Genomic DNA, 51,723 nt, shown 5'->3' on the forward strand with positions numbered 1-51,723 from the left:
TTTAGCGAAGCTACAACGCCGAGTGTGGTAATGGTCGAAACAAAAAGCTGCCAGTAGCCCAAATCGACCTTTCCGTACAGCCGCGTAAGCACCGGCGTGAGAAGAAAGGCAATCATGTGAGCGGCTGCGGTACCGGAGATCAGCTTGAGGACGTTTTTGCCGAACTCGGATTTGATCATAGACGATTCAGCTGCTTGAGGGCGCGATATTTTACCGCATACATTCGCAGAATGTTGCGTGGACGGTCGTAGCTCTTGAAATGTTCAGCCCAGCGCTGAAACTCGGCGTCGCCGGTGAGTTTGTGAAAGAGACGAAGCTGGGTGACGACCAGTCGAAGATAACCGATCGTCGCCGGATCAGGGTCGGGATAAAACGGCTCGCGACAATAATTGTAACGCATCCACCAGCCGAGATCGTATCGAGGCAACCAGGCCTTGGCGGAGCGAACGCCTGCATCGAAGAGCTCTTTGGCCTTGGGGTGACGCAGAACGCGTACAAGGTCATACAGTCCGCAGAGCGAAAAGAAAAAACCGTCCAGTACCATGGTGGGAAACGGCGCGGGATATTCCTCATAAAAGGGTCCGACATCGGTAAAGGTCGTCACTCCGCCTTCGGCCGCGGGAATTTCAAAGATTTTGATCGCCTCCTTTGCTGCATCCAGATATTTGTGCAGGCGCGTGATCTGCCATCCGCGCAGGAGGATAGAAATGCCGCGGCTTTGGGCGAACGCCGACGGCCAGGGTTGATTGATTCGATATTCCGGTTTGGGGACGTCGGTCAGCCAGTAAACCCCCTTTTCATCCTCGATGCTGTTGTCGTAAAACCAATCGACGATGGCCATAAATCGGTGCTTATCCTCTACCGAACGCGTCTTGAGCCAGGTATGATAAACCGCCAGTCCCCATTGTCCTATGGAAATCGGGTAGTAGATCATGCGCGGCTCGGCCACATCGATATAGGAGGGAATGATGGGGATGCCGTCTTCGTCAAAGTGAAAGTCCTGACTATGCCCTGCCAACAGCTCTTTTTCGTCCATCAGGAAATAATACTCGCCCAGCTGCAGGCTGTGCAGATCCTCAGACAGGCGGTAGATCTCGGCATCGCGCGTAAGATCTCTGAACAGCTTGCGCGACATAAAGGCGATTTTTTTCAGACGCGAAGCCATGGGGCAGCCTCAAGCTTTAGTCAGCAGTTGATCGAACAGCTTGGCCAATTCTACGGTTTGCCGGCGCCGCGAAAAAAGAAAGCGGTTTTCGCCTGGTTGCCGGCTCAAAAGATCGATGATCTTTTCGGTCATCTCCGGATCGTCAGGCGCAAGTACGATCCCGGCTTGAGCCGCACGCAGATATTCAGCAGCATCACCGTCGGGCGGTCCGATGCCTAAAATCGGCCGTCCGGCGCCGAGGTAATCGAAAAGCTTGCTCGTCGGGATGCCTTTGGCATAGGACGTCTCTGGAATCACAAAAAAGAGCAGCGCTGCGCTCACCATGGCCGCTGCGGCCTGCCGATGCGGCAGATAGCCGTGAAAACGGCAGTGGGGAAGCAACCCTTCTTCAGCCAAGGATCGCCTAACCTCGGAATGGACCGAGCCGTAGAATTCAACGACCGTCGGCTCTCGGCTTTCCTCGATGATGCGTCTGAAAGCCCGCCATAGGGCAACGGGATTCTGGTTGACCGCCAAATGTCCGGCATGAACGAAGCGGCGCACGACATCCCTTGGCGCCGGAATAAAGTCTTCCTCATCAAAGCCGTTCGGTATGACAAAATAGTCATTCTCGGCCTTTTTCTGAAAGAGATTTTTGAGCGTCGGACTGACGGTGACGACGGCCGAAGCGGAGCTCAGGACGGATCGTTCCAATCGGCGATCCAGCTGCAGCGCCGCACAGGTCCGGTGAAGTGTGTGATAATAAAAAACGTCGGTCCAAGGATCGCGGAAATCGGCAACCCAGGGGCGCCCTGTCTGCTTGGATAAAACTCGCGCAATGAGATGCGCGGTCATCGGCGGGCCGCTGCTGAACAGCAGATCGACCCCTTGGGCGCGGATTATCTGAGCCCCCGCCTTGACCGCAAACGGCAGCCAGCCGATACGGGCATCCGGTATAAAGATGTTGCCGCGGATGAACGCTGCCAGTCGCTGCAATAAAGTCCCCTGAGTGTCTTCGGTCAGCACAAAAGTCGCAATCTTTTCATCGGGTTTTTTACCGGTCAGCCGCCGATAAAGGGCATAAGGCTCGAACGAAGAGGTGCGAATGATCCGGAGTCCTGGGGGAACGTCCTGCAGGAGGCTCTCATCCACGGCAGGGTACTCGCCGTCCGCCACGGTCAATACGATCGGCTCCCAACCGCAAAGCGGCAGGTATTTACAGAACTTGAGCACTCTCTGCACGCCCGGCCCGCCCGCAGGCGGCCAGTAATAGCTGATCACCAGGACTTTTTTGCGCTTCGCCATGAACTGTTTTTAACCGCAGTATCGTTTCAGATCAAACTCTTTTTTCACAAAAGCGTCGCTTTCCAAAAACATCTGCTTCCAAATGTAAAAACCGGTCAATACCCAAAGCAGATTGTAATGCCAGCGAAGACGCGGATGCGGTTTCGCATCCAAAACGGTGCGGATAAAGTCGTAATTGAAAATCCCGTCCCTCTCGATTTTTGCGCGGGTCAACACGGCCTCGGCAGTCGATTTCAAGTCCTTTTGGAACTGCAGATAGGGGTTGAAGGTAAAGCCCCATTTTTTCTTGCGGATGATTTTTTCCGGCAGATAGGGAGCCATGGCTTTGCGCAGCAGGCCTTTGGTTTTTCCGCCCAGCATTTTCAAGCGACTGGGGATTGAAAAGCCAAAGCGCACCAGATCGAGATCGAGAAAAGGAACGCGCTCTTCGAGCGAATGCGCCATGCTCATGCGGTCTTCCACCAACAGATAGTCGTTGACCATTTTCGACGAGAATTCGACGGCAAAGATTTGATCGAGCGGCGACAGCCCGCCATAGCGCTCGAACAACGGTGCAAACTCGCGCTCGATCGGCTGCAGGGTCTGCTGCAAAAATGTCGGAGCGTAGATGCGGCGCCAGAGAGGGAGGTCGTAATCCCAAACGTTACGCAGAATCAGGTAAAATTTGCGCAGATTGCCGACCGAAACCGCAGCCTGCAGACCTCGGCGCACTTCGTCCCATTTGGCCGGAAGAAGCCTGGTTTGCGCACGATAGAGCAGGAGGGCGAGCTTGGCGCCGATTGCGGCATCGAACTCTTGCGGAACGACCGCCAGCAGGCGATTGAACGGCAGGGTGAGGCGATGGATGTCGTAGCCGGCAAACAGCTCATCGCCGCCGAGACCGCCGAGCACCACTTTGACGTGCTGCGAAACAAACTCGGACATGGCAAAGCCCTGCAGGAGATTAATCTTGGGCTCTTCTGCATGCCAAATCACCTCCGGCATGCGGCGCATGGGATTCATATCCAGTTTGAGCGAATGATGGATCGTTCCGTACCGTTCGGCAGTGAGCAGCGCATCTTCATTTTCATCGGTCGGCTCGTTAAAGCCGAGGGTAAAGGTGCGGATTTCCCGCACACCCGCTTCGTGCATCATGGCTACAATGGAGCCGGAATCTAGGCCGCCGGATAGATAGACGCCGATCGGCACGTCGCTGACCAATTGACGTTCCACCGCCTGACGCAGTCGGAGCGGGATCTCCTGCAGCCAATCCGCGATGTCCCGCCGCTCTTCGATGCGCGGTTCAAGAACAAAGTATCGTTGCAAAGCAATAACTTGGCCGTCTTCGACGATCAGGTAATGGGCCGGCGGAAGCTTTCGGATGCCTGCGGCAAGCGTCTCGTCGGTTTGATTGTAACGGAGATTGATTTGATGATGCAGCGCCTGAGGGTTGAGCTTTCGCTCTACCGCGGGGTGCAGCAGGATCGCCTTGTACTCGGAGGCAAAGACAAAGAGGCCGGGACGAGAGAAATAGTGCAGGGGCTTGACGCCGAAATGGTCGCGCGCCAGAATCAACCGCGGCCGCGCGCCGCGCCTGTCCAGGATGGCAAAGGCAAAAATCCCGTTAAGGCGGATAAAGGCATCCGGTCCGTCCAATTCATACAAACGCAGGATGACTTCGGTATCCGATTTCGTGTAAAACGTTGCCCCCCGATCGAGCAATTCGCGGCGCAGCTCGCGATAATTGTAGATTTCGCCGTTATAGACAATCGCCAGCGTGCGGTCGTCGTTAAAAATCGGCTGGTTGCCGGTTGCCAAGTCAATGATGCTGAGTCGACGATGGCCGAGACAAACGTCGCCGGCCTGATAGACTGCCTCGTGATCCGGTCCGCGATGCGCCAGCAGGCGGCACATGGCGGTAACGAGCGCCTGATTCTGACGCCCTTTCTCCATTACGCCGCAGATGCCGCACATAGGTTCCTCAAAGGATGCAATCCAAGTGAGCGGACAGTCGATACCTTGGTCGGCACGCTGATTCCGTATTCCCAAGCCGACTCTGTTTCGCAAAAGCTGATCCGAATACGCGGCCGCACCGAAAGAGGGATCCTATTTTCATCAAACGCACCAGTTCGTTAAAAAGAACGTTCATTTTGCGGAACCTTTGGCCGCTGCGAGTCTCTTTCTCAACTCGGGAAAAAGCGTCGCGATCAGCAGCAAATAAACGATACCGTTGGCAATTCCGGTCATGGCGACGCTGATCTTGTACGAACGCGGCTCGAGTTTGAAGGAAATCGTGCTTTCTCCCTCCGGAAGGACCACGCCGCGCAGAATATGGTTGACTTTGTAAATCTCTGTTGGGCGTCCGTTTACGACGGCCTTCCAGCCGGCGGGGTAATAGATTTCGCTCAACACCAACAGCGTCGGCTGGTCGCTAAAGACTTTGAGATCGATGTAATTGGGCTCATAGCGGGTTACTTGGGCGCTCCATCGGCTCGGCGTGCGGATTTCCGCCGAGACGGGCTTTTCGACGATGGCGATAGAATCGGGCCGGAAGGAGGCCTGATTCAGTCGCGCCAACCGGCGATCCCGCTCGGGAATGACCTCGATTTTGCCGACGCAGAAGGCGCGCGGCAGGGCGCCGCGGTTGCGGTAAACCCTCAGCTTTTGCGCCGGATCATAGTAGATGCTGTCGAGTCGCGGATGCGTCAAAGGTTGCGGAGAGATCAAATAGCGCGCGTTCAGCATATCGACCAGATTCCAGTTGATCGGCAGCTGCGTGTTGCCGAATTCCGGATCGGTTCCCTGCAGCAGGCAGCTTTCGCGCACATCCTGATAAATGCGCAGCTTGGCCGGGTGATAGCCTTCGATCGACTGATGAAAATAGGCCCAGTGCGCGTCGCCGCCGAGATCGCCGAGCGGGTAAACGCGATGCGGTTCCGGATCGCGGCGAATGACGCGGTCGATCTCGGTTTCGCGGAAATAGGCGTCGAATTCGCTTTGCGGCACCAGGTCGCGCATGTATCGGTTGCAGATAGGCAGAAGGTCTATCAAACTAACAATCAGGATGAGAATCGCCAACGCCGTGCCTGACAGTGCTTTTTTCAGATAGGCGACGACGATCGCAAATGCGGCCGTTACCAGCGCCAGCATACGCAGTGCGTCGCCCTTGAGCAGATCAAAGCGGGCGGCTTTGAGCAGCCGGATGATCTCAGGATTGTAGCTTCTTGCTTCCTCAGGCCGCAGCAGGGCCAACTGTTGACGAAGCAGGAGAGGCGCAATACCCAACAGCGCCAAAATGCCGAAAATGATCGCCGCCGTTTTGAGGAGCTTTTGGGTCTCGCTTTCTTTTAGACGGCTCATAAAAGCGTTCAACCCAAAACCGGCCAGGACGGAAACGCTGAACATGACTAGAACGACGATCATGGTCGGCACACGAAATTTATTAAAGAACGGCACCCAATCGAAAAAGAGACGGTAGACGAGGGGGAAATGACGGCCGAAAGCCAGCAAAAGGGAGAGCAGCATCATCGCCGTAAGCGCTTTGACCTCGCCGCGGCGCAGGCAGAGCCCAATTCCCGCCAGCGCAAAAAAGATGGTGACAACGCCCATATAGTCGGTCGTCGAAGTGAAAGGCATGTGACCCCAATATCCGGGGATGACGCGATTTTGAAGCTGCGGCACGGCGTCGCCGGTGTAGAGCTGGGAAGAATGGCCGCCCCAAAAGCGCGGGATGATAAAATTGTACATTTCTCCCGGATGCAGCGACCATTGGGTGGCGTAATCAAGATCCAAACCGGTAGAACCTTCCTCCCCGGTACCGCCGCGGATCGAGTATTTGCTGTATTCCTGCACCTGCAGCACATGAAAAGCGGACATGGCGGCGCCGACGCCCAACGCAACCGCCGTCAATACGATGCGCAGGGCGGCTGCAGAGGACCGTTTCTCTTTGAAAAGCCGGTAAAGCTCGACCACGCCGAAAAAGCACAGCGCGAGAACGAGATAAAAGACGATCTGATAATGTCCCGCCCGCACGGCCAGGCTGAATCCGATGGTAAAAAGTAAAAAGTTGAGCAGATCGGCTTTGCGCATCCAGCGCAAAAAGAGAAAGATGACCAGCGGCATGAGGAGAATCGTCTGCACTTTGCCGTTATGGCCGGCTTCCAGTAAGCCGACAAGGTTGGGCCACCAAACGAAAGCAACTGCCGAGAACGAGGCAGGCAAAGTCGAGACGCCGAGAGTTCGCATCAACAAGATCATGCCGACGGCTCCGATCAGATAATATAGCGCCTGCCATTTGATCACCCACGCCAAAGCGTCGAGAAGATAACGGGCAGGCTGTTCGAAGGGCGGCCAAAGGGAGATGAGATGTGCCGGCATACCGGAAAAGACGTTGTTAGCCCACAACGGCGTATAGGAATACTGTTTGCGCGCCTCGAGGATCGAATGGGCGTTGCCTTTCCAGGCGATGATGTCGCTGCTCGGCGGGATCTTGTTCTCGAAAACGATGGGGAAAAAGTAAATCAGAATCAGGATGAAAAACAGCCCGGCCGCTATAAGGACCTCTCGAGTGGGCGTCCAGGTAATGAGCGGCTTGGAATCGACTTTTTTGACCGGCGTCGGCTTTTTAGATGTTTTTTTGGCCATAGACCACCTGCCTTTTGGTTATCTCAATGATAGTATCGTTTGACGAACCCTGTGTATTCACCTTGTTTTAAAATGACCCGTCTGAACCAGGCGATGCTGAATCCGAGGCCGTAGCCGAAAATTTGAATGGGGATGACGATAGGCACCAGCAGCCCGACGATCGGATTTTTATAGCGCCGCGCTGCGTCGATGCCGGAAAACAGAAGGAGAAGAACTGCCGTACCGAGAGCGACGCACCAAAGCTTTGCCGCGAGGGGTAGGAAGAGCGCCGATACGGTCAATAAGACAAATCCCCACAACGCCAAGGCTGGGACGGCATGTAAAGGCTCCAGCATACTGCGGTCGACCATAGCCAGATTGATACGCGCGGCTCCCCAATTAAAGACTTGCCGGAAAAACTTGCGCAGCGAGGTGCGGCGCTTGTGATAAACCACTGCTTCCTCCAAAAGGGCGACTTTGGCGCCGCTCTTGAGAATGCGCCGACTGAACTCGATATCCTGACCGTGACGCAGCGAGCCGAAACCGCCGATCTTTTCCACTACCCTCCTGTGGACGCCCATGTTGAAGCTGCGGGGGTAAAATTTTGCCAGACTTTTTTTTCGTCCGCGCATGCCGCCGGTGGTCAAAAAGGAGGTCATCGAATAATTGATGGCCAGAAGAAGCGGTGCAAAGTCGGCCCGCGCGTCGTCGCGGCCGCCAAAGGCATCGAGCTGCTCGTCGGTGCGAAAAGCGTCGTAAATGATCCCCAGCCATTCGGGCGGAGCAATACAGTCCGAATCGATAAAGACAAACACTTGGCCGCGGGCAGCCGCCATACCGGCGTTGCGGGCCGCGCCGGGGCCTTGGCGCTCACGGATCAACACTTTGAGATCGAGATCGCTTTCGGCGTGGAACCTGGCGAGCATATCTGCAGTGCCGTCGGTCGATCCGTCGTCGACGATGATGACCTCGAAGCAGTGTCTGTCGAGCGTCTGCGCCTCCAGCGAAGCCAACAGATCGACGAGTTCCTCTTTGCGATTGAAAACCGGTACAATGACCGACAAGAACGGCTCGGGACTCACGATTCGTTCTCCCAACCGATCCGCTCTTTGATCAGGCTGTTGTCCGGCGCATCGGCGCGAGATTCGGTAATCATCTCGCCCAACAGCCCGATGGAAAAGAATTGGATCCCCACGATCATCAACAAAAGGCCGAGAAAGAGCAGCGGCCTTTTGCTCAAATGCGCGCCGAAAAAGATCTTTTGCATGGCCAGAACGGTGAGGATGATAAAGCCGGCCAGACTGGAAAGCATACCCCATGTGCCGAACAGGTGAAGCGGCCGCGATTTGTAGCGGGTAAGAAAGGTTACGGTAAGCAGATCGAAAGCGCCCCGCAACAGCCGGGCGGCTCCGTACTTGGATCGGCCGTATTTGCGCGCATGATGCTGAACCGGCACTTCGGTGACGCGGAATCCGTTGCGATAGGCAATAACCGGAAGATAGCGGTGCAGCTCCCCGTACAGCTTGAACGATTTGACGACGTCGCGGCGATAGGCCTTAAGGCCGCAGTTGAAATCGTGCAGACGAATGCCGGAAAACCAGGAGGTGAAACGGTTGTAGATTTTCGATAACAGCCGCTTTGTAAAAGGGTCCTGCCGCATTACCTTCCAGCCGGAGACCAAATCCCATCCTTCATCCAGTTTTTTTAGGAGTTTGGGGATTTCAGCGGGATCGTCCTGCAGATCAGCATCCATTGTCACCACAAAGTTGCCCTGCGCCGCCTGAAAGCCCGCTGCCAGAGCCGCCGCTTTGCCGCAATTGCGACGGAAACGGATCATTTTGAAGCGAGGATCAAGGCGGCAGAGCCGGCGGACACGTTCCGCCGAGCCGTCCGTCGAGCCGTCGTCGACAAAGATAATTTCTGCAGGAACATTCAGCTGCGACACGGTTGCGAGCACGAGACGGCCCAGCTCTTCAATCGACTCTTCCTCGTTCAGCATCGGAATTACGATGGATAATTCGAGCGGCTCGTGGGAATTCATGATTATAACCTGATTTTGATCACTTCCGACGGCAGTTTGAGGTGAAAATGCTTTGCCGACAACGGCCGATTGACTTGGACATCCTCATAAAACAAGGTCAGTGCTTCTTTTGCCTGCGGCCGGACGATCCTAATCGTCTGCGGCAAAGTCACGCCGGCTATGCGCAGAAAGCGGCGGTACTCCTGAATCTGCATGATGCGGTCATGTCCATCGCGGATCACCACACGGGTCACGGCGCCGATTCGGTTGTCGATCGCATACTCGTACCATTTTACGTCCAGTCGGCCGGTCAGGAGCAAACTGTTTTCGCTGCGAAGGATGGAAGCCTCCTTCAATCCCGCGATTGTTACGCGCCCGGTCACCAGCTGCAGCGCCTCATCGCGCGTCACGTCAAAACCGAGCAACGGCTTGAGTCGCAAAGTGTCTTCAGCCCCGCCGATGTAGACCACCCGATCCATCGGTAGGAAAACGGCGACGCTGCGATGATCGAAAAAGAACATGCCCGCGTTCACGCCCAACAGCGCTTCCAATTTGACGAACAGCGAGTCGGGCATTTTCAGATAGACATTAACTTGGCCGGAAAAGGCTTGTCCGGGTGATTCGATTGTTATCTTGCCGCGTCCTGCAAGGGTCCGAAGCGCATTTTGAGTTTTTTCAAGTTGGGTACGAATGTAGGGAAGCCGCATTTCATCGGGGCTCGGCGCCCTGCGGCGTCCGCTCGGCATACAGCCGACCGCAAAGACAATCAGCAGCAATAGCGCGGCATAAAGGCCCGAGAAACGAAACATCAGTCGGATTCCGTTTCGAGCTCGAGCAATTTAATCAAAATATGCGTACGCCGGCTGTCCAGCTCGAGGGCACGACGCCATAAATCCTGGGCAGCCCGATTGTCGCCAAGTTTGAACATGACATCACCCAAATGCTCCGTCACTTCGGCATTGTCCGGCGCAATCTCCAAAGACGCCTCGATATAACTGCGCGCCTTTTCATAATCGCCCATTTGGTAATAAATCCAGCCGAGCGTATCCAAGTACGGAGCGCTTTTCGGTACGGCGGCGACGGCGCGTTCGGCCATGGCCAGAGCCTTTTCCAAATCGCGCGCCTGCACCGAAAGATGATAGGCGTAATTGTTCAGCACAATGGGGCTGTCCGGATTGTTGTGCAGCAGTTTTTTATAGAGCTCTTCAGCCCGGTCATATTGTCCGAGTTCATCGTAAGCGGCGGCCAGCGAGAGCGCGGTCTGGTCGTTGCGCGGATCAAGCTCTAAAGATTTGAGGTAATAGCGGACCGCGCGGGACGGATTTCCGCGACGATTGGCTACATAACCGAGATAGTAGGGAACGGCTGGATCTTTGGGAAATTTTGCTGCGGCAGTGTCGAGAACGGCCTCGGCTCGTTCGAGACTGTCGAGGTCGGCATAATTGAGAGCGCGCAAGATATAGATTTCCGGAACTTTCTGCTGCAGTTTTGCCGTGCGGTTGAACCATTCCAATGCTTTGTCCGGCTTGTTCATCCCTTGATAGAAGCGCCCTAACGCGGCGGGTGCCCGCCAATCGTCGGGATAATCGGAAGCGATTGATTCCGCCAATTTCAGAGCCTGCAACGTATCCCCTTTAAGAATCATCAATTTGGCTATTTCAATACCGGCACTCACGGCTGTCGAATCATTTTCCTGCAATGGAGAAAAGAGCGATATGGCTTCGTCCCATCGCTGCTGCTGGGCGTAAAGGTCTCGCAAAACCAGGCGCAGTCGATGAAAGCCGGAGTTTTGTGTTAAAGCAGAACGGCAAAGGCTTTCGGCAGCTGCCGTGTCCCGGCGCGCCAAATGAAGCAGAGAAAGGGCCAAATAGGCACTTTCGTTTTCGGGATGACGGCTGACTGCGCTTTCATAGAGCTGTAGGGCGGCGGTCGTATCCTTTGCCATCAGGTAGTATTGACCCAACTGAAGCTTGTTGCGCACATCGCCGCTGTCGGCAAAGCTCAATCGTTCAAACAGCTTGACCGCAGAAGCCAAATCCTTGCGGCTCTCATAGATCGAGATCAATTCCGCTTTGACGTCTTCGAAGCCTGGATTGACATCGAGCGCTTTCTGGTACCACGACAGCGCCCGAGTTGTGTCTCCCTGCATCTTGGCAATGCCGGCCAGTCCTAAATAGATGCTTTCGAGCTGAGGATAGAGGCGCTGCGCATCGATAAAAACCTGTTCGGCCTCGCGAAAATTACGGTTCTCCACAAAGCGCCCAGCCAGCTCCATCAGGTACTGCGGATCTTCAAAACCTGTTCGCCGCAGACGCTGATAGGTGGCGAACGCCTTTTTCGGCTTGCCGGTCATCACCTCCAGGGATGCAAGGTAATAGAGAGCTTCCTGGTCATCGGGACGCAATTTGACGATCTGTTGATAGACTTTGAGCGCTTCGTCGTATTTTTGCAGCGACTCGTAACAAAGCCCGAGTAGATACAGCGCCTCGAGATTGTTCGGGTCGAGTTTGAGCGCCTTGCGCGCCGACGATGCGGCTGCTTCGGGATTCTTCAAGTTGTAATAGTTGTCGGCAATGGCCAAATAGATACTCGGCGATGACGAATCGATCTCGGCCGCCTGATGGTAGTAGAACAGCGCCTCCTTAGGCATGTCCAACAGATCCATCACCGTCCCATTGACAACATGATTCAAAGCGCCCGGCCGATAAAGAGGCCCTTCGGGCTTGACGGCAGAACGCATCTTGACGGCGCAACTCAGGACAAGGGGAAAGAGTAGAAAAGGAAAGTATTTTTTCATGTCTTTACTTTAATTTTGACGCAAAATATATCATATCCCAGCCTTTTTCACAAGGAATAAATCCTTGTTAAAGCAATGCTAAAACCGTCGATGGCCCTGCTTTGTTCCTGCTTGGCCGCAAAGCTTTCCATTTTTGGCGATTTTTCCTATATTGCCGCCCGAAAACTGCACAACCATGAAAAAGGATCGATGAGCCCGAGCCCCGCCTGCAATATTCCTCTTTTTACCGCCTGCCGTGCCGTTGTGTGTGATTTGGACGGAACCCTTTACTTGGAAGACGGGCCTATTTTCGGGGCGCAACAGTTCCTTAAACAGGTTCTCGCCCGCGGTAAGCAGCTTTACTATTTTACCAATAACGATTCGATCTCGCGCGAAGGGTGGCTCAATAAACTGAGGGAACTCGATTTTCCCATTGAAAGCCGGCAGCTGATTATGGCGTCGGATTGCGCCGAAGCGTATTTGAAGCGGAACGGCTGGTACCCGGAGATCTATTTGATCGGCAACACAGATCTGCGGCGCGACTTTAGCGACCGTGGTTTCCGCTGCCTGGACGAATCGGAGGCTCTGCAGGGACAGGCAAAGGCCGTCGTTCTGGCATTCGATACCGAGCTGAATTATGAAAAGATAACCGTCGGTTACGAGCTGCTTATGCGGGGCCTGCCTTATGTCGCCACCCACGGCGATCTTTTGTGTCCGGTTACCAAAAACCGCTTTAAACCCGATATCGGTACATTTATCTCGCTCTTTGAAACTGCCTGCGGTCGAAAACCGATCCTGGTCGGCAAGCCGACGGCGGAAGCGGCAAGAGTGATTGCCGAAAAGGCGCAGTTGCCGTACAAGCGTATCGCTTTCATCGGCGATCGTTTGTATACGGACATGCAGATGGCTACCGATACCGGCATGGTCAGCGTGTTGGTACTGAGCGGCGAGACCACTGAGGCGATGCTGGCGGCATCGCATCTGCGGCCCCACTTGATCGCGGCTTCGGTAAATGATTTGACGGATTTTTTGTGATCTGTCTTTAAATGAATCTCAACTGTTGTTTAAATGGGGGGAACCGGGACATACTCCCAAACACCTCGTCAAGCGGCATGGGGCTTTAACGGATGTACCTAAAATAACGCCACAATCGCCAAGAGGATTCTCCTCCGAAAAATCGGCGATTACAGCGCAACCCATATAATTAACGTTCTTGCGGCGTATTCCATGCAAACCGGTAATGACCGTCAAGCCATCCCTAACTTGCCCATTATTAATGGCTCGATGAATCTTGTTAAATGCCGAGCCCTAAAAGAAGCTCTTGATTCTTCTCTTCTCGAAACTTCCTGCTATTCCAACTGGTATACGCGAACGTAATCGATGTAAAATTTCTGCGGCAGGACGCGCGGGTCCACGCCTTTGCTTCCTCCCCAGCTGCCGCCGAAAGCCGAATTTATGATGAGATAATGCGGCTGATCGAACGGCCAAGCGTCGGCACCTGTGCCCTCGTTTTCATAGGTAAAATACTTGACGTTGTCGACAAAGAAATCCAGCCGATCGCGGCGCCACTCCAAAGCGTAGGTATGAAAGTCTTCCCAGGGCGCTTTAATGGTGATGCGGTCGCCCTTATTGTTGCCGCGCATATGGTTGTAGGCTTTGGTGTGCACATTGGCGTGGATGACTTCGGGATCATAACCGACGTTCTCCATGATGTCGATCTCGCCGCAGGCCGGCCAGCCCACGCTGCGGTAATTGACTCCCAACATCCAAATGGCGGGCCACATGCCGAGGCCGGTCGGAATCTTGGCGCGCACCTCGACCCGCACGTATTTCCATGCCCCTTTGCCTTCCGTTGTCAAGCTTGCGGATGTAATGGGGCTGTTCTGATAATTGTCATGACGCGTTTCGATGATCAACATCCCGTTTTCGACGCGCGCGTTTTCCGCCCGCCTGGCCGTGTAAAACTGCAGCTCCCGATTGCGGATAAAACCCGTTTCGTACGTCCACTTGGTCGAGTCCGGCAGACCGGTGTAATCAAACTCTTCCGACCAAATCAGTTTAGTCTCGCCTGCAAAGCTGAGGCTCGTCAGCATGAGCAACAGAAAAGTCGTTTTCCGCATGGTTCAGGCCTCCTGGAAAAGATTCAGTTATAACTGCTTTTATAATAAAATCTCTGCATTTTACCCTTAATTTGCAAAAACAAAAGAATAGATTGTTTAAATGATGACAAAGAAGTACATTCTGACCAAGATCGTTTAGGAGTCCTCTATGCGAAAAATTTTACTTTTTGGGCTATGGCTTTTACTGAGCGACCTTTATGCGCAAAATCTGCAAGTCCACTACGATTTCAGCTCCGAACGCAACTATGTGACTTCTACTTTGGAAATGTATAAACCGGATACTTTAGGGGCTACTTTTTGGTTTGTCGATTTTGATTATAATTCATGGCAACCGAACAAATCCGCATCGTTGGCCTATTGGGAAATTGCCCGGTATTTTACGCTTCCCGTCTTTGAACGCCGTCTCTCGGCGACGCTGCAGTACAACGACGGTTTGATGATCGGTGCCGATGCCTCCGGTCAATGGGGGTTGCCGCTTGACAGCGCCTGGCTGTTGGGTCTTAATTACGCGTTTCCGCTTAAAAGCGCCTCGCTGACGGTTGAACTCCTCTATCGGTATATGGATGTTTCCCGTCGACCTGATGCGCAATTGACCATTGTCTGGTTTTTACCGTTGTTTCATGAGCGCATTCATTTCATGGGTTATTTGGACTATTATACGCAGGATTTACCGACAAAAGCCGGGATTGTCAAAAAGCCGATTCTGCAGTCCGAACCGCAGCTCTGGTACGTCCTGAACAGGACCTTCTGCATCGGCGGCGAGGTGGAATTGGATTATAATTTCGGCGGCTATTTGGGCAAATTCAAAGCTTTTCCCACTCTCGGAATCAAGTGGAATTTCTAAAAAGGAGGCTTTGTGCGGGATTATTTTAGGCTGCAAGAAAATGGAACAAGCGTCAAAATCGAAGTAACCGCCGGAATTACCACCTTTTTGGCGACGATGTACATCATTGTCGTCAATCCTGCGATCCTCAGCGTGACCGGCATGCCGTTCAGCGCCGTGCTCACGGCGACGGTGATGGTCAGCGCGTTCAGCAGCATCGCCATGGGACTCTATGCGGGCAACCCCATTGTGTTGGCGCCGGGTATGGGATTGAATGCCTTTTTCGCCTATTCAATCGTTTTAGGCATGGGGGTGAAATGGGAGACGGCCCTGGGTGCGGTGTTCTGGTCAGGCGTGCTCTTTATTCTGTTGTCGGTTACCAACGTGCGCACGGCGATCGTCCGCGCCATTCCGCAGCAGCTGCGTTACGCCGTCGCTGCGGGCATCGGTCTGTTCATCGCCGAAATCGGGCTGATCAACACCAAATTCATCATCGCCAATCCGTCGACGCTCATCAGCTTCGGCGGATTGAATCCTCTCACCATCACTTTTCTTGCCGGTTTTGCCGTGACCAGCTTCTTGGCCGTCAAGCGGGTGCGCGGTGCCCTCATGCTCGGCATTCTTTTCGCCACCCTGCTTGCGGTTCCGATCGGCCGATGGTGGGGAACGGAGCCGGTCGTTACGTATAGCGGCCTCATGGCGCGGCCCGATTTCAGCCTGCTGCTCCGTCTCGACTTTGTCGGCGCTTTGAAATGGACGCTTTGGCCGGTCATCTTTGCCATGTTGTTTACCGACATGTTCGACAGCCTCTCCACTTTTGTCGGCGTAGCCGAGGCCGCTGATCTGACCGACGCCGACGGCCAGCCGCGCGCCGTCAAACGGTCGTTGATCGTCGACGGCTTTTCCACGCTCATTTCAGGACTCTTTGGCACCAGCGCCGGTACCAGTTACATCGAATCCGCTGCCGGCATCGAGGAAGGCGGGCGTACCGGTCTCACGGCGGTGGTCGCGGGACTGCTTTTTCTGCCCTTTATGTTTTTCTCGCCGCTGTTGTCGATGGTGCCCTCTCTGGCCACGGCTCCCGCGCTGGTGATGGTCGGCGTCTTTATGATGCGGCCGGTGCAAAAGATCAACTGGGCGTCTCTTGACGATGCGCTGCCGGCTTTTCTCGCCATGATCCTCATCCCGTTGACCTATTCGATCACTCAGGGATTGGTTTGGGGATTTTTGAGTTGGACGTTCATCAAGCTGATAAGCGGAAAAGGCAAAGAGGTGAGCATCATGCTGTGGATCATCGATATATTAGCCGTTCTCGCTCTCTTTAGAAAGTGAATCCTCCCCGACAGCAGCGGAAATCAGGTCCTGTACGCGCTTGAGCATGACGGCATAATGATGGCCCTGCCAATAAATGCGCCGACAACCGCGGCAGCGACGGAATGTTTGGTAATAGGCCGCGACCTTTGGAGGCAGCTGTAAAAGAATCTCCGACTTTTCCACCGGTTCAAGCAGGTCATTACATACGGTGCAGCGGCTGAACGGCTTGGCCGCTTTGGCCAGATCAAAGCGGCGAATGACCTCTTCGGCCTGCGGAAGTGCGCTGCGGGACTGCAGGCAGCAGCCGTGTGTCACGCGGCTGTTTTTGAGGATGCCGCGGTCGCAGGTCAAGATGATGCGGTGCTCCGTCTCGGCGATGCGGATGATCTCCTCATCGGCAAAAGTATTGCTGTACAGGGTGTCGAAGCCAAGGAGCCTTAGTATGGTCGCCAATTTGCCGAGGTGAACGTCGCAGATGAATTTGAGCTCCCGCAGCGGCTGAGGCCGCAATCGAATAATCGGCGAAACATCGAAACGCTCAAAGGTGGGATAGACCGAAACGCGGTCTCCGTCCTGCAGCTGATAGTCGAACCCTATCGATCGCCCGTTGACAAGGATGACCTCAACTTCGGTATGGGGCACGCCCTGTGCTTCTACCGCGTCTTTGATGGATGGATGTCCCCTGAAGAAATATTCGATTTCGCGTTTGCGCTTTTCTTCCGGCAGAAAAAAGTTCAGCTCCTCATAGAAACGAAAGAGCGCCTGATGTACTGCAGAGTCGGGATTGTCACTTTCTTCCTTCATGAGGATGAATCGGCGGCAGAAAGATACCGTTCTTTAATTTTCGGCTTGAGATAATTCAAATCGAGCAGGATCAGGCCGTCGACGCAGTTATTGAAGGCCGGATCAGAGCCGAATTCAAGAAATTTGACGCCCTCGGGTTCGCAAAGTTCCGCATAGCGGCGAAAGAGTACCGGCACCGTAAACCCGTAGGCTTTGAGAGCCGTTTTCAACAGCAGCATATCGCTTTCGCGATCCTTGGCGTTCAGCAAAGCCTCCGCTTCGGCCTCATCATTTTTCGATAAGCGAAAGGGATGTGGAGAAATCGCCCAGTCGCTCGGTCCAGGGTACCATTTGCGGTAATAGTGAACGATGAGATTCTTGGCCTCATCGCTGTAGGCATTGCTGATGCTGACAGCGCCGTAAAGGTAGCGGACATCCGGCTGCCTGGTTAAAAAAGCGCCGATTCCCTGCCACAGCGAGTCGAGCGCATTGCTTCGCCAGTATTCCTGGCGGATAAAACTACGGCCCAGTTCCACGGCGTTTGGCAAAAGCTTCTGAAAAGAGGGCGACAAATGAAAAAGAGAAGCAATGTATAGGCCCTGAAGCCCTTGTTCAGCCAACACCTGCCGACACAATCCCAGTCGATAGGAGCCGATAATTTGTTCGCGCTCTTCATCCCACAGGACAATGTGGTGATAAAAGCGATCGAATTCATCCACGTCGATTTTTTTTCCGGTTCCTTCGCCTACCTTGCGAAAAGTCAATTCGCGCAGCCGTCCGATCTCTTTGATGACATGAGAGGCTTCCTTTTGCACTATGCAAAAAAGCTTTTTTTGCTCACCCGCCGTACCCAACATCTGACTTTGGGAGAGCTCTTTTTTCAATAGCTTAGGATCTACCGGCGGAATGACGGTTTGTTCTGTGCGGAAGATGGGTTTTTTCTTCGGCAGCCGGTAAACATGACTGCGCAATAGACGGGTTTGCCGGCCGATGGAAATAAGGGAATGCCTAAATGCGGACTCTGGTATAGGATCGCCGATGGTCAGCGCTATCGTTTTGCCTTTCTTGGCAAATATTTCCCGTGCCAGAAGAAATGTGGAGAACGGCTTGTAGATCAGCGAGATAATATAAAACAAAAGCGAATTCCGGCCGTGGACATAAATCGGTAAAACGGGAGCGCCGTATTTTTGCGCAAAGTGGATGGGGCCGCGCAACCATTTTTTATCGCGTATGCCTGACCAGGTCAACCGTGAAACTTCGGCCGCGGGGAAAAAAATGACCGCTTCATCCTGCATCAGGGCATCGCCGATGTCTTTCAGACGCTCTTTTTGCGGTCTGGAGCGAAAAATATCGAACGGCAGCAAAAGTTCATGCAGTTGTTCGATGGACAAAAGCACGTCATTGGCGACGATTTTGACGTCGCGGCGAACATCGCCGACGGCCTTGAGAACGGCAAGGGCATCCAGCGCGCCGAGCGGATGATTGGCCACGCAGACCAATTTGCCCTCACGCGGGATACGGAGACGGTCTTTATCGGATACCGTATAGCCGACATCAAGCTCTTCGAAAACCGCCTCAATGAACTCGAGGCCTTTAAGATCGGCATGCGCGGAAAGGAAACGTTCAATTTGCTGCAGCTGAAGAATTCGTGAAAGGAAGGCTAAAATTAAATGACGCAATAAAGCAGGAGTATTCCGGAGGAATTTCGGATTTTTGCTGTTAATGATTTCGGAAAGGTTGATGGAATTCATTCAAGTCCTGTTTATCGTTTGTAAATCAAGATAAGCATCCCCGCAAGAGTGTTCAAGAATTTTTTCAAATTTAACGAAATCTTGATATGGAATTGACAATCCGTTTCATGTCGATCTTTTGCTTTGATTCTCAAGAATCGATGAGGGAAAACAAAATATTGATTTTAAGGCGCGCAAAAGTTATATTAACTTGTTTAAAAAGGCGGAGGTTGCTGTCGGCATGGGCAGAATCATTGCAATTGCCAATCAAAAGGGAGGTGTCGGCAAAACGACGACGGCCGTCAATCTTGCGGCTTGTCTGGCGGTAGCCGAATATCCGACGCTGCTTGTCGACATGGATCCGCAGGCCAACAGCTGCAGCGGCTTGGGTATCGATTCGCGCAAGCTGGAGCGCACGGTTTACGATGCATTAATCAACGAGGCGGATGTTCGGGAGCTGATCCTGGATACGGAGCTCAAGTTCCTCAAGCTGTTGCCCTCTTCGCAGGATCTGGTGGGCGCCGAGGTGGAGCTGGTGACCGCCATGTCGCGCGAATACAAGCTGGCTCGAGCTTTGGAAAATATCCGCAACGACTATCGATACATCATCATCGATTGTCCCCCGTCGCTGGGGCTCCTCACCATCAACGCGCTGACGGCGGCCGACTCGGTGCTGATGCCGATCCAGTGTGAATATTACGCCCTGGAAGGATTAGGTCAGCTGCTCAATACCATTCGGCTGGTGCAGAAGAACCTGAACAAAAAGTTGGAAATCGAGGGCGTCCTGTTGACCATGTACGATGCCCGATTGAACCTTTCGCGCCAAGTAGCAGCGGATGTGCGAAAATATTTCGATGGACGCGTTTTCGAAGCCGTGATCGCCCGCAACGTTCGTTTGAGCGAAGCGCCGAGCTTCGGCAAACCGATCATCCTTTACGACGCCGTTTCTAAAGGAACGGAACACTATATGGCTTTGGCGGAGGAAATTCTCAAGCATGACGAACAGGAAGGCGCTGGGAAGAGGACTGTCGGCGTTACTCCCTGACGTGCCCGCTGAAAGTCAAGCAGACAGCTCCATACAATTCATTCGCGTAGACCGGATTTCCCCAAACCCATTTCAACCTCGCGAAGTTTTTGATCCGCAAAAGCTGGACGAATTGGCGCGATCGATCGCCGAAAAAGGAGTGGTGCAGCCGATCACCGTGCGGCGATACGGCGACGGCTATCAGCTGATTGCCGGCGAGCGCCGGCTGCGCTGCGTACGCGAGTTGGGCGTCGAAAAAATTCCGGCCTATATCCTCGAGGTCAACAGCGATGAAGAGATGATGGAGTTGTCCATCATCGAGAACATTCACCGCGAGGATCTGAATCCGATCGATATCGCCAACGGGTATCGACGGCTGATCGAAGAGTGCCGGCTGACGCAGGAGCAGGTGGCGCAAAAGGTCGGCAAGGATCGGGCGACGGTCGCCAATTTTCTACGGCTGTTGCGGCTGCCGAGGCCTATTCAGGAAAGCACTCAGGCGGGTGAGATTTCCATGGGACATGCTCGCGCTCTGCTGGCTTTGGAAGATGCCGAGCAGCAGATCGACCTATGGAAAAAAATCGTTCGTCACGGCTGGTCGGTTCGTCAGGTCGAGGAGGCGGTGCGAAAGTTGAATGCGCCGCGTGATGATAAAAAGCAAGAGCCCGCGGAAAATCACCGCGCTTATTTCGAGGATTTGGAAAATCGGCTGCGCACGCGACTGGCGACTAAGACGACTGTCCGTCGGCGCGGCCGCGGCGGAGTCATCGAAATCGAATATTATAATGATGAAGATCTGGATCGACTCGTCGGCCTTATCCTCGGTGAAGCTTAGGAAAGCGAATGCCTGAACTCAAGCATAAATCCGTCCGCCATCGGAATTTCTACCGCGTCCTGGTCATCCCCGATGATAAGGATGAGCCGAAGGCGCTCAGCATATCCATGAAGCATCTCAAGCTGCTGCGCATTATTGCCGCAGCGCTGGTGCTGCATATCCTGCTCGGCTTTTTCTTTTATTTTGCTTACTATCGTCTGCATAAAAAGCATGCCATGCTGCTGGTCGCCAACCGGCAATTGGAGGAAAACAATCTCCGCATCAACAAACTGATGGCCGACTTTCAGGCCTTGGAAAGCTATCAGGAAAGGATACGCCGAGCGCTGGGCGTGGGAAACTCGGCTGAACTTGCCGGCGGCGAGCTGATTGTGCCGCAGGAAAAAGCTTCTGTACCGCCGCTTTCTGTTCGGCCTATTTCGCGGCAGCGGGTAAGCTCAGGCATGCAGAGAGGAGAGGCGCCTGCCGTGCGGACACAGCCTGCTCTCCTGCGCAGCAGCAGCAGCGCCGAACATGACCTCTATGCCAATCTGCCGACCCTTCTGCCTGCGAACGGCATTTTGACGACTCATTATCAAAACGACCTTTTCGGCGGCGCCATACAGCATCGCGGTGTTGATATTGCCTGCAACGAAGGTGACGTCATCCGTGCCGCCGGCGACGGCGTCGTCATCTTTGCCGGCTGGACCTTCGATCTCGGCAATTTGGTCATCCTCTATCATGGCAACGGGTATTATACCTACTACGGCCATGCGCAGCAGCTGCTCGTCATGCGCGGCTCGGGTGTGAAAAAGGGCGAGGTTATTGCCTTGGTGGGCAACACCGGCATCAGTTCCGCGCCTCACCTGCATTTCGAAATATGGAAAGACGGCGTATCGCTCGATCCAAAGGACTATATTCTCGAATTGGCAAATATCGACTAACTCATCCAACGGAAGGGCCATGAAGAACGAAACGAAACCCGGCGACTTGAGCACGATCTTGGGAAAAGGATCAGAATTTGAAGGCAAGATCAAGGTCGGACATACCATGCGCGTCGACGGCAAAGTCGTCGGCGACATTATCACGACAGATATGCTGATTGTCGGCAAGGACGGTTACATCCAGGGCAATATTAGCGCCAAGAACCTTGTCGTCGGCGGCAAGATCAACGGTACCGCCGAAGTCAAAGAAAAGATTGTCCTCGAATCAAATGCCGAATTTCACGGCGATATGAAGACGTCCCGTTTGGTGATCGACGAAGGCGCCATATTCGACGGCCGCTGCTCGATGAAGGAAGGCGCGCCCGCAAAACCTAAAGAAGCATAAGCGTTCAAAAATTCTTTCCGATCATCGACAAAAGACGCCAGGATTCTATATCGATCTCGGTCTTCAGTTCACCTTAGCGGTCCTTATCGGCATGGGGACGGGGTACTATTTGGATAAGCAATGGGAAACCCGTCCTTTTCTTATGCTGGTTGGGCTTTTATTAGGTGCGGCTGCAGGTTTTTTGAACGTTTATCGCGGTGTGTACGGGCGATCGACGCGCCATCGTGATTAAGGTTTGGCTCTTGCGGAGACCAAGCCGGCCGGCGATTTGTACAAACATCACGTTTTTGGCGATTTAAATGCATGTTCCAGCGGAAGCCTGGGCGGCGGCTTTAACCGCAGCCGCCATGGGCGTACAGAGCTATTTTGCCTACCGGCGCATTCTGGAAGTTGAAACCGTACGCTTTTTTCGCCTTCTTTTCGGAAGCACAATGGCCAAGCTATTTCTGTTCGTTTTCGTCCTTTTTTCGACCTACCGGCTGAACGGCTGGTCGACGGCACGATTTGTCTTTTTTTTTATGCCATTTTACCTTTTTCTGACGATTTTAGAGATTCGATTCGTTTTAAAGAAAATGAAGCATCACCGTCGTGTTGACTGAAGCTTTACATGATTCGTTGGCGGCAGCCGAAAGCACCGACGGCGCCGCATACATCATGGCGCATTTGGTGCCTCATCCCATCGTGAAAGTGCCGACGGTGCTTGGGGTAGATTTGACGCTGACCAATCACGTCATTGCTATTTTCGTCACCGCTGCCTTATTGACGGCGATGTTTTTTTACTCGTTTAGAAAAAAGAAAGAGGTGTACACCGGTTTGGCCGGTGCTCTGGAAGCCGTTGCAGAGTATCTTATGAAGGAAGCCATTCGGCCGAATCTGGGCGCCGATGCCAAAACCTACGCTCCCTATCTGTTGACGGCTTTTTTCTTTATTTTGGTCTGCAATCTGTTAGGACTCGTCCCGTTCGGCAACACCGCCACCGGTAACATCAGCGTGACATTGACGCTGGCGGCGATGACGCTTCTGGTCGGCGTGTTTGCAGGCATCCGCAAACACGGCTTAAAGTACTTTGCGCATTTCATTCCTTCCGGCCTGCCGTGGTTCATCGTGCCGATTATGCTGCCGGTCGAGATAATCAGCTTGTTTTCCAAGCACCTTGCCTTGGCGATCCGATTGTTCGCCAACATGATCGGCGGCCACATCACCATTCTGGCTTTGATGGATACGATCTTTATCTTTCACGAGTGGATCGTTTCGCCGTTTCCTTTGATTTTGGTTATTTTTGCCAGCACCCTCGAAGTTTTGATCGCTTTTATACAGGCTTTTGTATTTACTACTTTGTCGTCTGTTTTCATTGGTAGCGCTCTATCTGAAGAACATTAACTGATACGGAGGAAAAATGGATTCGAATGCGTTGGCCTATGTAGCCGCGGGCATCGGAGCCGGCATTGTGACGATTGGTGCGGCGCTCGGCATCGGAAAAATCGCCTCAGCGGCAGTGCACAGTATTGCGCGGCAGCCGGAGGCATCCGGTGAGATTCGCGGTGCCATGATCATTACCGCCGCCATGCTCGAAGGTGTTGCCCTTCTGGCAGCAGCCGTATGCTTTATGCTGAGCATCAAATAATACGATAATGTTATGGAACTTTTAACGCCTCACGTCGGCACCATTTTTTGGACGGCCGTCACCTTTTTTGTTATTCTCTTTATTCTCTATCGCTACGGCTGGAATCCGATCCTTCAACTGCTTGATGAGCGGGAACGGAAAATTCGCGAATCGCTCGAAATCGCGGAGCAGTTAAAGGTGCAGGCAGAGCGGAGCGCCGAGGAACGCCGCCGCATCATCGAAGCGGCGCAAAAAGAAGCGATGGGGATCATCGAATCGGCGCATACGGCCGCAGAGAATTTGCGGCAGGAAATCGTGGCTAAAGCGCAGCAGGATGCTGCAGCGCAGCTGGAGCACGTCAAGCAGGAGATTCAAGCCATGCGCGAGCAGGCGCTGCGCGACATTCGTCAAACCGCCGTAGAGCTGTCGTTGGCCTTGACCGAAAAAGTGATCGGCACTTCTCTGGATCGCCGCGCGCATGAATCCCTGATCGATGAAACACTCGCCGAAATAGGTAAGCTGAATTGATAGGCACTGCAGGCGCAAAACGATATGCGGCGGCGATTTTCGCTCTCGCCGTAGAGCAGCAGATTGTCGAACAGATCCATGAGGATCTGCATGATTGGCACCGTCTGCTTTGTGAGCATGGCCTTTTACGTGCTATTTTCTATTCGCCGCAGGGGGATCGCGGCGCTCGGCAGGAACTGATCCAGGAGCTTTTGCGCGGCAAAACCTCGGCTCTCCTTATGCGTTTTCTTCAGCTGTTGATGGAAAAGAATCGTCAACACCTTTTTGATGCGGTGGTATACGAGTTCGATCGGCTTTTTCGCCGATGGAAAAACCAGCTGTCGGTCAAGGTAACGACGGCATTTGAATTGAATGATGAGCAGCAGAAAAAGCTGAAGGAGCTTTTGGCGCAAAAGTGGCATAAAGAAATACTCTTGGAAGTTCACGTCGATGCCGGTCTGCTCGGCGGGTTGATTCTCGAAGCCGACGGCCGAAGAATTGACCTTAGCTTGAGATGCCGGTTGGAGCAACTTAGGCGGCATCTTAATGCCAACCTGCTCTCGTAAGGAGGGAAGTTTTGATCCTTAACTGCCAGGAAAGATATGCAAATTAGTCCGGAAGAAGTCACCAGCGTTCTGAAGAAAAAGATCGCCGCTTTTGACCTGGAAACGGAAACCGAAGAGATCGGCTATGTTCTGCAGGTTGGGGACGGCATAGCGCGCGTTTACGGACTCGATCGCGTCATGTCCATGGAGCTCGTCCAGTTTCCGCACGACGTATACGGCCTGGCGCTGAACTTGGAAGAAGACAGCGTCGGCTGCATTTTATTCGGCGCCGACGATCAGATCAAGGAAGGCGACGTCGTTAAACGTACCGGTCGAGTGATCGAGGTTCCGGTAGGAGAGGAACTGCTCGGCCGCATCGTCGATCCGTTGGGGCGACCGCTCGACGGCAAGGGGCCGATTGCCGCCAAAGCGGCGCTGCCGGTGGAGCGCAAGGCGGTCGGTGTGGTGCAGCGTCAGCCGGTCAAGGAGCCGCTCCAGACCGGCATCAAGGCCATCGATGCCATGGTGCCGATCGGCCGCGGCCAACGCGAACTGATCATCGGAGATCGACAAACCGGCAAGACGGCATTGGTGATCGATACTTTTATCAATCAGCGCGACAGCGACGTTTACTGCATTTATGTGGCCATCGGCCAAAAAGCCTCGACGATCATGCAGTTTGCTGCCGCCTTGGAAGAGCACGGGGCTTTGCACAAAACGATCATCGTTGCGGCTCCCGCCGATTCTCCTGCGGCCGTTCAATACATTGCTCCTTATGCCGGCACGGCCATGGGCGAGTATTTCCGCGACCGCGGCATGCATGCTCTGATCGCCTACGACGATCTCTCCAAGCACGCCTGGGCTTATCGACAGCTGTCATTGCTTTTGCGTCGACCGCCTGGCCGCGAGGCTTATCCGGGCGATGTTTTTTATCTCCATTCCCGTTTGCTCGAAAGATCCGCCAAACTTTCGGACGAGCTGGGCGGCGGTTCTTTGACCGCGCTGCCGATCATCGAAACGCAGGCAGGCGATTTTTCCGCCTATATTCCGACCAACGTCATCTCGATCACCGACGGTCAGATCTATCTCGAACCCGATCTCTTTTTTGCCGGCATTCGACCGGCCATTAACGCCGGACTTTCCGTTTCGCGCGTCGGCGGTCACGCGCAAATCCAAGCGATGAAAAAGGTGGCGGGAAGCCTGCGGCTCGAGCTGGCGCAGTACCGTGAGCTCGAAGCGTTTGCCAAGTTCGGCTCGGATTTGGACAAAACAACGCAGCAGCAGATCGATCGCGGTCGTCGCCTGGTCGAGCTGCTGAAGCAACCCCAGTTTGCCCCCATGGCGGTAGAAAAGCAGGTGGCGGTCATCTTTCTAGGCACCCAGGGCTTTCTCGACGGTGTGCCGGTGGAGCGCGTGTCCAAAGTCGAACGCATGTTTCTCGATTACCTGCAGGGAACTCATCCTGAGATTCTGGAAGAGTTGCGCTCCAAAAAGGTTTTGGACGACGATCTGCAGGCACGGCTGAAAAAGATCTGCGAACGTTTTGCGGAAGGGTTGGCTTAATCATTAACCATGGCAACGCTTCGCGACATACGTCAGCGCATTAGCAGCTTGAAAAGCACGCAGAAAATTACGCGCGCCATGAAAATGGTTGCGGGCGCCAAGATGCGGCGTGTGCAGTTGCAGTTGGCCGCCGGCCGCGACTATGCGGAAGAGCTTCTGACCGTTACGTCTATTGCAGCAGGATCGAAACGGGATCATCCGCTGCTGCTAAAGCGTCGACGGGAGCGCATTTGCTATGTGTTGATCACCGGCGACCGCGGCCTGTGCGGCAGCTTTAACGCCAATCTCATTCACACCGCTGAAGAGGAACTGGAAAAATACAAAGATCGCCAACCTCTGTTGGTGACGATCGGGCGTAAAGGCTATGAGCATTTTTCAAGATTGCAGGTTCCCTCGTTAAAGTCGCATAATGACTTTTTCAATCATCTGAACTGCAAACTTGCCGGTCAAATAGCCGGCTCCCTCATGCACCTCTTTTTGACCCGGGAGGTTGACCAAATTTGGGTGATCTATCACGAATTTCACTCCCTTTCGCAGCAGGGAGTCGTGGTGCGACCGTTACTGCCTTTGCCTCTACCGAGACCACCGGCAGGTTCCGGATTTCTTTTTGAACCTCGGCCTGCGGATCTGGTGGAGACCTTTGCACCCAAAGCCGTAGCGGCGTTGCTGTATCGTATGCTGCTCGAGTCGTTTACCGCCGAGCAGGCGGCGCGTATGGCCGCCATGGAGCAGGCAACGGAAAATGCGGAGGAAATGATCCGCGAGCTTGTACTCTTTTATAACAAAGCTCGCCAAGCTGCGATTACCAAAGAGTTGAGTGAAATTGTCGGCAGCGCCGAAGCGCTGCGGCAATAGTCCTGTTGGAGAAATCAATGGAAAATTTCGGCAGAATATTGCAAATCATCGGTCCGGTTGTGGATGTCGTGTTTGATTCGGGCAAGTTGCCGGACATTCGGCATGCCTTGGAAATCCGGCGCAGCGACGGCAGTCGATTGGTATTGGAAGCAGCTCAGGATTTAGGGGAAAACACGGTTCGCTGCATCGCCATGGATTCAACCGACGGCCTTCAGCGCGGCGAAAAAGTATTTGATACCGGCCGGTCGATCACGGTGCCGGTGGGGCGCGAGACGCTCGGCAGGATGCTTAATGTCGTCGGTGAACCGATCGATGAACTGGGTGAGATCAAAGCAAAGGAATGGTGGCCTATCCACCGCCCGGCGCCCAAGCTCGAAGAGCTCGAAACCCGCACCGAAATCCTGGAGACGGGTATCAAGGTCATCGATCTGCTCGAACCGTATGCCAAAGGCGGGAAGACAGGCCTTTTCGGCGGCGCCGGCGTGGGAAAAACTGTGCTCATCCAGGAGCTGATCAACAACATTGCCGTCCATCGCGGCGGGTTTTCGGTTTTCGGCGGCGTCGGCGAACGTACGCGCGAAGGCAACGAGCTGTACCGCGAGTTCCAGGAAAGCGGCGTGATCGACATGACCAATTTATCCAACTCTAAAGTGGCCATGGTCTTTGGCCAGATGAACGAGCCTCCGGGAGCACGCTTGCGCGTCGCTCTTTCGGCTTTGACCATTGCCGAGTATTTTCGCGACGTCGAGAATCGGGACGTCTTGTTCTTTATCGACAATATATTTCGCTTTACGCAGGCCGGATCCGAAGTTTCTGCTCTCCTCGGACGCATGCCCTCGGCCGTCGGCTATCAGCCCAATCTGGCCACCGAGATGGGGCAGCTGCAGGAACGCATCACCTCGACCAAAAAAGGCTCCATTACCTCGGTTCAGGCTGTCTATGTGCCGGCCGACGACTTGACCGATCCGGCGCCGGCGACTACTTTCGGCCATCTCGACGCCACTACGGTTCTCTCGCGGCGTTTAGCGGAGCAAAGCATCTATCCGGCGGTTGACCCGCTCGAATCGACCTCCCGCATACTCGACCCGCGCATCGTCGGCGAGGAACACTATACCGTTGCCCGTGCCGTGCAGCAGATTCTGCAAAAATACAAAGAGCTGCAGGATATTATCGCCATTCTGGGCATGGAAGAGCTTTCCGCTGAAGACAAACTGGTGGTCAGCCGGGCGCGCCGAATCCAACGCTTTTTATCGCAGCCCTTTTCCGTCGCGCAACAATTTACCGGCTTTGAAGGCCGCTATGTCAAATTGGAAGATACGATCCGCGGCTTTAAGGAAATACTCGAGGGCAAACACGACGATCTACCGGAGCAGGCTTTTTGGATGGTCGGCACCATCGAAGAAGCGGTTGAAAAAGCAAAACGGATGCGACGGTAAGGCGTTGCCGCATTCGGATGCAGCACGGAACATGCCGTTGGTAAAGAATCGGCTTTTTTCATGGCAAGACTGAAAAAAAGATATTTTCAAGTCGAGATCATTACGCCGGATCACCCGGCGATTAAACACCAGGCGGTACAGGTGATCGCACCGGGGAAGGGGGGGCTGTTCGGCGTGCTGATCAACCATGCACCGGCGATTTTTGCGCTCGAAATCGGTTTGCTCAAGGTGGAGGCGATCGGCGGCGACAAGTACTATACAATTTCCGGCGGAGCGGCATATATCACAAACAACGTCATGAAAATTGTTACCGATTCGGCGGAAGATATCGAGACGCTGGATGTTGAGAGGGCGAAACGGGCGCGCGATCGGGCGCTGGAGAGACTCAAATCCCGGCAAGAGAACATTGATCAAGTCCGTGCGAAAGCGGCGCTGGCGCGAGCGCTGAATCGCCTCAGAGCCGTCCAGCTGTTGGAATAAAAGATCATCAGCGGAATTTGAGGGGTGCAACCTTTTGGCGGGTTAGCAATGAGTAAGAAATCAGAACGACCGGAGGTAATCCAAAGTCGGCTGCGGGACGCTCTGCTCCTGCTCGGATTCTTTGCCGTAACCGCCTTTTTCTATTGGCGACTCAACCCCGAATTCATTCGTCAATGGCAAAAGCCGGAATTTTTTCTCGAATGGCGGTTCGCCAAAATGATCATAAATCGCCCCGGCGGCCTGCTCGAGTACCTGGCGGCTTTCTTTACCGAAACGTTTCTCTATCGCTTGTGGGGCGCGCTCTTTCTGGCCGCCGTGACGACCGCCGTACTTTGGATGACGCGCCGTGTGATTCTCAAAAGCACGCCTGTCTTTGCCGCGCCGATTTTTTATGCCGTGCCGGCCTGCTGCATCATAGTCCTCACCAGTCTTTACAACCACCCTCTTGAAGAAACTTTTGCATTTTTAACCTCTCTGTCGGCCCTTGACGGCTATCTCTACCTGCAGAAGAAATCCACGCCGGCTCGGACTTTTGCGGCGCTGTGGATCGCCGTTTTCCTCTATCTGGTTGCTTCCGCCGCGCTGCTGTTTTTCGCCCTGTGGGTGACCCTCTACGAAACGCTGCATCGGCGCAATTTACTCAGCCTGAGCCTCCTGCCCGTCGCCATCTTTTGGATTGCCTGGGCGGACCGCTATATCTTTCTCCAAAATCCCAATTTCGCCTTTCTGCACCTGCTGCCGTTTCATCATTCCTATAAATTGGCTTTTGCCCCCTATCTCCTCTATGCTTTTCTGCCGTTTTTGGTTGTCGTCGCGATTTTTATCCCCAAAGAGCTGGTGTCGCCGATCGAGCGATCGAAAATTTTGCGCTTTGTCCAGGCCGTCGTCGTCTGGGGGCTGGCAACAGCCGCCGCGGTTTTTTCGTTCAGTCAGTTCCATTTCGATATTCAGCAGGTGGACAAGGACGCGGCCAATCGCCAGTGGCGGAACCTGCTGAAATATGTCGAAAAGCGGCCGATCACGCACCGGCTTAATCTGTTTCAAATTTATCGCGCTCTCTATCACCAGGGAATCTTGTTGGATGAGCTGTTTTCCGTCTCACGACAGGAGAGGGCGCTTAAAAGCCTGATGATGGATAAAGATTTTGCCATGACCGCGCGTTTGGAATATGCCGATCTATTGATGGATTTCGGCCACTTGAACGAGGCGGAACATTGGACCCATGAAGCCTTGGTGCATTTCGGACAAGCGCCGGAAGTCCTCCTACGCATGGCGCAAATCAACCTCGTCAAAGGCAATAAAGCCTTTGCCGATATGTGTCTCCGTCGACTGAGCAAAACGCTCTTTTACAAGGGTGAAAGTTCGCGCCTACGAGCTGTTCTGGAAAGCAACACGCCCACATTGCCGGATTCCTATCTCGAAGGCGTTCGCCGCGTCATGTTCCGCAAAGATTTTCCGCAGTTCACCTATCGGGTACGCGTCAATCTGGAGCTGATGCACCAGAATAATCCGGAAAACCGCATGGTTTTCGAATACCTCTGTGCCTATTATCTGCTTTCCGGCAACCTTAAAGCGCTGATGTCGTGCATAGAAAAGTTCCCTTCGTTCCGTTTTCAGCGTCTTCCGCGGCACATAGAGGAAGCTGCCGTGCTTTACAATCTCATGACCCACAATCCCAAGCCGGAATCGGCCGGTTACCGTTTCAGCCGTGACACGCTTCGGCGCTTCTCCGATTATATGCAGATTTTGGCTTCCCACCGCGGAGACAGGGAGGCGGCCATGCCCGAACTGAAGAGTAAATACGGCAACACCTTCTGGTATTACCAGATGTACGTATTGCGAAAACTCATCGAGGAACAGGAAAAACCGTCGTCGGAGGAGTTGTCATGAACGGACCGGCGATTTTGCTGCTGGGGGCGCTTTTGGCATCGCGTGCCGAGTTTGCAGACATTACTCTCGCCTTCGAACGGGCGGCAACAATTTGGGCGTCCTTGTCGACGCTTTCGGGTTCTGACGTCAGTGCTTTACCGCTCAATCGTGCAGCCGTCATTTTCCCTGATTATACCGATATCGTCATTCCGCCCAATATCGCACCGCTCAATTTCATGTTCCAGGAAAAAGGAGAGCGGTATCGAGTGCGGCTGATCGGCGGAAGGAGCAAGTGGACTGTCTCTTCGCGCAGCGGAAAAATGCAATTTTCTCTCGGAAAATGGCGTCGTTTTCTGAGAAAAAATCGCGGCGCCGCAGTAAAAGTGGAATTGTTTATCCGGCGTGACGGCAAATGGTTTGCATATTCCCCGACAGAGTGGAGAATAGCCGAAGAGCCGATCGATGAAGGTTTGGTCTACCGCATCATCGATCCGGCATACCATCTATGGTCTGAGATGGGCATTTATCAGCGTAATCTCACCAATTTTGACGAAAAGCTGATCATGACCAATCGAACGGTCAAAAATGCTTGTCTCAATTGCCACTCTTTTTGCGCCGGCGACCCGAACAAATTCATGTTTCATCTGCGCGGGGGCCCCGGCACGGCGCTCATTTTGGCTGTCGACGGTCAGTACCAAACCATCGACACGCGCACCGAGCTCAATTCGTCGCCGGGGGCTTATCGCTGCTGGCATCCGAACGGCCGCTATATCGCCTTCAGCGTCAATAAAGTGGCGCAGTTTTTCCATGCCGTTGGAGAAAATCGCGATGTGTACGATTCCGCCTCGGATCTAATTCTTTACGACATCGCGACCAATATCGTCAGCACTTGCCCGCAGATCGCCGATCCGAATGAAATGGAGACCTACCCCATGTGGACGCCTGACGGGCGCACGCTCTACTTTTGCTCCGCTCCACAGGCAGACTTTTCCGATGAACTCAATCTGCCTTACGACAAGATCCTCTACAGTCTGAAGCGCATCTCTTTCGATCCGGATCAGGAAGCGTGGGGGACAGTGGAAACGGTGATCGATGCTAAAAAATTCGGGAAAAGTATTACGCATCCGTCGGTTTCTCCGGACGGACGTTTTCTGCTTTTCAGCGCCAGCGGCTACGGCAATTTTACCATTTACAAACGCGACAGTGATCTCTATATGATGGACCTGAAATCAGGCGAATGGGGATTGCTGCCGGTCAATTCGGATCAGGTCGACAGTTACCATTCCTGGTCGAGCAACAGCCGTTGGTTTGTGTTCAGCAGCAAGCGGCATAATTTGGTCACTGCAAGGCCTTATTTCGTTCATGTCGATGAAAAAGGCGGCGTCAGCAAGCCTTTTATCATGCCGCAAAAGGATCCCGAATTCTATTTGAATTTTATCAAAACCTATAATGTACCAGAATTGGTTAAAAAGCGCGTCCCCTATCGGCCGCAAAAGCTGACCCAGGCCGCTTACCGCAAGGCGGAAAAGGCCAAGGCCAAGTCCGGTATAAAGTCTACCGAGCGATCCGCCGAGCCTGAAACCACACCTTGGCCCTGGCAGCCGACGCAATAAGCTTGTGATTTCGAGATATTCTTTTAAATTCTATTGCTTTTTGCGGGCATTGATTAAAGCAACGAGAGCGAGCACATGAATCGGCGACCTCAAAACAGCGAAAGGACGACCGAAAAGCCTCCCGAGAGGGTCAAACGGGAAGCCGTGTGGACAATCGTTTGGTATGCATCGTTGCTGATTTTCCTCTTTTTCTATTTTTGGCAGATCATTCGGCCGGAACTCTATTTTACCGCCCAAGAACCGGTCTTTTATCTGGATCGATATTTTTTAAAGAACTATTTTGCTTATCCCGGCGGCTTCCTTGACGGTTTTTCAGCGTTTCTCGGCAGTCTTTGCTACCAGCCGCTGCTCGGCGCTTTGTCGCTTTCGCTCCTTCTCACTGTCACGGCAGCGCTGTTCGGCGTTTATCTCCGCGCGATCGTTCCGGCAACACCGCGGTTTCTTGCTTCATTGGTGCTCATTCCTCTGCTGATGCTTTTCAGCAATTATGCCTTTCCGCCGCTTGTTCCGGCTGCCGTGATGATTGCAATGGCCGCAGCAGCTGCTCACACCAGGATCAAAACGAACCTCGGGCGATTCCTCTTCTCCCTCCTTGTCGGAACGGTTCTTTACTATGCGGCCGGAACCGCTCTCTATCTTTACGCTTTGGCAACCGCCGTCTTTGAAGTCACGCGCAAAAACGTTTGGCCGATCTTGAGCCTTGCCGTGTTATGCTTTCTGCTCCCGCTTGCTGCCGGCACACGGCTGTTCACAATTTCTCCCCATTTTGCTTTCACATTTCCGTTGCTTCAATATGATGAAGAGCACGCTGTTCCCTACCTGCTTTATATAACCTGGGCGATCGCCCTTTTTGTCGCCGTAGCCGGAAAACGCGTTTGGGACAAGAAAATCTTTATCAAGCCGTTTTCGCAAATTATACAGCTTTTAATTTTCCTTGCGGCGCTCAGCGCCACTGCATTTGCCGCTTTTCGCCCCGATGATCGGCAGTTTTGGCAGTTTTCTTATTTCAGCCGCATGGGCCAATGGGAAAAAATATTAAAACTGTGCGAAAAGCCGTACCTCAAGAACCAGCAGATCATGTTGGAGATCAATCGGGCGTTGGCGCAGCTGGGTCGTTTGGGCGATCGCATGTTCTACTACCGTCAACCGTTCGGCCGCGAGGGATTGTTCGTGCTTCATGACCAGGATGTATCGACGCTTTTGATCCGCAGCGATGTCTATTTCGACCTCGGTCATTACAACGCCGCACGTCAATGGGCGCACGAAGCCGCTTCGGTCCGCGGCGAAACTATCTGGAACACTCAACGCCTTGCGCTTTGCTATTTGATTCTCGGCCAAAACTCGGCGGCGGAACTCTATTTTCGCAGGTTGGAAAAATCGCTTTTTCATCGCGGCTGGGCGAAACGCTATCGGCCGTATTGGCAAGGGGAAAAGAGTCTCTTGAGCGATCGCGAATTGGCCGCAGCCGTTTCCAATAGGGTCAGCCAGGACTTTATCACCCTTGTTCTCTATCCGGAACGGGATTTTCCTCACCTTCTGCGGCAGAATCCGCGGAATCGGACCGCTTTGGATTACATGCTTGCCGATTTACTTTTGTCAAAAAAGCTCAAGGCTTTTGTCGATGAGGTCATCTCCCGCAACCTCTTGACGCGGCAAATGCCGCGTCATTATCAGGAAGCGCTGATTTTCTACGCGTCGCAGGTGCGGGATTTGCCGCCGCAGCTGCAGACCTTTAGACCCGATCGCGAGGTATTTAACGAGTTCGGAAAATTTCAGTCTCTGGCACGTCAGCATGCGGGCAACCTTAAAGCCGCTCAGGCAGAGTTCGAAAAGCAATTCGGGCACACTTACTGGTACTACCTCGTCTTTCATCCATTGGAAAAAGAATCCTAAGACGGGGAGAAAGCAATGAAAAGACATTGTAAATATATCGTCATCGCTGCCGTATCGATCACGGCCGCGTTCTCTTCCTGCCGTACGGCCGCTTTTTCGGCGAAAGGCGGAATTGCGGTCGATCGTCCGGCGCGCATCGATCCCGATTATGCCGATATCCTCATCCCGCCGAACATGGCGCCGCTGAATTTCCGCGTCAAGGAAGCGGGCGATGCGGCGGCGGTCATCGTCCGCGCACCAAGCGGCGAAGAGCTGCGCGTCACCTCCCGTGACGGCAGGATCCTGTTTCCGCTAAAGAAATGGAAGCGGATGTTGGCCGCAAATCGCGGAAAGGAGTTGATTTTCGAGGTTTTCGTACGCGAAAACGGCCGCTGGAAGAGCTATCAGCCGATTCGCAACCGCGTGGCCGAGGAGCCGATCGACGCCTATCTGGTCTATCGGTTGATCAATCCCGCTTACAAATACTGGAACAAAATGGGCCTCTATCAGCGGAATCTCGAAACGTTCGAGGAGAAGCCCATCCTGATCAACCGCATAACCGACGGCAACTGTATGAACTGCCACAATTTTTGCGCAAATGATCCGCACAAGATGGTCTTTCACATGCGTACCGGCACGGCGGGCGGCACGTATATCTTTACCGATAATCGCTGGCGTAAAGTCAGCCTCAAAACGTCGTTCAACAAAGGCGGCGCCTACCCTTCTTGGCATCCTAACGGCAGAACGATTGCTTTTTCGGTCAACGATTTGACTATGTTCTATCATGCTGTCGGCGATCCGCGCGACGTCCTCGATCGAAACTCTGATCTCGTGGTTTATCATATCGACAAAAACATGATCTCCGCCGCGCCGCAAATTGCCGACGAATACCGCATGGAGACTTTTCCCGCCTGGTCCGCAGACGGTAAAAAGCTCTATTTCTGCTCGGCGCGCGCCTTTGAATCCTACCTCGATGAAACCGGCGACCTGAGGTGGAACGAAATTCGCTATAATTTGATGCGCGTTGCGTACGATGCGGACCGTGATGAGTGGGGTGAGCTCGAAACCGTCATCGATGCGGAAAAGATGGGCAAGAGCGTCATCATCCCCAGGCCTTCGCCGGATGGCAAATATGTGATGTTCTGCTTGTCCGATTACGGCAGCTTTCCCATTTATCATCGGCAAAGCGATCTATATCTGTACGAAGAGGCTACCGGCCGGATCTATCCGCTGCCGATCAACAGCGATGAGACGGACAGCTTTCACAGCTGGTCGAGCAACAGCCGTTGGTTCGTCTTTACCAGCAAGCGGTACGATACACTGTTGGGCAAGCCCTATTTTGCACACATCGATGCCGCAGGCAATATCTCCAAACCGTTCGTTCTGCCGCAGCGTGATCCCGATTTTTATAAGCATTTCATCATCAATTACAATGTTCCGGAGTTAGCCAAGGGCGAGGTGCAGCAGCGGCTGCACGATCTGCGCCGTGTCGCTTACGGCAAGGAACTGATTCAAGCGACGCTCGATCCCCGTGTCGACGCTCGAAGACAAAGCAAGGGCAGCGATCCGGAAGCGATGTACAACCAAGCCAAAAAGAGAAAATAACCCAAACGCCGTCAACGGATGCAGGAGCTGAATGAATGACTGAACGCTATGAGGAGCAGGGGAACGGCTTTAAAGTTTACATCACGATTATCGGCGGAAATCAAGCGTATATTACCGCTTCGGTAACTTTACCCCATCGAACTGCCGAAATTGCCGCCGGCATTTATCAGACAATATACTCGGTATTGGAAAAGTATCGCCTGCAGATTGTGCACGAACGCATCTTTGGCGATTTGTCCAGTTACGAGCAAATTATCGAGGCGCGCAACCGCGCGTTTGCCCGTTTTGGGGAAAGCCTTCCCTTTACTTACATCCAAGGCAAGCCGGTGATCGACTCGGGCTTGGCCGGCGTGCAGATTCGTGCTTTTCGTCCCGAGCGGCCGGACGACGGCATTTGGGTGATTCGCTACGACGGTCGCGCCGTCGGCCGCAAGTGGCGCCGATCCGGAGCGGAGTTTTTGATGCTGCAAAACATCTACGGCAATCCGCAAATCGCCGACCGTTACCATCAAGCCTGCGACATGTTCGATCAGGCGCAGGCCGTGCTGCAGAGCGAAGGGTTGAGTTTCAAGAACGTTCTGCGTACCTGGATCTATCTTTCCAAGATTCTCGAATGGTACGGTGAATTCAATCGCGCCCGCAATGCGCGCTTTACAGAATATGGGCTTTTAGGGCTATCGGAAAAAGAGAACACCGAAGCGGAGCGTATCTATTTGCCTGCCAGCACGGGTATCCTGGGCGAAAATCCGGCCGGAGCGGCAGGAGCTATGGATGCCTTTGCCGTTCGGCCGGGCGGCGCCGGTCTGCAGATCAGCCACACCACCGGCGTACAGCAAAAGTCCCCCTACCGTTACGGCTCCGCCTTTTCGCGCGCCATGACGCTGCGCGAGCCGGACGTAAAGCACATACTGCTTTCCGGAACCGCATCGATCGACGAGCACGGCAAGACGGTGTTTATCGGCGACGTCGAAGCGCAAATTCGCAAAACATTTTCCGTCGTCGAAGCGTTGATTCGACACGAGGGCGCATCTTTACACGACGTTCATGAGGCAACGGTTTTCTTCAAGTGTCCCCAGGATTTCAGGTATTTCCCCAAAATCGCGCGCGAATTCGGCGTTGCCGACCTGCCGGCGGTTTATATTGTGGCCGATGTCTGCCGCGATGATCTTCTATTCGAATTAGATGCAGCTATTGCCGTATGAAAATCAAAAAGCCCCGCTCAAATGCAGCGGGGCTTTTTGATTTATTCCTTTTTGCGCCTGATGTAACCTTCTCGGCGCGCATATTTTTCGAGAATGCGCTGCAGCATTCGACGGCCGCGGAAAAGCCTGCTCATGACCGTACCGCTCGGCCGACCGATGATCTGGGCTATTTCCTTGTACGAAAACCCTTCTACATCCGCCAGCAGTACGACCATGCGGAAATCATCCGAGAGCTGCGAGAGGGCAGCCGTAATCTCGTCGTCAAACAGCTCCTTGTATTTGCTTTCATCAAAACCGTTCCATTCAAGCTGCTCTTCGCCTTCTTCCTCGATTTCCAGGCCGTAAGCTACTTTGTCCAATTGTACCTGCTGCGGGGTACGCACTTTTTTGCGGTACTTGTTGATAAAGGTGTTGGTCAGGATTTTAAAAATCCACGCCTTAAAGTTGGTGCCCTTTTGAAACTTGTCGAAAAAGCGATAGGCGCGGAAGTAGGTATCCTGTACCAAATCCTCCGCTTCCTGCGTGTTGCGGGTGTACCGCAAAGCGGTGCTGTAGAGTGAATCCATGTACTGAAACGCAATGGCTTCGAACTCTTGCAGCTTTTCCGCATCCTGCAGGGATACAGAAGTCTCATCCGGCATTCTGTTCTCTTCCGGCATGAGCGATTTTTGTCTGTCGTCCGTCAATAGCGAAAGATAAAAGGCTCGTAAAAGTTTGGCACCAAGCGAATTCATCACGATCGTTGGCCGAGCTGGGCATCGAGCATCAGCAGAGCCTGGCCCTGGCCGCCGCTCAACTTGAATTTGCTGACGATGCCGTCAAAAGTCGCTTCTTCCTCGACCTGCTCCGAAACGAACCAATCGAGAAACGCCTTGGAGGCATAGTCGTTTTCCTGCAACGCCAACGTCATCAGATCGTGAATGCTCTTGGTGACGGTTTTTTCGTGTTCCAATCCCAGCTCAAAAATCTGTTGGGCGCTGGAAAAATCGGTGCGCGGCTTGGCAATGGCTTCCAATGTCACCCGCGCGCCTTGCTCATTCAAATAAGAGTAAATTTTCATGGCATGGCCTACCTCTTCCTGCGCTTGATGCTTTAAAAAATTGGCCATGCCTTCGAGATTTTGATGATCTAAAAATGTCGCCATCGAAAGATAGTAATAAGCCGAATAGAGCTCTTTGTTAATTTGCTCGTTCAGCGCTTTGCTCATTTTTTCTGAAATCATGGTGAAAGACTCCCTTTTTATTGGTGATTGTCACTTTGATGCAAAAATGTCGTTCGAGATTCATGGAAAATTCGAGTGATTTTACGCCCGCCCTTTCCCTCTCTATCCCGAAAATGAGTATAAGAAAAATGTCTATAGAATCCAAACAATTTTTCACAACCCAATCACCTCGGGGAGAATAAGGTTGATGAATCATCGAATACTTAGTCTCGGAAACGTAATACAGGTCTATTGGCAAGACGGCGGCAGGCTTTAATAACTCTGCTCCTGCAGAACATGGCCGCTGAAATCGATGGTCACGGCCCGAATTGGAATCTTGCGCCGACATTGTGACGCGGCAAAGCGCGCCAGACGCAACAGGCCGCTGCAGCAGGGTACCTGCATCATCAACACCATCAGGCTTTCGATTTGGGCTTCATCAATGAGAGCCTTGATTTTTTCCACATAAATTTCCTGCCCTTCGTCTAATTTGGGGCAGGCGATTGCCAAAGATCTGCCTGCCAACCAGCGAGGGTGAAAATCTCCGGCGGTAAAAGCCGTGCAGTCGGCCGCAAGCAGGACGCCTTTGTTGCGATAATGCGGCGCTGAAGGCGCGATCAAATGCAGTTGGATCGGCCAATGGGTGAGGGCAGAAGGCTGATCAGCTTCTTTCTGCATGTCGGACTTTTCGAAATAAAAACTGCGGCTGCCTGGGCAGCCCTGATGCGGTTTGCCTGCCGGCTCAGCGCTTTCCGGCTTTTTCAGGAAACGATACGCTTCATCGTAACGGTCAGTTCGACCGTGATCCAATAAATGGTTGAGGTGCTCCGCCTCGGTATTCTCATCATGGTCGAGGGTATTCTGCTCCACTGCGGCTTTGTCAAACGGCATTGCCTCGCGTTCCGTAATGCGTATGGCGCGTTCCGGACAATGGCCGAGACAAGCGCCGAGGCCGTCGCACAAGCGGTCTTCCCGCAGTCGTGCCTTGCCGCCAATGATCTCTATGGCGCCTTCAGGACATGCCGGTATACACAGGCCGCAACCGGTGCATTTGGATTCGTCGATTTCGATGATTTGTCTTTTCATTTTTGCATCTTCTCCTTATTTTCTAAAAAATAGCCGTTGCGGTCGTGCTAATTGTTGATGTTTGTCAAGAAAATCGGAAAAATGCGGTCGAAATCATGAGCTGCTCCCGTCAAAGTTTAGAGGCATGGTTCGAACGGCTCGGATACTTTAAAGGTCTTTCACCTGCAAGTTCACACGCTGTTGCCGAAATTTGCCTTTTAAAAACCTGTAAAAAGCGTGAGATTCTTTTTAACGAGGGGCAGAAAGGCTACTCGATCTATGGCCTGCTCAGCGGCGCGGTTCAGTTATACAAGACTACCGATGACGGCAGACCATCGGTCATCAAGGTCATTCGTCCCGGCGAACTGTTTGGAGAGGTGATTCTATTCGAAACCGACCGCTACCCTGTGACGGCGGAGATGCTTACAGCCGGACGTGTTTTTCTTTTGCCCAAGCATCAATTTCTTTGTCTGCTGGAGCGTGAGGATTTTCGCAATGACTTTATCGCCATGCTGATGCGGAAACAGCGCTGGCTTGCGCAGCAGATACAATTTCTATCCGCTTACGACGTCGAAGATCGATTTTTTCTTTTTCTCAAAGATCAATTCGGCGAGCAGAAGCGTTATGATTTGACGATGAGCAAAAAGGATTTGGCCGCGGCCGTAGGAGCGACGCCCGAAACGTTGTCGCGGCTTTTAAATCGACTCGAGGCCGAAGGATGGATTAAACAGGAAGGCAAACTTTATGAGGTAAATGAGCGCGTTTGGCGGCGATACCGCTAAAAACGCGCTCGGCAGCAATCAAAGCGTGTTGATTTCAAAGGCGGGTGGTTCGGCAAGGTGCTTTTTCACGGCGCATTGATCCGCCGCACGGATCACCGCCTCACGATACTTTTCCGGGAAACCCGCCGGCAAATGTGTATCGAGAATCACTTTTTTGATCATATGCGTAACCGGATCGCTCTCCATTCGTTGGGTGATTTGCAGGCCTTCGGTTGGGATGCCGCGCTGTTTGCAAAAGCTCAATACATAAATTCCGGCGCACGTTCCGATGGATGCCAAAAAGAGCGCAAAGGGCGGCGGCGCCGAACCGTCCTGATTGGTTTCGATCACGAACGGGCCGTATTCCGCATTGACCTGCAGATTGCCGGGAAACGTCACTCTAAGATCCATTTTTCCTCCATATTTCTCTTTCTATTCTTCTTTTAGATGATCGTCTCAGGAAAAGGATTCTCTTCCGCGCATGACTCGTAACCACTGTACGCTCATCGTCCCCCAACCCTACAACTGGGAGGCTTCGCTAAAGTCGCACGGATGGTTTCAACTGCCGCCGTTTTATTGGCGCGAAGAGGAAAAGACTCTTTACTGGGCGACGGCACCCGAGGGGCGACCGGTTCTCCTTTGCGTGAAGGCGGCGGATGAAAAGATAAAGGGGTTGGAAATAACCGGAGATTTCAGTGATGCGGCGCCGGTTCTTGGCCGAATGCGTCGAATCCTAAACCTCGATCTGGAATTGACCGAGTTTTACGAGCTGTGTCGGCAGCATTCATTTTTGGCCGAGGTGCCGGTCCGCGGTTTGGGCCGCATCATGCGCTGCGAGACGGTCTATGAGGATCTCTTTAAAGGCATCTGCGGTATGAACGTACAGTGGAATCAAGCCGTCAGGATGATTCGGGCAATCGCTGCAATCGGTGATCCGGTTGAGGGCGGATCCTACCGACTGTTTCCAACGCCCCGACAAATTCTCGACGCCGGCGAGTCTTTTCTCAAGCAAGTGGGCCGCGTCGGCTACCGCAGCCGATATTTGATCGATCTGGCCGTTCGCTTTAGCGACGTCGATCTTGAAGAAATGACAAAGCAAGTCGAGGCAATGGACGGAGCCGACTGCCGACGTTATTTCGAAAGCTTTGCCGGCATCGGCCACGTCACCGCCCGCTATTTGGCGGCCCTCTACGGCCACTTTGACGAGCCGGCCGTCGACAGCTTGGTGATCAATTTTCTGGCCCGACACCGTTTCGGAGGAAGGACGCCGACTGCCAAGGAGGTGGTGCAGCTTTATGCGCCTTTTGGAAAATGGAGCTACTTGGCCTATTGGATGGAATTTATTTTAAACGACGGATGGATACCCCGTGAGCCTTGAGGAAAATCTTTTTATCCTGCTGCAGGAACATTTAACAAGACATCCTAAAATGGAATGGATTGATGTTTACAAGCTTTTGTACCAGGGAACATGCGGCGGCGAACATTTGCTCGGCGACATTCCGCGCAGCGAGACTGCGTTTTATGAAGAATGGCAGTGCACTTTTCCCAATCCACAGGAGCCGTTGATGGAACGCGTTTCCATCGACGGCAGCCGAGTCAGACTCAATTTCGGCCGCTGCCGAAGGGATCGCGCCTAACATTGTATGGGAAGCGTTTTTGCATTCGCGACGTCCTTTAAATGCCGAGCAACAGCTCGTCGAACTTTTGGCTACTTTTATGGAACTATGCCGTGAAGGCAGATTGCCCTTTGCACCGGAGCTCGTTGAAAATAAAATCAAAGAGTTGCTTGCAGCCGGCCTGCCGCCGTGCCGTCATTCGGCGGCTTATCGGGGGACCGAGCGTCCGGCATACCGGGTGGTGGAAAAAGCGGTTTTCGAAGAGATGCTTACGAGGAGACAATGCAGATGAACAAGCGCGAAGCTTATCGCTGGGCGGCCAAGCGCGTTCGTGCACAAGTCGAACGCTGCGACGATTTGATCGCCGTTCTCGCAAACACAACGGCGATTTTAAAGGAATACCATCCGAATTTTTTCTGGGTCGGATTTTATTTTGTTCGGCCCGATTATCTGGTCTTGGGGCCTTTTCAGGGGCCGCCCGCATGTGTCAAATTAAGTTATGATCGCGGCGTATGCGCCGCATGCGCCAAAAGCGGCAAACCGATCATCGTGCCGGACGTGCACACCTTTCCCGGCCATGTCGCCTGCGATGCAAGATCGAACTCTGAGATCGTCGTGCCGGTTTTCGATCGAACGGCCGAGCTGCGCGCCGTGCTCGACGTCGACAGCCAAGCCTTTGATGATTTTGATGAACAGGACGAAAAGGGGCTGACGGCCGTTGCTGCTTTGCTCGAAAAAATCTGGTAAGCCGGTTCGGCGATAAATTTCTTGTTGCTTGCAGAAATTATCAGTATATTTGATTGTTTGTTGCACAAATAATTTTATCGGATGGTCCATCACATTCCCAATATCCTCACGATTTTCCGCATTGCGATCACGCCCGTATTTATTTATGCTTTCTATCTCCCCGGTGTGGTTTGGAAGATTGTTGCGCTTTTGATTTTTATTTTCAGCACATTGACCGATAAATTCGACGGCTTTTTGGCGCGCCGTTACGGATGGGAAAGCAATTTGGGCAAATACCTTGATCCTTTGGCGGACAAAATACTTATTACCGCCGCTTTTATCTGCCTAATCGGCTACAAATATATTGACGTTTGGATGGTGGCGGTAATCGTACTGCGGGACGTTTTCGTCACCTGGCTGCGCTCCTTCGGCATCAAGAAAGGAAAACCGGTTCGCACCATGGAAATTGCCCGCTGGAAAACAGCGGTGCAGACCGTGGCCATCTATATTGCACTCGTTTTCATGATCGCCAAAGTGATGCTGAAGCACGGAGCTTACATTTCGGCGTCGCTGATCCGGGCTTTGGAAGAAATGCGCTTCGTTTGGATCGTCATGCTGATCACCACTCTCTTTACCCTCATCACCGGTGTTTTGTACTTCCTGGAAAATCGGCATCTCTTTAGAGTCGAGAATTAATCTGTCTTGTAAAAATTTCATGAAAGGGCGATGGACATGGATTCCAAAGGTACGTCATTGTACAAGATAGAAAAAGTCTGCGTCGTGCCCAGACTGCCCGAAAAGCTTCAGTTTCTACGCGAGCTTGCTTTCAATCTATATTGGACTTGGGATCCAAACTCGCGTGCGCTTTTTCGAAGGCTTGATCCTGAGCTTTGGGAAGCGGTCAATCGCAATCCGGTCTTACTGCTCGGCACCATCAGCCAGGAGAAGCTGCAGGCAGCGGCTGAAAATGAAGGTTATCTGGCCTCGATGGAGCGCGTCCGCGCCGCCTTGGCGGACTATCTTTCGCGCAAGACCTGGTATGAACAAAATTATGCTGATGAAAAGCCGTTTACGATCGCTTATTTTTCGATGGAGTACGGCCTGGCAGCGTGCCTGCCGATCTATTCAGGCGGATTGGGAGTGCTCTCCGGCGATCATCTCAAGGCTGCTTCGGACCTTGGTCTACCGTTGGTAGGCGTCGGTCTGGCCTATCAACAGGGCTATTTTCAGCAATACCTGGCGACCGACGGCTGGCAGCAGGAAACTTTTCCGATCAATGATTTTTACAACCTCCCCTTTACCCTGGAGAAGAGCGCGACCGGAGAACCGCTGACGGTTTCGGTAGAGCTTCCCGGCAGAGAGGTCTTTGCCCAAATTTGGCGGGTCGTTGTCGGGCGAGTCCCCCTTTATCTGCTGGATGCCAATATTCCGCAAAACAGTCCGGAGGACCGACTGATCACCTCGCAACTTTACGGCGGCGGAGAAGAGATGCGCATTCGGCAGGAAATTCTACTCGGCGTAGGCGGAATGCGGGCATTGCGTGTTCTCGGCATCCGTCCTCAGGTCTGCCATATGAACGAAGGCCATTCGGCGTTTTTGGCTTTGGAGCGGATACGTACCTACCTGGAGGAGCATCCGGGCGCCGATTTCGATCAGGCATTTGCCGCCACCCGCGTCGGCAACGTCTTTACCACGCATACGCCGGTGCCGGCAGGAATCGACCGCTTTGATCCCGCCATGGTGCGTTACTATCTTGAAGCCTATTGCAGGAGCCTCGATTTGCCTTTCGATCGTCTGATGCAGTTGGCCGGCAGAAAAGAAGGGGAGGACAAGTTCAACATGGCGATCTTTGCCATTCGGATGGCTGGGGGCTGCAACGCCGTAAGCAAGCTGCACAGCCGCGTATCGCGCAGTATGTGGCGGCATTTGTGGCCGGATCTGCCGACCGATGAGGCGCCGATCGGCTACGTAACCAACGGTGTGCATGTGCGCAGCTGGATCTCGCACGATTTGTCGGAGCTTTTCAGCCGTTATCTGCACCCCACCTGGTACCGCAATCCGGTCGATCCGGACATTTGGGAGCGCATCGATCAGATACCCGATGTCGAGCTCTGGCGCACGCACGAACGTCGGCGCGAACGGCTCGTCACCTTTGCCCGCAAACGACTGCAGGATCGTCTCAAAGGATTGGGAGCCTCTTCAAGCGACATCGAGCGGGCCGCTGAAGTCCTGCAGCCGGAAGCACTAACCATCGGATTTGCGCGGCGGTTTGCCTCTTACAAGCGCGCCTACCTTTTGTTTTCCGATAAAGAACGACTGCGACGCCTGCTGAACGACCCGGCCAAACCGGTGCAGGTTATCCTGTCCGGGAAAGCGCATCCGTTGGATCGCGAAGGTAAAGAAATTCTGCGCAGCATCATGAGCATTGCCAAAGAGGAAGAATTTCGCGATAAAATCGTCTTTATCGAGAATTATGATATGCGCATCGCCGCCTACATGGTGCAGGGCGTGGATGTATGGCTGAACACGCCGCGTCGCCCGCGCGAGGCCAGCGGTACCAGCGGCATGAAGGCCGCCGCCAACGGTGCCTTGAATCTCAGCATTCTGGACGGTTGGTGGGATGAAGCGTATGCCATGAACCCCGGCATCGGTTGGGCGATCGGCAAAGGCGAAGAAAACTATCGCGACGAAGGGGAACAGGACCGCATCGAAGCTGAAGAACTCTACCATCTTTTGGAAAATCACGTCATACCTCTCTTTTATCAACGGGGGAGCGGAGGCGTGCCGCGCGAATGGGTTAAAATGATGAAAGCCGGCATGAAGACGGTTTGCCCCTACTTTAATACCACGCGCATGGTAAGAGAGTACTTTACCGACTATTATCTTCCCGCTTGCCGCCGCCTCCGCCGGGTCGACGACGAGCAGGGGAAAATCATCAAAGATTTTGTTTCATGGCAGCATAAAGTGGAACAAAACTGGGATAATGTTGAAGTCATTTCTCTATCCGTCGACTCCGGACGAGACGTTGAAATCGGCAGTGAGGTGGAAGTGCTTGCCCGCGTCCGGCTCGGCTCTTTACAGACGGACGATGTAATGGTGCAGGTCTATTACGGCCGTGTGGGCGAAGAAGGCGATTTGAAAGACCCGCAAACGGCCGAGATGCGGCCCAACGGCACTCCGAGCGACGGCGTCGTGCTCTATCAAACCTCGCTCAAGACCACGACTTCCGGCCAAATGGGCTTTACTGCAAGGGTTTTTCCACGCCACCAGCTGATCGAACACCCGGCTGAAACGGGACTGATCAAATGGTATCGCAGAGACGCATAATTGCGGGATTAGCGCTAATTCAGCAGGATGCCGGGTTTATTCGGATCATAAAAAAAGGCGGCTCAAAGGGCCGCCTTTTTTGATTTGCAGGGTCAGAGGACGTAATCGCGGAAATCGTTGAGAGCCTTCATGTAATTGGCGCGCTCGAAGACCGCAGGTTCGGCAACCGCCTTTTGGCTCATGCTGCCCTTAAGGGTGCTCAAAGAATCGTATTCTTTTTCCTCCAGCCACTTTTCCATACCTTTGAGGATCGTTCCGAGATAGGCGGGACCGTTTTTGAGCAGCGCGGCGCAGACCTGGACGACGTCCGCACCGGCGGCAACCATCTTGAGGGCGTCCATCGCCGTATGCACGCCGGTGGTACCGGCAAGACTTGCCTTGACCTTTCCGTAAAGAATGGCGATCCAGCGCAGCGGCAGCCGCAGGTCTGCGGAGGTGCTGAGCACGACTCCGGGAACTACTTCGAGATTTTCCAAATCCAAATCCGGCTGATAGAAACGATTGAACAGCACAAGCCCGTCGGCGCCGTCGTCATCCAATTCCTTCGCCATGCGGGCTAAGGAGCTGAAGAATGGATGCAGTTTAACCGCCACGGGGATGGTCACGTTGGATTTGACGGCGTTGAGAATAATGCGGTACTGATTCTCTATTTTTCGACCTTCCTGATTCGGGTCGGTGGCGAGAAAATAGATATTCAGCTCCAGAGCATCGGCTCCGGCTTCCTGCATTTTTTTAGCATAGTCGATCCATCCGCCTGCCGAAACGCCGTTCAGACTGGCAATGATCGGAATCGACGTCGCCTCTTTGGCGCGACGGATGTGTTCAAGATATTCCTCCGGACCGAGGTTATATTCTCCGACCTCCGGAAAATAGCTGAGCGCTTCTGCAAAGCTGCCGGTACCGCGATCAAGGAAATAATTCAGCTCTTCCTGTTCAAAAGCGATCTGTTCCTCAAAAAGCGAATAGAGAACGACGGCGGCAGCGCCGGCGTCTTCCAGCTTTTTGATGCCGTCCAGGGTTTTGGATAACGGCGAGGCGGACGGCACCAGCGGATTCTTGAGCTTCAAGCCCATGTATGTAGTCGACAAATCCATATTGGGTTTCCCCTTCTTTTGCTTACCAGTCAAATCAGCGGCGCCGCCGCGGCGACGCCGCACCCACTCAGTTATTGCTGCTCGGCCGGCCCTTGGACCGCCATGTTTGCCCACATTTCGTACAGCTTCCAGCGTTCGCTGACGCTCCGCTGTGCCGCTTCGAGAAGCATCTTGGCCCGTTCGGGTTGGGATTTGGTGAGCATCTTGAAGCGGGTCTCGTTGTAGGCGAATTCTTCATAAGAAATGCTCGGCGCCTTGGAATCGAGCTTGAGCGGATTTTCTCCTTTGGCGGCCAACGCCGGATTATAACGGAAGAGCGGGTAATGACCGGATTCGACCGCTCTCTTTTGCTCTTCCATGCCTTTTGACATCGTAATGCCGTGCGCAATGCAATGAGCGTAGGCAATGACCAGGCTTGGGCCGTCGTAGGCGTCCGCCTCCAGCAAGGCCCGAACTACGCCGAGGTCATTGTAACCCATGGCTACGCGCGCAACATAGATGTTGCCGTAGGTCATGAAAATCATGCCCATGTCTTTTTTCGGCATCGGCTTACCGGCGGCGGCGAATTTAGCGACCGCGCCCAATGGAGTCGACTTGGACATTTGGCCGCCGGTATTGGAGTAGACTTCGGTATCGAGCACGAGGACATTGACGTTGCGGCCCGAAGCCAGCACATGATCGAGTCCGCCGTAACCAATGTCGTAAGCCCAGCCGTCGCCGCCGAAAATCCAGACGCTCTTTTTCACCAAATAATCAGCCAGTGAATTCAGGTGCTGAGCCTCAGGCGATTTGATCGTCGCCAGCTTTTTCCGCAGTATTTCCACGCGCTCACGTTGAGCATAGATGCCTTCTTCAGTCGATTGATCGGCCCTGATCAGCTCATCGACGAGCGTCTCTCCGATTTGCGGCGCCAGCTTGACCAACAGCTCTTTGGCGTACTCGTTGAATTTATCCAGCGTCAATCGAAAACCAAAGCCGAACTCGGCATTGTCCTCGAACAGCGAGTTAGACCAGGCCGGTCCGCGGCCTTCGGCGTTTTTGGCATAGGGAAAAGTCGGCAGGTTGCCGCCGTAAATCGACGAGCAGCCGGTGGCATTGGCGATGATCAGCCGATCGCCGAACAGCTGCGTCACCAGCTTGACGTACGGAGTTTCACCGCAGCCGGCGCATGCGCCCGAGTATTCGAACAGCGGCCGCAGGAACTGCGATCCCTTGACGGTGTTTACTTTAACCAGCCGACGATCCATGTCGGGAATACGGTCGAGGAAGAACTGGTAATTGATGCGCTCCTGCTCGCGAATCGGCGGCTGCGGCACCATATTAATGGCCTTCTTGCCCACCTCTTTTTTGTTCTTCGCCGGACACACCTCGACGCACAAGGAGCAGCCGGTGCAGTCTTCCGGAGCCACCTGCAGAGTATAGACCCATCCTTCGGGAAAATCGCCGCCGCGCGCTTTGGTCGATTTGAAGGTCGGCGGCGCATCCTTTAACAGCGCCGGGTCATAGGCCTTTTGCCGAATGGCGGCATGCGGACAAACCATCACGCATTTGCCGCACTGAATGCAGGTCTCCGGATCCCACTCCGGAATCTCCAGGGCGATGTTGCGCTTTTCGTATTGGGTGGTCGCCGTGTCAAAGGTTCCGTCGCAGCTGAAGGCGCTGACCGGCACCTCGTCGCCCTTGTTGATGACGATCTTGGCGACGACGTTCTTGACGAACTCGGGGGCATTTTCCGGCACCGGCGGCCGCAGCTCGATGGTGCTGGTTACCTTGTTCGGAATCTTGACTTCGTACAAATTCTCGAGCGTCTGGTCGACCGCCATATAGTTTTGCTGCACGATTCGGTCACCCTTGGCGCCGTAGGTCTTTTTGATGGCGTTTTTAATGTACTGGATGGCTTGATCCTTCGGCAGCACGCCGGAAATGACAAAAAAGCAGGTCTGCATGATCGTGTTGATGCGCACGCCCATGCCGGTCTTTTTTGCTACGTCATACGCATCGATGACGTAGAATTTGATCTTCTTTTTCAAAATTTCTTCCTGATAGACGCGCGGCAAAGAGTCCCACGCCTTATCCGGCCCGGCCTGCGTGTTCAGCAGGAATGTGGCGCCTTCCACCGCTTTTTCCAGCAGGTTGAATTTTTCGAGGAAGAACTGCTGATGACAGGCGATGAACTGGGCGCGGTCGATCAGGTAGGTGGAACGAATCGGCCGCGGGCCGAAGCGCAGGTGCGAAACGGTCACTGAACCGGCTTTTTTCGAGTCATAGACGAAATAGCCTTGCGCATAGTTGTTCGTCTCTTCGCCGATGATTTTGATCGAGTTCTTGTTGGCGCCGACTGTGCCGTCCGAGCCAAGGCCGTAAAAGATGCCGCGGAAGACGTCGTCGGGCTCGGTGGAGAAGGAGGGATCGTACGCAAGGCTGGTATGCGTAACGTCATCGTTGATGCCGACGGTGAAATGATTCTTGGGCGTCTTTTGGCTCAAATTGTCGAAAACCGCCTTGATCATGGCCGGTGTGAATTCTTTCGAAGAGAGGCCGTAGCGTCCGCCGACCACCTTGGGCAGGGCGAAAGGCAAAGTGCCGTTGTTGTAGGATTCGGTGAGGGCGGTCACCACATCAATGTAGAGCGGTTCGCCGGCAGCGCCCGGCTCTTTGGTGCGGTCCAGCACGGCAATCGATTTGACCGATTTCGGCAACGCCTGGATGAAATGCTCGACCGAGAAAGGCCGATAGAGATGGACTTTGACCACCCCGACCTTTTCACCGCGGGCATTGAGGTATTCGACCGTCTCATGAGCCGCTTCGGCACCGCTGCCCATCAGCACGATGATCCGTTCGGCATCCGGCGCGCCGATATAGTCGAACAGATGATACTGCCGACCGACAAGGGCGGCAAATTTGTCCATAGCTTTTTGGATGATGGCAGGCGCCGCCAGGTAATAGGGGTTGACCGTTTCGCGCGCCTGGAAGAATACGTCCGGATTCTGGGCCGTGCCGCGAATCTTGGGCTTGTCCGGCGTCAGAGCTCTGGCGCGATGAGCGAGCACCAGCTCGTCGTTGATCATCGCGCGGATGTCGTCGTCCGAGAGCTGCTCGATTTTTTGCACTTCGTGCGAAGAACGAAAACCGTCGAAAAAGTGCAGAATCGGCACGCGCGCTTCGAGGGTGGCTGCCTGAGCAATCAATGCCATATCCATGATTTCCTGAACGGAGGCAGAAGCCAGCAGCGCCCACCCTGTAGAGCGGACCGCCATAACGTCGCTGTGATCGCCGAAAATCGACAGGGCATGCGTGGCCACCGTGCGGGCCGAGACGTGAAAAACGGTGGATGTCAGCTCGCCGGCGATTTTGAACATGTTGGGAATCATCAGCAGCAGGCCCTGCGAGGCGGTAAATGTGGTCGTCAAGGCGCCGGTCTGCAGGGCGCCGTGCACCGCACCGGCAGCGCCGCCCTCGCTCTGCATCTCTACGACCTGGGGAACGGTTCCCCAAATGTTGGTTCTACCTTCGGCCGAGAAGGCATCAGCCCATTCGCCCATGTTGGATGAAGGTGTGATCGGATAGATGGCGATCACCTCGTTCACTTTATGAGCGATATAGGCGGCGGCTTCATTGCCGTCTATGGTGACCATTTTCCTAGACATGAAAATCCTCCAAAAAATTATTCATGAGGGCTGTCCCTCGATTCGGAAAAGATTGCGGGAACAATGGGCGTTCCGTGAAGGGAAAATATTTTTTAATTATCCGACAAAATTACTTAAAAAAATAATGAGATGCAAGGGATTAAAACGACTTTTGGACTTGCCGACGAGTTCGTGGTCATCCAAATATTTCTCGGAATCGATCATTTGATGCACCGCTCGAGATCTTTTTGGCGGTCAATAATCGGCTGATTTTGCTTCGGAGCGGCGCAGCCATGACTACGTTTTTTCGTTCGATGAAGACAACGCCGTCACCCCCATCTTTTTGCCTTGAGGTTCACTAGTGCCTTTGCGCTGCAACAAAAGGTTTTCACAAAAAGCAGCTTGACAGTTACTTCATTTTTGTATAGCTTTGTTTGCTTCACCAAAAATCCTGCCTTGATAAACTGATTTAACTATGGAGGCGTTATGATCGAAGGAAGCAAGACCGACGCCATGACCCGTAAACTGCGGATGGGCATGGTCGGCGGCGGTCCGGGCGCGTTTATCGGCGAGGTACACCGCAAGGCGGCGCGCATGGACGGCCATGTGGAAATCGTTGCCGGAGCATTCGATATTGATCCGGCCAAATCCCGCGAAATGGGACGTATTCTCAATCTCGACCCGAAGCGCGCTTATGATAATTATCAGCAGATGATTGAAGCGGAACTCAAGCTTCCCCCCGATGAGCGCATCGATTTTGTCTCCATCACCACGCCCAACAATTGGCATTTCCCCATCGCCAAAGCATTTCTCGAAGCCGGTTTTCACGTCGTTTGCGAAAAGCCCATGACCATGGACGTGCCCGAAGCGCTGGCTCTTCGCGACGTGGTTAAAAAATCCGGCAAAGTGTTCGCTCTGCTGCACAATTATACCGGCTATCCCATGGTCAAGCATGCCCGCTGGATGGTCAAGCAGGGGATGCTCGGCAAGATTCAAAAGATCGTCGTCGAATATCCGCAAGACTGGCTGCTCAAGCGCATCGAGCTGGAAGGGCAGATGCAGGCTTCATGGCGCACCGACCCCAAGCAGGCGGGTGCCGGCGGCTGCCTGGGCGACATCGGCACGCACGCCGAAAACCTGGCCCGCTACATTACCGGCCTGTTCATCGAAGAATTGTGCGCCGACCTGACCACCTTTGCTCAGGGGCGACTCCTCGATGACGACGTCAACGTGCTTCTGCGTTATGAAAACGGCGCCAAGGGTGTTCTGCATGCCTCGCAGATTTCCACCGGCCAGGAGAACAACCTCAACATCCGCGTTTGGGGTACCGAAGGTGCCATTCAGTGGTTCCAGGAGCATCCGAACTATCTCTATTT

46 protein-coding genes are annotated in these 51,723 nt (G+C 53.6%); 29 read left to right on the forward strand and 17 right to left on the reverse strand.

Features of this window, described 5'->3' with window-relative positions:
• Positions 1–175: 175 nt before the first annotated feature.
• The 8 genes from ONB24_06650 to ONB24_06685 all read right to left on the reverse strand — a co-directional run bounded on the left by ONB24_06650 (position 176) and on the right by ONB24_06685 (position 11,868).
• Entirely contained in the window at positions 176–1,165 is a 990-nt protein-coding gene (locus ONB24_06650; protein ID MDZ7315783.1) for a D-glucuronyl C5-epimerase family protein, read from the reverse strand.
• Between the two features lie 9 nt (positions 1,166–1,174).
• The gene (locus ONB24_06655; GenBank protein ID MDZ7315784.1) at positions 1,175–2,449 is read right to left on the reverse strand and encodes a glycosyltransferase family 4 protein; all 1,275 of its coding nucleotides are present in this window, start codon (positions 2,447–2,449) and stop codon (positions 1,175–1,177) included.
• Positions 2,450–2,458: 9 nt separating this feature from the next.
• The gene (asnB, locus tag ONB24_06660) at positions 2,459–4,495 is read right to left on the reverse strand and encodes an asparagine synthase (glutamine-hydrolyzing) (GenBank protein MDZ7315785.1); all 2,037 of its coding nucleotides are present in this window, start codon (positions 4,493–4,495) and stop codon (positions 2,459–2,461) included.
• 78 nt (positions 4,496–4,573) lie between these two features.
• A complete protein-coding gene (locus ONB24_06665) occupies positions 4,574–7,072 on the reverse strand; it encodes a YfhO family protein (protein MDZ7315786.1) in 2,499 nt (832 codons plus the stop codon).
• Positions 7,073–7,095: 23 nt separating this feature from the next.
• Positions 7,096–8,133, reverse strand: a complete 1,038-nt coding sequence (locus tag ONB24_06670) for a glycosyltransferase (protein MDZ7315787.1) — start codon at positions 8,131–8,133, stop codon at positions 7,096–7,098.
• On the reverse strand, positions 8,130–9,092 hold the full coding sequence (locus tag ONB24_06675) for a glycosyltransferase family 2 protein (protein ID MDZ7315788.1): 963 nt from the start codon (positions 9,090–9,092) through the stop codon (positions 8,130–8,132). The genes ONB24_06670 and ONB24_06675 overlap by 4 nt, the downstream gene beginning before the upstream one ends.
• A gap of 2 nt (positions 9,093–9,094) precedes the next feature.
• On the reverse strand, positions 9,095–9,880 hold the full coding sequence (locus ONB24_06680) for a DUF4292 domain-containing protein (GenBank protein MDZ7315789.1): 786 nt from the start codon (positions 9,878–9,880) through the stop codon (positions 9,095–9,097).
• The gene (locus ONB24_06685; GenBank protein ID MDZ7315790.1) at positions 9,880–11,868 is read right to left on the reverse strand and encodes a tetratricopeptide repeat protein; all 1,989 of its coding nucleotides are present in this window, start codon (positions 11,866–11,868) and stop codon (positions 9,880–9,882) included. The genes ONB24_06680 and ONB24_06685 overlap by 1 nt, the downstream gene beginning before the upstream one ends.
• A 189-nt stretch (positions 11,869–12,057) precedes the next feature.
• Here ONB24_06685 and ONB24_06690 point away from each other — a divergent pair, with 189 nt between their 5' ends.
• Complete coding sequence (locus ONB24_06690) at positions 12,058–12,882, forward strand: HAD-IIA family hydrolase (protein ID MDZ7315791.1); 825 nt, start codon at positions 12,058–12,060, stop codon at positions 12,880–12,882.
• A gap of 314 nt (positions 12,883–13,196) precedes the next feature.
• On the opposite strand, the gene ONB24_06695 is transcribed toward ONB24_06690, so the two are convergent.
• Complete coding sequence (locus ONB24_06695) at positions 13,197–13,967, reverse strand: glycoside hydrolase family 16 protein (protein MDZ7315792.1); 771 nt, start codon at positions 13,965–13,967, stop codon at positions 13,197–13,199.
• Between the two features lie 148 nt (positions 13,968–14,115).
• Between ONB24_06695 and ONB24_06700 the strand changes: the two genes are divergently transcribed.
• Both ONB24_06700 and ONB24_06705 read left to right on the forward strand, forming a co-directional pair.
• Positions 14,116–14,811 (forward strand): DUF5020 family protein, encoded by a 696-nt coding sequence (locus tag ONB24_06700; GenBank protein MDZ7315793.1) that lies wholly within the window; start codon positions 14,116–14,118, stop codon positions 14,809–14,811.
• A gap of 12 nt (positions 14,812–14,823) precedes the next feature.
• A complete protein-coding gene (locus tag ONB24_06705; protein ID MDZ7315794.1) occupies positions 14,824–16,122 on the forward strand; it encodes an NCS2 family permease in 1,299 nt (432 codons plus the stop codon).
• Here the strand turns inward: ONB24_06705 and ONB24_06710 are convergent.
• Both ONB24_06710 and ONB24_06715 read right to left on the reverse strand, forming a co-directional pair.
• Complete coding sequence (locus tag ONB24_06710; GenBank protein ID MDZ7315795.1) at positions 16,093–16,908, reverse strand: Mut7-C ubiquitin/RNAse domain-containing protein; 816 nt, start codon at positions 16,906–16,908, stop codon at positions 16,093–16,095. The two genes, ONB24_06705 and ONB24_06710, sit on opposite strands and share 30 nt — an antisense overlap.
• A complete protein-coding gene (locus tag ONB24_06715; protein MDZ7315796.1) occupies positions 16,905–18,638 on the reverse strand; it encodes a lysophospholipid acyltransferase family protein in 1,734 nt (577 codons plus the stop codon). The genes ONB24_06710 and ONB24_06715 overlap by 4 nt, the downstream gene beginning before the upstream one ends.
• A 220-nt stretch (positions 18,639–18,858) precedes the next feature.
• Here ONB24_06715 and ONB24_06720 point away from each other — a divergent pair, with 220 nt between their 5' ends.
• The 18 genes from ONB24_06720 (at position 18,859) to ONB24_06805 (ending at position 36,931) form a co-directional block, all read left to right on the forward strand.
• Positions 18,859–19,662: an AAA family ATPase gene (locus tag ONB24_06720; GenBank protein ID MDZ7315797.1), complete on the forward strand. Its 804-nt coding sequence runs from the start codon at positions 18,859–18,861 to the stop codon at positions 19,660–19,662.
• Positions 19,613–20,476 carry a ParB/RepB/Spo0J family partition protein gene (locus tag ONB24_06725; protein MDZ7315798.1) on the forward strand — a complete coding sequence of 288 codons (864 nt, stop codon included), beginning with the start codon at positions 19,613–19,615 and terminating at the stop codon, positions 20,474–20,476. The genes ONB24_06720 and ONB24_06725 overlap by 50 nt, the downstream gene beginning before the upstream one ends.
• Before the next feature lie 8 nt (positions 20,477–20,484).
• Positions 20,485–21,396 carry a M23 family metallopeptidase gene (locus tag ONB24_06730; protein ID MDZ7315799.1) on the forward strand — a complete coding sequence of 304 codons (912 nt, stop codon included), beginning with the start codon at positions 20,485–20,487 and terminating at the stop codon, positions 21,394–21,396.
• A 19-nt stretch (positions 21,397–21,415) separates the two neighbouring features.
• Positions 21,416–21,781: a polymer-forming cytoskeletal protein gene (locus ONB24_06735; GenBank protein ID MDZ7315800.1), complete on the forward strand. Its 366-nt coding sequence runs from the start codon at positions 21,416–21,418 to the stop codon at positions 21,779–21,781.
• Positions 21,782–22,080: 299 nt separating this feature from the next.
• The gene (locus tag ONB24_06740; GenBank protein ID MDZ7315801.1) at positions 22,081–22,380 is read left to right on the forward strand and encodes a hypothetical protein; all 300 of its coding nucleotides are present in this window, start codon (positions 22,081–22,083) and stop codon (positions 22,378–22,380) included.
• The gene (gene atpB, locus ONB24_06745) at positions 22,370–23,161 is read left to right on the forward strand and encodes a F0F1 ATP synthase subunit A (GenBank protein MDZ7315802.1); all 792 of its coding nucleotides are present in this window, start codon (positions 22,370–22,372) and stop codon (positions 23,159–23,161) included. The genes ONB24_06740 and atpB overlap by 11 nt, the downstream gene beginning before the upstream one ends.
• Before the next feature lie 16 nt (positions 23,162–23,177).
• The gene (locus tag ONB24_06750; protein MDZ7315803.1) at positions 23,178–23,405 is read left to right on the forward strand and encodes an ATP synthase F0 subunit C; all 228 of its coding nucleotides are present in this window, start codon (positions 23,178–23,180) and stop codon (positions 23,403–23,405) included.
• A gap of 12 nt (positions 23,406–23,417) precedes the next feature.
• Positions 23,418–23,912: a F0F1 ATP synthase subunit B gene (atpF, locus tag ONB24_06755; GenBank protein ID MDZ7315804.1), complete on the forward strand. Its 495-nt coding sequence runs from the start codon at positions 23,418–23,420 to the stop codon at positions 23,910–23,912.
• Positions 23,909–24,457: an ATP synthase F1 subunit delta gene (atpH, locus tag ONB24_06760; GenBank protein MDZ7315805.1), complete on the forward strand. Its 549-nt coding sequence runs from the start codon at positions 23,909–23,911 to the stop codon at positions 24,455–24,457. Before atpF ends, atpH begins: the two co-directional genes overlap by 4 nt.
• Positions 24,458–24,493: 36 nt before the next feature.
• The gene (gene atpA, locus ONB24_06765) at positions 24,494–25,999 is read left to right on the forward strand and encodes a F0F1 ATP synthase subunit alpha (GenBank protein ID MDZ7315806.1); all 1,506 of its coding nucleotides are present in this window, start codon (positions 24,494–24,496) and stop codon (positions 25,997–25,999) included.
• Between the two features lie 9 nt (positions 26,000–26,008).
• A complete protein-coding gene (atpG, locus tag ONB24_06770) occupies positions 26,009–26,854 on the forward strand; it encodes an ATP synthase F1 subunit gamma (GenBank protein ID MDZ7315807.1) in 846 nt (281 codons plus the stop codon).
• 17 nt (positions 26,855–26,871) lie between these two features.
• Positions 26,872–28,290 carry a F0F1 ATP synthase subunit beta gene (gene atpD / locus ONB24_06775; GenBank protein ID MDZ7315808.1) on the forward strand — a complete coding sequence of 473 codons (1,419 nt, stop codon included), beginning with the start codon at positions 26,872–26,874 and terminating at the stop codon, positions 28,288–28,290.
• Between the two features lie 60 nt (positions 28,291–28,350).
• Positions 28,351–28,770, forward strand: coding sequence for an ATP synthase F1 subunit epsilon (atpC, locus tag ONB24_06780; GenBank protein ID MDZ7315809.1), 420 nt, complete (start codon positions 28,351–28,353; stop codon positions 28,768–28,770).
• A gap of 48 nt (positions 28,771–28,818) precedes the next feature.
• Positions 28,819–30,660: a DUF6057 family protein gene (locus tag ONB24_06785; protein ID MDZ7315810.1), complete on the forward strand. Its 1,842-nt coding sequence runs from the start codon at positions 28,819–28,821 to the stop codon at positions 30,658–30,660.
• Positions 30,657–32,252, forward strand: coding sequence for a hypothetical protein (locus ONB24_06790; protein MDZ7315811.1), 1,596 nt, complete (start codon positions 30,657–30,659; stop codon positions 32,250–32,252). The genes ONB24_06785 and ONB24_06790 overlap by 4 nt, the downstream gene beginning before the upstream one ends.
• A 75-nt stretch (positions 32,253–32,327) precedes the next feature.
• Complete coding sequence (locus tag ONB24_06795; GenBank protein MDZ7315812.1) at positions 32,328–34,145, forward strand: DUF6057 family protein; 1,818 nt, start codon at positions 32,328–32,330, stop codon at positions 34,143–34,145.
• Between the two features lie 15 nt (positions 34,146–34,160).
• Positions 34,161–35,729, forward strand: coding sequence for a hypothetical protein (locus tag ONB24_06800; protein MDZ7315813.1), 1,569 nt, complete (start codon positions 34,161–34,163; stop codon positions 35,727–35,729).
• 35 nt (positions 35,730–35,764) lie between these two features.
• Positions 35,765–36,931, forward strand: coding sequence for a Rid family hydrolase (locus ONB24_06805; protein MDZ7315814.1), 1,167 nt, complete (start codon positions 35,765–35,767; stop codon positions 36,929–36,931).
• Between the two features lie 41 nt (positions 36,932–36,972).
• Here the strand turns inward: ONB24_06805 and ONB24_06810 are convergent, their stop codons facing one another.
• From ONB24_06810 to ONB24_06820, 3 genes are all read right to left on the reverse strand, one after another.
• Entirely contained in the window at positions 36,973–37,665 is a 693-nt protein-coding gene (locus ONB24_06810) for a sigma-70 family RNA polymerase sigma factor (protein MDZ7315815.1), read from the reverse strand.
• Positions 37,665–38,153, reverse strand: a complete 489-nt coding sequence (locus ONB24_06815) for a ferritin (GenBank protein MDZ7315816.1) — start codon at positions 38,151–38,153, stop codon at positions 37,665–37,667. The genes ONB24_06810 and ONB24_06815 overlap by 1 nt, the downstream gene beginning before the upstream one ends.
• 252 nt (positions 38,154–38,405) lie before the next feature.
• Entirely contained in the window at positions 38,406–39,218 is an 813-nt protein-coding gene (locus ONB24_06820; GenBank protein ID MDZ7315817.1) for a 4Fe-4S binding protein, read from the reverse strand.
• A 95-nt stretch (positions 39,219–39,313) separates the two neighbouring features.
• On the opposite strand from ONB24_06820, the gene ONB24_06825 reads away from it, so the two are divergent.
• Positions 39,314–39,979 carry a Crp/Fnr family transcriptional regulator gene (locus ONB24_06825; protein MDZ7315818.1) on the forward strand — a complete coding sequence of 222 codons (666 nt, stop codon included), beginning with the start codon at positions 39,314–39,316 and terminating at the stop codon, positions 39,977–39,979.
• 18 nt (positions 39,980–39,997) lie between these two features.
• On the opposite strand, the gene ONB24_06830 is transcribed toward ONB24_06825, so the two are convergent.
• Positions 39,998–40,369, reverse strand: a complete 372-nt coding sequence (locus ONB24_06830; protein ID MDZ7315819.1) for an OsmC family protein — start codon at positions 40,367–40,369, stop codon at positions 39,998–40,000.
• 70 nt (positions 40,370–40,439) lie between these two features.
• Between ONB24_06830 and ONB24_06835 the strand changes: the two genes are divergently transcribed.
• The 6 genes from ONB24_06835 (at position 40,440) to glgP (ending at position 45,627) form a co-directional block, all read left to right on the forward strand.
• A complete protein-coding gene (locus ONB24_06835) occupies positions 40,440–41,336 on the forward strand; it encodes a hypothetical protein (GenBank protein MDZ7315820.1) in 897 nt (298 codons plus the stop codon).
• Entirely contained in the window at positions 41,326–41,595 is a 270-nt protein-coding gene (locus ONB24_06840) for a hypothetical protein (protein ID MDZ7315821.1), read from the forward strand. The genes ONB24_06835 and ONB24_06840 overlap by 11 nt, the downstream gene beginning before the upstream one ends.
• Positions 41,596–41,614: 19 nt before the next feature.
• The gene (locus ONB24_06845; GenBank protein ID MDZ7315822.1) at positions 41,615–41,866 is read left to right on the forward strand and encodes a hypothetical protein; all 252 of its coding nucleotides are present in this window, start codon (positions 41,615–41,617) and stop codon (positions 41,864–41,866) included.
• Positions 41,863–42,321 carry a GAF domain-containing protein gene (locus tag ONB24_06850; GenBank protein ID MDZ7315823.1) on the forward strand — a complete coding sequence of 153 codons (459 nt, stop codon included), beginning with the start codon at positions 41,863–41,865 and terminating at the stop codon, positions 42,319–42,321. The genes ONB24_06845 and ONB24_06850 overlap by 4 nt, the downstream gene beginning before the upstream one ends.
• Positions 42,322–42,402: 81 nt before the next feature.
• The gene (gene pgsA / locus ONB24_06855; GenBank protein MDZ7315824.1) at positions 42,403–42,996 is read left to right on the forward strand and encodes a CDP-diacylglycerol--glycerol-3-phosphate 3-phosphatidyltransferase; all 594 of its coding nucleotides are present in this window, start codon (positions 42,403–42,405) and stop codon (positions 42,994–42,996) included.
• A 36-nt stretch (positions 42,997–43,032) separates the two neighbouring features.
• Positions 43,033–45,627, forward strand: coding sequence for an alpha-glucan family phosphorylase (gene glgP / locus ONB24_06860; protein ID MDZ7315825.1), 2,595 nt, complete (start codon positions 43,033–43,035; stop codon positions 45,625–45,627).
• 92 nt (positions 45,628–45,719) lie between these two features.
• On the opposite strand, the gene ONB24_06865 is transcribed toward glgP, so the two are convergent.
• Positions 45,720–46,721, reverse strand: a complete 1,002-nt coding sequence (locus ONB24_06865) for a dihydroorotate dehydrogenase-like protein (GenBank protein ID MDZ7315826.1) — start codon at positions 46,719–46,721, stop codon at positions 45,720–45,722.
• Positions 46,722–46,792: 71 nt separating this feature from the next.
• Positions 46,793–50,368, reverse strand: coding sequence for a pyruvate:ferredoxin (flavodoxin) oxidoreductase (gene nifJ, locus ONB24_06870; protein ID MDZ7315827.1), 3,576 nt, complete (start codon positions 50,366–50,368; stop codon positions 46,793–46,795).
• A gap of 465 nt (positions 50,369–50,833) precedes the next feature.
• Between nifJ and ONB24_06875 the strand changes: the two genes are divergently transcribed.
• On the forward strand, positions 50,834–51,723 hold an 890-nt coding region (locus ONB24_06875), incomplete at its 3' end, for a Gfo/Idh/MocA family oxidoreductase (protein ID MDZ7315828.1).

This window comes from candidate division KSB1 bacterium, assembly GCA_034505495.1.
Lineage (GTDB): Bacteria > Zhuqueibacterota > Zhuqueibacteria > Residuimicrobiales > Krinioviventaceae > Fontimicrobium_A.

Coding starts and splice junctions, on each gene's coding strand:
- ONB24_06650 (MDZ7315783.1), bottom strand. CDS start 1,165: ATGGCTTCGCGTCTGAAAAAAATCGCCTTTATGTCGCGCAAGCTGTTC.
- ONB24_06655 (MDZ7315784.1), bottom strand. CDS start 2,449: ATGGCGAAGCGCAAAAAAGTCCTGGTGATCAGCTATTACTGGCCGCCT.
- ONB24_06665 (MDZ7315786.1), bottom strand. CDS start 7,072: ATGGCCAAAAAAACATCTAAAAAGCCGACGCCGGTCAAAAAAGTCGAT.
- ONB24_06675 (MDZ7315788.1), bottom strand. CDS start 9,092: ATGAATTCCCACGAGCCGCTCGAATTATCCATCGTAATTCCGATGCTG.
- ONB24_06680 (MDZ7315789.1), bottom strand. CDS start 9,880: ATGTTTCGTTTCTCGGGCCTTTATGCCGCGCTATTGCTGCTGATTGTC.
- ONB24_06685 (MDZ7315790.1), bottom strand. CDS start 11,868: ATGAAAAAATACTTTCCTTTTCTACTCTTTCCCCTTGTCCTGAGTTGC.
- ONB24_06690 (MDZ7315791.1), top strand. CDS start 12,058: ATGAGCCCGAGCCCCGCCTGCAATATTCCTCTTTTTACCGCCTGCCGT.
- ONB24_06695 (MDZ7315792.1), bottom strand. CDS start 13,967: ATGCGGAAAACGACTTTTCTGTTGCTCATGCTGACGAGCCTCAGCTTT.
- ONB24_06700 (MDZ7315793.1), top strand. CDS start 14,116: ATGCGAAAAATTTTACTTTTTGGGCTATGGCTTTTACTGAGCGACCTT.
- ONB24_06710 (MDZ7315795.1), bottom strand. CDS start 16,908: ATGAAGGAAGAAAGTGACAATCCCGACTCTGCAGTACATCAGGCGCTC.
- ONB24_06715 (MDZ7315796.1), bottom strand. CDS start 18,638: ATGAATTCCATCAACCTTTCCGAAATCATTAACAGCAAAAATCCGAAA.
- ONB24_06720 (MDZ7315797.1), top strand. CDS start 18,859: ATGGGCAGAATCATTGCAATTGCCAATCAAAAGGGAGGTGTCGGCAAA.
- ONB24_06725 (MDZ7315798.1), top strand. CDS start 19,613: ATGACGAACAGGAAGGCGCTGGGAAGAGGACTGTCGGCGTTACTCCCT.
- ONB24_06730 (MDZ7315799.1), top strand. CDS start 20,485: ATGCCTGAACTCAAGCATAAATCCGTCCGCCATCGGAATTTCTACCGC.
- ONB24_06735 (MDZ7315800.1), top strand. CDS start 21,416: ATGAAGAACGAAACGAAACCCGGCGACTTGAGCACGATCTTGGGAAAA.
- ONB24_06740 (MDZ7315801.1), top strand. CDS start 22,081: ATGCATGTTCCAGCGGAAGCCTGGGCGGCGGCTTTAACCGCAGCCGCC.
- ONB24_06750 (MDZ7315803.1), top strand. CDS start 23,178: ATGGATTCGAATGCGTTGGCCTATGTAGCCGCGGGCATCGGAGCCGGC.
- atpF (MDZ7315804.1), top strand. CDS start 23,418: ATGGAACTTTTAACGCCTCACGTCGGCACCATTTTTTGGACGGCCGTC.
- atpA (MDZ7315806.1), top strand. CDS start 24,494: ATGCAAATTAGTCCGGAAGAAGTCACCAGCGTTCTGAAGAAAAAGATC.
- atpG (MDZ7315807.1), top strand. CDS start 26,009: ATGGCAACGCTTCGCGACATACGTCAGCGCATTAGCAGCTTGAAAAGC.
- atpD (MDZ7315808.1), top strand. CDS start 26,872: ATGGAAAATTTCGGCAGAATATTGCAAATCATCGGTCCGGTTGTGGAT.
- atpC (MDZ7315809.1), top strand. CDS start 28,351: ATGGCAAGACTGAAAAAAAGATATTTTCAAGTCGAGATCATTACGCCG.
- ONB24_06785 (MDZ7315810.1), top strand. CDS start 28,819: ATGAGTAAGAAATCAGAACGACCGGAGGTAATCCAAAGTCGGCTGCGG.
- ONB24_06790 (MDZ7315811.1), top strand. CDS start 30,657: ATGAACGGACCGGCGATTTTGCTGCTGGGGGCGCTTTTGGCATCGCGT.
- ONB24_06795 (MDZ7315812.1), top strand. CDS start 32,328: ATGAATCGGCGACCTCAAAACAGCGAAAGGACGACCGAAAAGCCTCCC.
- ONB24_06800 (MDZ7315813.1), top strand. CDS start 34,161: ATGAAAAGACATTGTAAATATATCGTCATCGCTGCCGTATCGATCACG.
- ONB24_06805 (MDZ7315814.1), top strand. CDS start 35,765: ATGACTGAACGCTATGAGGAGCAGGGGAACGGCTTTAAAGTTTACATC.
- ONB24_06810 (MDZ7315815.1), bottom strand. CDS start 37,665: ATGAATTCGCTTGGTGCCAAACTTTTACGAGCCTTTTATCTTTCGCTA.
- ONB24_06815 (MDZ7315816.1), bottom strand. CDS start 38,153: ATGATTTCAGAAAAAATGAGCAAAGCGCTGAACGAGCAAATTAACAAA.
- ONB24_06820 (MDZ7315817.1), bottom strand. CDS start 39,218: ATGAAAAGACAAATCATCGAAATCGACGAATCCAAATGCACCGGTTGC.
- ONB24_06825 (MDZ7315818.1), top strand. CDS start 39,314: ATGAGCTGCTCCCGTCAAAGTTTAGAGGCATGGTTCGAACGGCTCGGA.
- ONB24_06830 (MDZ7315819.1), bottom strand. CDS start 40,369: ATGGATCTTAGAGTGACGTTTCCCGGCAATCTGCAGGTCAATGCGGAA.
- ONB24_06835 (MDZ7315820.1), top strand. CDS start 40,440: ATGACTCGTAACCACTGTACGCTCATCGTCCCCCAACCCTACAACTGG.
- ONB24_06850 (MDZ7315823.1), top strand. CDS start 41,863: ATGAACAAGCGCGAAGCTTATCGCTGGGCGGCCAAGCGCGTTCGTGCA.
- pgsA (MDZ7315824.1), top strand. CDS start 42,403: ATGGTCCATCACATTCCCAATATCCTCACGATTTTCCGCATTGCGATC.
- glgP (MDZ7315825.1), top strand. CDS start 43,033: ATGGATTCCAAAGGTACGTCATTGTACAAGATAGAAAAAGTCTGCGTC.
- ONB24_06865 (MDZ7315826.1), bottom strand. CDS start 46,721: ATGGATTTGTCGACTACATACATGGGCTTGAAGCTCAAGAATCCGCTG.
- nifJ (MDZ7315827.1), bottom strand. CDS start 50,368: ATGTCTAGGAAAATGGTCACCATAGACGGCAATGAAGCCGCCGCCTAT.